We start from the raw sequence: 57,024 nt of genomic DNA, 5'->3' as shown, positions 1-57,024 counted from the left end.
GGGCTCCTCCAGGGGCGGCATGAAGCCGAGGACGCCGAAGCGCTGCCCGGTGAGCGCCGAGAGGAAGAAGGCCGTCTCGCCGTATCCGAGGGTGGGGATGGAGGCGAGGTGGCGGGCGTCGCGCAGGCCGGGGTCCTGGCCGGCGGCGATCACCCAGGCGTCGTAGCCCTCCCGCTCCGCGACGAGCGCGGACTCGGAGAAGTGCCGGCTGAAGAGGACCTGGGCGGAGTGGTGGCCGACGAGGCCGAAGGGGGTGCGGTCGGGGTAGGTGTCGGCCGGCAGGGTCTTGATGTCGACGGTGGTGCCGGGTGCGGCGATCGCGTCGAGGTGTTCGCGGTACCACTGGTCGAGCAGCGGCAGGCGTCCCTCAACGGTGTGCTTGTGAAACCAGATCCGCATGTGCGTCACCTTTCAGGGGTCGTGGTGCGACGTCGAGAAGTGATGCCTTGAGCAGGTAGTCGGTGGCCGTACGGGGGTCTTCGGCGGTGCGCCGCAGGTCGGCGAGGCGGGCGGGGAGTTCGGCCGGGCTGTCCAGGCCGGCGGTGCGGGCCTCGCTGCGCGGGAGGACCGCCGTCTCGACGATGGAGCGGCGCCGCGCGAGGGCCGCGTCGAGCGGGGCCTCGTCCCCGCTGCCGTCCCGCAGGACGCCGGCGAGGGCCCGGCCGGTCTCGACCGCGTCGTGGAGGCCGCAGTTCATGTTCAGGCCGCCGGCGGTGGAGGTGAGGTGGGCCGCGTCCCCGGCGAACAGGACCCGGCCGGCCCGGTAGGCGGGCAGCAGGAACCGCGCGAGGCGGTAGGTGTGCGCGTCCGTGACGCGTACGGCGCGTCCGGCGGCGCCGGGCAGGGCCCGTGCGACCCGGGCCCGTACGGCTTCCGGCGCGAGGACCTCGTCGCGGGGCGTCCCGCGCCGGATCCGGAAGATGAGCCGCCAGTGGTCGGGCATCCCGAGGGCGCTGTACGAGCCCCGGGGGTCGCGGACGTACGTCAGCGGGGCGAGCCCGGGGACCAGCTCGTCGAGCGGGGAGTCGGTGACCACGCGGAGGGCGTAGTCGGGGTACTCCTCGGCCGTGCCGGGCAGTCCGGCGAGCTCGCGCAGCCGGCTGCGGCTGCCGTCGGCCGCCAGGACGTACGGGTGGTGGGTGACGGTGGCCCGTCCCGCCGCGTCCTCGGCGCGCAGCCGCACCCCGCCGCCGGTCTCCGTGGCTCCGGTGGCGGTGGCCCCGAAGCGTACGTCGGCGAGGCCGGTCGCGGTCAGTTCGGCGAGCAGGAGCGGGGTGAGCCGGGCCTGTTCGACGTGGAGCCGGTAGGGGTGGCGGGTGTGCCCGGCGAGCAGTCCGTAGTCCAGCTCGGCGTGCACGCCGCCGTCGAGGTCGCGCCACTGGACGCGGTCGACGGTGCGGCCCTGGCGGCGCAGGGCGGCCGCCACGCCGAGTTCGCCGAGGAGGTCGAGGGTGGCGGGGTGGAAGGTGGAGGCGCGGGACTCGGTGGCCAGTTCGTTCCTGGACTCCAGGACGGTCACCGGGATTCCGGCGCGGGCGAGGACGAGCGCGGCGGTCAGGCCCACGGGTCCGGCGCCGACGACGGCGACCGGCTCGTGGCGGCCGGTATGGCCGCTCACGACGCGGCCACGGCGGCGCGGCGCTCCGCGAGCCGCCGGAGCAGCGGGTGGGCGTCCGGGCCGTCGGCCGGGAGGCCCAGGGCGTCCCGGGCCCACCAGGCGCTCGCCAGGTTGGAGGTGAGCAGGGTGCGGCCGCTGTCCTCGCCGAGCTCGGCGAGCGCGTCGAAGGTGAACATGCCGGTGCCGGTGAACAGCAGGGTCGCGTCCTCGGGGAGTTCGGCCTCCCGGACCTGGGCGACGAGTTCGTCGGTGGTCACGTCGTACGGGGAGAAGCGCGCGCCGGCCCGGATCTTGACGATCCGGTCGACCGTGAGACCGGCCGACTCCCAGTAGGCGTGGGAGAGTTCGGTGAGCCACGGCTCGTACGGCGAGACGAGGACGAGCCGTTCGGCGCCGACGGCGCGCGCGGTGTCGAGGATGGCCAGGGCGGCGGACCGCACGGGCGCTCCGACCTTCTCGGAGAGTTCCGCGCAGAGCGCGCGGTCGCCTTCGGGGGTGAGGAGGTAGTGCGAGCCGGTGCAGGAGACGACGGCGGCGTCGAGACGCAGTCCGCCGAAATTCCCCAGCACCTCGGGGAGCACGTCGTTGTACTTTTCCAGACGGCCGCGCAGGTCTTTTCCGGGAAGTACCGGGAACCGCGAGGTGTGGACATTGAATGCGGGGCTTACGAGGCTGCCGATCTCGGGTTCCGCGGCGGCGTTCCCGGAGGGAACCACCACACCGAGTCGCGGCGCCGATTGCAGAGCCATGAGCGAGTCTCTCCCATCCGTCGGTGCCATTGACATCACCGTACGGGCGGGGCGATCCGTACATCGATACGGGAATCCGCACCTCTGCCCGCAGTCCGCGGAAATGCGAACGGCGCCGCACCGTGAATACGGTGCGGCGCCGCCGGCCGAGAAAAGGAATATGTAATTCAGTTGGCGCGGGCCGCCTCGGCGACGAGTTCGTCGATCTTCGCGCGGCGGGTCAGCGCGCCGTTCACGCCCCAGTTCCCCTCCGGGATCTCGTTGACGACGAGCCAGACGACGGTGTCGGGCCCGGTCGCCTCGCGCACGTGCCGGGTGACCTCGGCGGACAGGGCTTCGTTCCGCTCGGGGGTGAGGAAGCCCTCCAGGGGCGTGACGACGACGAGGACGCCCGGGGGCCGGCCGGTGCCGGTGGTCGCGAAGCCCTTGGCGGCCTCGCGGACGTACACCCAGGTGGCGGCGGCGAAGAACTCGGTGCCGGGCAGCTCCATGGCCGTCAGCACGGAGTCGGCGACCCGCTGCTGCAGGACCTCCGCCGCGGCTTCGGAGAGGGTGCCCTCGGGAACGGTTATCTCGACCAGCGGCATGGCGACTCCCATCGTCGGTGTGTGTGAGGAGGTGCGGGTCAGCAGGCCAGCGCGGCTTCGAACCGGTCGATGGCAGCGGCCAGTTGGGCGCGCCTGCGGATGTCGAGCTTCCGGTAGATCCGGGTGATGTGCAGTTCCACGGCCCGGGTGGAGACCGTGAAGGACTCGGCTATCTGCTTGTTGGTCAGGCCGTCGAGCATCATCGTGGCGATGCGCCGCTCGTGGGCGGTCAGCTCCTCGCGCGCGCCCGGAGGGGTGGGCGGCGTGACGGGGGCCGGCGCGCCCCCGCGTATTCGCTCGTGGGTCCCGGCTCCACCGGTGGACCGTTCGAGTCCGGCGAGGACCACGTGCCCCATGACGGCGTTCCATTCGCGGACCCGCAGTTCGCCGATGACCTGTGCCTGTGCGTACGGGTCGGCGTACAGCACCCGTAAGAGCGTGCGGCGGTCGGGGGCCTCGCACACCAGGAACTCCCCGGTGCCGTCCCGCCAGGGTCCGCCGCCGAGCAGGATGCCGCGCGCGGACATTCTTTTCCAGTAGGCCCGGTGGGCCTCTCCGAAACTCAACCGGTCCGTCTCATTGCCACGGAAAACGAGTTCGACCACAAAAGCCACGTGCGACTCCCCCATAAAGGCCGGGTGTTTCCACTTGTGACGCTACCATCCACCGCCCGCCCATTGAATGAACACAATGTTGCGGGCGGCGGCCCGGCATTTCATGGGTTCCGGCGGTACGGCTAATCGGCCGCGGCCGGCGTCGGTACGGGGGCGGTCTCGGGGGCCGGTTCGGGCGCCGGGCGGGGCTTGCGGCGCAGCAGTCCGGTGGCGGCGAGCACCGCCACGGCGCCCAGCCAGACGGTCCAGCCGAGCGGCTCGCGCAGCACGACGGCGCCGAGGACGACGGCCACGGCGGTCATCAGGTAGGTGACGGTGGAGGCCACCGTGGGCCCGTCCTTGATGATCAGTTCGAAGTTGAGGAGCGCGGCGAGGCCGGTGCAGACCACTCCGAGGACGAGGACCGAGACCACCGAGTCGGCGCGCCAGGTGACGGCCTGGAGGCCCAGGAACGGGAAGGCGGCGAGGAGGAGCACGGTCGCCACGCTGAGCTGACCGCCCGCCAGCATGAGCGGCGGAATGCCCTTGCCCACGAGGAACTTGCCCATGTACGCGAAGCTGGCGCCGAAGCTGATCGAGCCGAGGACGAAGCAGAGGATGCTCCAGCCGGTGCCGGCGGAGGCCGCGTTCCAGGGGGAGGCGATGAGCGCGGTGCCGCCGAGGCCGAGCAGCACGCCGCCCGCCTTGTAGCCGGAGACGCGCTTCTCCTGGCCGAGGAGGAGCGCGGCCGCCAGGGTCCAGATGGGCGCGCTGCCGTTGACGACGGCGGCGACGCTGCTGGAGCCGTCGATCTCGCCCTCGGCGTACAGGGTCCAGGGGACGGCGTTGCCGAGGAGCGCGGCCACCGTCAGGTGGCCCCAGGTGGCGGGCTCCTTGGGCAGCCGGAGCCCCTTCGCGTAGCCGATGGCGAGGATGACGACGGCGCCGAGGGCGAGCCGGATGAGCACCATCTGCACGGGGGAGAAGCCGTAACCGGCGATCTTGATCCACAGGAAGACGGAGCCCCAGATGAGGCTGAGCGCGGCCAGCCGCGTGTACGTGGCTTTGGACATGGGTGTTCCCGCTCCAGAAGAGGACAAGGGGAGAAGAAGGGGACGCGCGAAGTGGTCCGCGGTACGGGTCCGAGCCTCGCAGCGGCGGCCGCGCGGGTCCAGCAACGGCTGGTGGACGGTACCTTCCACCAGCCGTGGCGAATCGCGTTCCGCCCGGTCAGACGGCGACGGCCGCCCTGGCGACCGTGCGCAGCGCGTCCAGGACCGCGGCGATCTCCGGGGAGCTCTGGCTGCCTTCCCGTACGGCCGCGAAGACCGTGCGGGACGGGGCCCGCTCGCTGAAGGCGCGGATCGTCACCTCGGGCCGCGGCGCCGGCTTGGCGAGGCGCGGGACGAGCGCGACCCCGAGGCCGAGCCGCACCGCCGCGAGGGTCGCGTCCCAGTCGCCGATGGCGTGGGAGGCCTGCGGGGTGAACCCGGCGGCCGTACACGCGGCGACGCCGATGTCGTGGCACATGCCCGTGGTCGCGAAGATCCAGGTCTCCTCGGCGAGGTCGGCGAGGAGCAGCCGGGGACTGTCGAGGAGCCGGTGGCCCTCCGGCAGGGCGATGTCGAAGGGGTCGTCGCAGAGCGACACCCGGTGGAAGCGCGGGTCCTCGCCGACCGCCCCCGTGGTGTCGGCGGAGATGACGACGTCCGTCTCCCCGCGGTGCAGCAGGGAGAAGCTCTCCGGCGGGTCGATCTCGGCGAGCGAGGTCCGCAGGAGCGGCCGGGTCTCCCGCAGCCGGGCCACGGCGGGCAGGATCAGCGCGGAGAGGGTGGTGGAGAAGCCGGCCACCGCCACCTCGCCGTGCTCGCCGCTGCGGTGCGCGGCGAGCTCCGCGCGCATCTGCTCGACCTGGGCGAAGACGGCGTCGGCGTGCCGGAGGACGATCCGCGCGGCGCCGGTGAGGCGCAGCCGGCGCCCGGAGGGTTCGGTGAGCTGGATGCCCAACTCCCGTCCCAGGGCGCTGATCTGCTGGGAGACGGCCTGGGGGGTGAGGTGGAGCGCCTGGGCGGCGGCGCTGACGGTGCCGCGCTCGCTGAGCTCCCTGAGCACGCGCAGTTTCCGCAGGTCCGGATCGGTCACGTCCCGCACTCCCTCCCCCTTCGCCCCGTCGAAGCGTCAGCGTCTCGTCATCGTACGCAGCCGGCGTCCACGTCGATGACCTCCTTGACCAGTGTCTCCAGGACGTCGAGGTCCCGCGCGGTGCGGCCCGCCTCCCGCCGGTCGCCCGGGTAGGTGGGGTCGAGGACGACGGCGCCCGCGCCCAGGTCCTGGAGGAGTCCGAGGTCGTCGGCGATCTGCGCCAGGGCGCCCTCGCCGAGCAGCCTTCCCGGGCCCAGCGGCCGGGTGGTGACCCGCAGTTTGATCCGGGGACAGAGGGCGGGCACCGGGAGTTCCTGCTCCTCGGCGACCTGGCGGAGCGTGGGAAGGCCCACGCCGAGGAGCCAGTCCCCGGAGACGGAGGTGGGGTGCCAGGCGTCGCCGAGGCGGACGGCCCGGCGCAGGGCCCCGTAGCTGTGGCCGCCGACCCAGACGGGCGGTCCGGGCCGCTGCACGGGCAGCGGCCCGGTGTGGACCTCGCGGAAGGAGACGTGGGCGCCGTCGAAGGAGGCGACCTCGTGGGCCCAGCAGGCCTTGATCGCGGCGAGGTACTCGTCGCTGATCGCGCCGCGCTTGCGGTACGGCACGTCGAGGACGGCGAACTCCCGGGCGGCCCAGCCGGCGGCCGCGCCGAAGACGAGCCGGCCGTTGCTGAACCGGTCGATGTTGGCGGCGACGCGGGCGGTGTGCACGGGGTGCCGGTACGGGAGGATCGTCACCGTCGTGCCGAGCCCCACCGTCCTGGTGACCCCGGCGAGCCAGGCGAGGGTCGCGAAGGGGTCGTAGAACGGGGCGGGGAAGAGGTGCTGGACGTCCGGGGTGAGCGCCACGTGGTCGGAGACCATGGCGTAGTGGTAGCCCATCGCCTCGATCCGCAGCGCCCAGTCGGCGAGGGCGTCGGGGGTGGCTTCGGGCCCGTAGTTGGGCAGATTGACGCCGAATTTCATGAGGCGTTCCTTTCGGGGGCCTCGGCCGCGGCTCCGGCCCCGTGTGCGTTGTCCGGGAGGTCGGGCCCGGTGGTGCGCCGGGCCACGGTGAGGTGGAAGAGGACTCCCGCGAGCGCGGCCCCGGCGGCGAGGAGCGGGAGCAGGCGGGCGTCGAGCCCGCGGGCGAGGGCGAGGCCGCCGAGCGCGGAGCCGACGGCGCCGCCGAGGTAGGTGGCGGAGCTGTTGAGGCCGACGGCGGCGGCCCCGCCGTCCCGCGTGAGGAGCCGGTGCTGCTGGGGGACGACGAAGGCCCAGCCGACCGCGCCCCAGACCAGGAGGGGCAGCAGGACGAGGCCGGGGACGGAGCCGGTCCACGGCAGCAGCGCGAGGGTGCCGCCGAGGACGCCGAGGAGCGTGACGGCGAGGCGGGCGGGCTTCCCCGTACGGTCGACGAGGGTTCCGGCGAGGAGGCTGCCGCAGACCCCGCCGATGCCCCAGACCCACAGGTACGGCACCGCGCTGTCCACGTCGGCGACGCGGCGCAGGACCGGTTCGAGGTAGGTGTAGAGCCCGAGGCTGGCGACGGTCTGGGTGAAGGTGACGGCGACGACGACGGCGACCCGGGGGCGGCCGAGGGCTCCGATCCGGTCCCGCAGCGAGGGCGCCGCCGCTCCCCGTACGGGCGGCAGCGCGGTCGCGGCGCCGAGGAGCGCGGCGAGACCGAGCGCGGTGATCAGCCAGAGGGCGGCCCGCCAGCCGGAGCCCGCCGCGACGAGCAGCCCGAGCGGCACGCCGAGGACGGTGCCCGCGCTCATCCCGCCGAGGACCAGGCCGAGGGCGCGCCCGCGCCGCTCGGGCGGGACGAGCGCGACGGCGGCGGTGGCGGCGGCCGGGGTGAAGAGGCCCGCTCCGGCGCCGGCGAGGGCGCGGGTGCCGAGGAGTGCGGCGTACGAACCGGCGAGCGCCGTACCGGCGTTGGCGAGGACGAAGACGACGAGCGCGGTGACGAGGACGGTACGGGTGCCCCAGCGGGCGAGGACGGCCGAGAGGAGCGGCGCGGCCAGGGCGTAGCAGAGGGTGAAGGCGGTGACGGACTGGCCGGCGAGGGAGACGGAGACGCCCAGGTCGGCTCCCATGTCCGGGAGCAGTCCGGCCATCGCGTAGGCGTCGGTGCCCATGGCGAAGGAGCCGAGTGCGAGCAGGCCCACCGCGCGCGTGCCGCCCATCACACACCCCCTTGTGGTCCTCGTGCGGAACGGTCCTCGGGACGCTACTGACCCCCGGCGCTCCTGGGGGCCCACAACGCCGAAGAGGGTTCGGAGTTCCGCAGCCTCGCGCCCCGGGCCCCTCGAATCGGCCGGTCACCGGCCTACCGTGGATCTCTCCAGGAACCCCAGGAGGGAGTCCACCGTGCTCGACCTGTCCGTCATCAACGCGATGTTCCCGCCCGATCTCCCGGAACCGGCCGACTGGGAGCGGCGGTTCGGGCCGCGCGCCCTGCCGGACGGCGCCGAGGTCACGCGCTTCGCCCCGAGCCCCACCGGACACCTGCACATCGGCGGCCTCTACACGGCGGCGGTGTCCCGGGCGCTCGCCCGCCAGTCGGGCGGGACGCACGTGCTGCGCGTCGAGGACACCGACCGGTCGCGCCAGGTGGCGGGCGCGGCCGGGGAGTTCTCGCGTCTGCTCGGGGCCTTCGGGCTCGCGCCCGACGAGGGCGGCGCCGCCGGGGACGGGGCGTGGGGGCCGTACCTCCAGTCGGAGCGCCGGGACGTCTACCTCAGCCATGTCCGCGAGCTCCTGCGGCGGGACCGCGCGTACCCCTGCTTCTGCGGCAAGGAGCTGCTCGCCCGGAGCGCGGAGGAGCAGCGCGCGGGCCGCTCGCCGCTCGGCTACTACGGGCGCTGGGCGCCGTGCCGGACGCTCGCGCCGGAGGAGGCGGCGCGGCGACTCGCGGCGGGCGAGCCGTACGTGGTGCGGTTCCGCTGCCCGTACGAGTTCCCCGGCCGGGTCCGGTTCACGGACCGCATCCGGTCCTCCGTGACGATGCAGGACAACGGCAACGACATCGTCCTGCTCAAGTCCTCCCAGGAGGAACTGCCGCTGCCCACCTACCACTTCGCGCACGTCGTGGACGACCACCTGATGCGGGTGACGCTGGTGGTGCGCGGAGAGGAGTGGCTCTCCTCGACCCCGGTCCATCTGCAGCTGCATGCGGCGCTGGGCTTCGAGCCGCCCGCGTACGCGCACCTCGCCCCGCTGATGAAGGCGGAGGGGTCCTCGCGCCGCAAGCTCAGCAAGCGCAAGGACCCCGAGGCGTCGGTGGACTACTACCTGTCGGCCGGCTATCCGCCGGCCGCCGTCCAGCACTATCTGCGGGGCCTCGCCAACATCCGGCTCATGGACGTGCCCACCGCCGAGGCGCTCGCCGCCGACGTCCGGCTCGACGGCATGCGCCCCTCGGGGCCCCTGCTCGACCTGCCCAAACTGCACTCCCTGAGCCGGGAGTTCATCGCCTCGCTCCCCCCGCGCGAGCTGTACGCGCAGCTGCTCGCCTGGGCGCGGGAGTACGACCCGGAGCTCGGCTCCGTCCTCGCCCGCCACGAGGGGCTCGCCCTGGCGGCGGTGGCGACGGGCCGGCCGGAGGACGCGCCCGCCCGCAAGGACCTGGATCGCTGGTCGTGCTTCCGCGACCGGTACGGCTTCTTCTTCGCGGAGCTGTTCGGCCCGGTCCCGGCGCCCGGCGACGACCGCTACGGCGGCCTTCCCGAGGACCAGGTGCGGAGGATCGCAGCCGAGTTCGCCGCCGTCTCCCCCGACGAGTGGTTCGCGGGGCTCGGGGAGATCGCCGTACGGAACGGCTTCGCCCCGGACACGGCCTCCTGGCGCCGGGACCCGGACCGCTGGGCGGGACCGCCCCGCGTCGTGGCGAACGTGGCCCGGGTCGCGCTCACGGGCGCCACCCGCAGCCCCGACCTGTCCGCCGTGGCCCGCGCCCTGGGCCGGGACGAGGTGGTGCGCCGCCTCACCGCCGTGGCGGGGTGAGGCGGCGCGCCCCGGGGCTAGTTCAGCGTGAGGCTCCGGGAAGCGGCGCGGACTCCCGGGGCCGTCGGCGCGGGCATCTTGAGGAGGCCCTTGTCGCTGGAGCTCGCGGGCGCGTCCGCGCCCACCGGGGTGGTGGTCATGGGACGGGAGGCGGCGCAGCGCTGCTTCTCGGCCTCGGACATGGGCCCGGTGCGCTGGAGCAGCCGGTCGGGCACGGCGCGGGAGGGCCCGTCGACGACGGCGTGCAGCCGGTAGTCGTCCTTCTTGCTGAGGAACCAGCCCTCGACCCGCTCGCGGCTCGGCTGCAGCTCGACCCAGCTGACCTCGCCGGGCTGGATCCGCTCCACGACGGTCCGCTGGTCGCTGCTGAACCACTGCCAGGGCCGCTGCCAGCCCTTCTCGTAGGCGAGGGCGAACTGGGCGGCCATCGGCCGGTCCTTGATCCGCTTCTCGTCCTCCGTCCTGTCGCCGGTCGTGGGCAGTCTGGCCACCTCGGGGAGCGCGAGGCCGGCGTCGGCGTACGTCTGGGAGATGCTGTCGTGGCTGCGTTCGGCGTACGAGAGGAGCCGGCTGTGCTCCAGGGTGTTGCGGGTGCAGTTGACGAAGGCCTCACCGACGACCCGCGCCTTGTCGTAGTAGCGGAAGGAGGTCCGGGCGTCGGGCCGGAACGTGCAGGCGTTCTCGCCGTTGCAGGAGGCGGCCGCGTTGTGCAGGGAGCTCTCCCGTTCGTTGCCCTTGTACGCCTCCGAGGTGCCGAGCCGCGTCTTGTCGACGGTCTTGTCGAGGGCGGGCGGGACCTCGGTCGCGCGGATGCGGGCGATCATCGGCGTACAGGTCACATGGGTCTTGGAGTCGGTGACGCGTGAGGTGAAGGTGAGCACCGGTTCGTTCTCGCCGGCGGTGAAGGCGTAGGCGCGGCCGGTCCACACTCCTTTGCCGGCCGTGCCCTTCACCCGGCCGGGGTCGCCGTCGGTGACGACCTCCAGGACCGGTCCGCCGGAGCCGGAGACCGTGTACGGCTGGCCGTCGGCGACCTCGGGTCCGGTGCACTCCTTGGAGACGGCCGGGCTGTCCTCGTAGGTCACGGTCACCCGCGCCCCGGCGCGCACCCCGCGCAGCCGCTGCCGGAGGCTGTTGCCGTCCTTCTGGAGGGCGACGCCGTGGGCGTTGTCGGTGCGGCCGGAGGCGGTGGGCGAGTAGCGCTGGTTGGAGCCGGTCCAGTGGTCCAGGCCGACGGTGGTGGGGCCGGCGCCGCTCATGACCGGGTCGGCGAAGTCGCCGTTGAGGACGTTGACGGTCTGCTCGGCGGGGGCGGTCTGCGCCGCGTACGAGACGGGGAGGGCGGGCAGCAGCAGTCCGGCGGCCCCGAGGACGGTGAGCGCGGAGAGGGAGCGGTTCATGGCGGGGTTCTCCTCCGGGTCAGCGGGCGGCGGACGGCAGGACGACTTCGCGCTTCGGGTCGGCGCCGGGCGGCACCGCCCGGGTGGCCGGCACTTCCCGCGTCCCGTGCTGGAACCCGGGCACGGTACGGGTGTTGTCGCCGTCGGGCGCGGTGTCGGAGGCGGGGCGCTTGCGGCCGCAGAGCATGTCGGGGACGGCGTACGTCTGGGCGACGAAGGTGCTGTTGTTGACCATGGAGGGGCTGTCGACGCGGATGCCGAGGATCCGCGCCCCCTTGTCCGTCCTGAGGCTGCCGACCACGCGGCGCATGGCCGCGCTCGCCCCGAAGACCAGCATGTCGTAGGGCTTGACGGTGGTCCTGTACGTGGTGGCCTCGGTGTTGTCGATCGTCCAGGACTTGGAGTACGTGGCCTTGAAGGCGGCTTCGAAGGCGAGCTTGGCGCTCATCGAGCCGGCGACCTTGCCACCGGTGGCGACGCTCGTCTTGGTGCCGTTCGTCGAGGTCGGGCCGTCCTTGAGGTTGGGCGTCTTGTTCTCCATGGTCATGTCGTTGACGAGGTTGGTGGTGACCTCGCCCGAGACGCTGATCGAGCCCTCGGCGGAGATCTTCCCGGAGATCTCGCCGCCGATGTTGTCGGTGCTGCTGGTCCGCAGCGTGACGGTCCGGTCCACGCTCATGTCGCTCTTGGTGCAGTTGACGACCGCGTTGCCCAGGGACTTGACGGCGGTGGCGTACTCGCGGTCCTGCTTGGGGTCGATCGTGAAGGTGCAGGCCGTGCGCCTGGTCCCGCAGTACTCCAGGACGTCGGCGATCTTCGCGGGGCGGCCGTCGGCGGTGACGGCACGGGGCGCGGGGGTCTCGCCCGGCCCCTCCTCGGCGGTGGCGGGCGGGGAGAGCAGGGTGAGCGGCGCGGCGAGGGCGAGGACGAGCACGGGCAGGGCGGCGCGGGGACGGCGCGGAGACATGACGGAGGAACCCTTCGGGACGTGGGGGGACAGCGGGTGGGGTCAGGGGCCGGGCTTCGGGACGCGGGGGGGCGGGTGGGGTCAGGAGCCGAGCAGGGAGCAGAGCTGCGCGACCGGGAAGGGGGACTGTCCCGGGTCGGTGGAGCCCTGCGGCAGGGAGGCGGGGAAGTCCGCGCAGGTGGAGGTCACGGCGGACTGCGCGTTGTCGGCGGGCTCCGGCTGGTAGGTGGAGAGGGTGTCGGTCATGTCCTTGACGCCCTTCTCCTCGGCGGCGCCCTTGCCGGAGGTGAGCTTGCCCATGCAGGCCTCCGAGCCGGGCGGGCACTCGTCGATCTTCTTGCCGACGTCCTTGATGTCCTTGTCGGCCTGACCGGCGGCCTCCTCGGTCTTCTTCTGCCTCTCCGCGATCTCCTTGGCCTCCTTCTCGTTGGCCTCCTTGTCCTTCTGGTCCTGGCAGACCTTGTCGTCCGGCTTGCAGTCCTCCGCGTGGGCGACGGAGGCCAGGGGCAGCGCCAGGGCTGCGGCGAGCAGGACGGCGCCGAGGGCACGGCGCGGCGAGGCCTTCACGTGGGGCATGGGAACTCCCTTGGGACAGGGGTGAGTTGGGCGGCTCGGAAGGGGGCGCCAGGGGCGGACAGGGGACTGTCCTCAAGATCACCGAGCGTGCCTCGACGCTAACCGCCGGGGCCCCGGCGGCCCGCCGCGACACACGGCGCGGCGCGCGCCGACGGGCCCGCTCACCACTTCGGCGGAGCGCACTCGGAGCCACCGCGAGGGGCCGGACCGGAGGTCTTCGCGGGCCTCGTCACAGACCTCCGGGTCCACCCGTTCGTAGGGGATCCGGGCCGTAGGCGAGGGGCCGGGCGACCGCATGCGGCGGGGGTCCTCACTCCCCCGGCCGCCGCCGTTCGGCGGCCCGCCGGCCGTGGGCGGGCGGCTCGGCGCGACGGCCGCCCGGAGGGCTAACGCGCCCCTCCCCGCACCACCCCGAACGGGCGTCCGTCAGACGGGTGTTTCAGCGGTTCCGGCTCGCCGGAGTGATCCTTTTCGGACAGTCTGCTCTTGTGCCCGGCGGCCCGTCCCGGCCGCCGCACCCGCCCATGGGCACCCCATGCCCAAGGGCCCGGCACGGCCTGTCCGCATGACCCGCGCCCCACGCACGCGCGCCCCCGCCCTCCCCCGCGGGGCCGCCGGCCGAGCGGGCGCAGCGCTCCCGTATGTCCCCATCGAAGGAGAGCAGAGCCATGTTCCGCAGCAGAGCCATGTCCCGTACCCGCCGCAGTCCCCTGCGCGCCCCCTTCCGCGGCCTCCCGTTCGCCGCCGCCGTCCTCACGGCCGCCTCGCTCGCCGCCGTACCGGCCGTCGCCCCGGCCGCGAGCGCCAACGAGGGCAACCCGACCGTGCTGGCCTGGGGCGCCGGCCACACCGGCCAGCTCGGCAACGGCACCCTCGCCGACAGCCTCAGCCCGTCCTCGGTCACCAGCCTGTTCCGCGGCGACGTCGACCAGATCTCGGCCGGCGGCACGTCCTCGGCCGACTCGTTCGTGCTCGCCCGGACCGACAAGACGGTCAAGGCCTGGGGCAACAACTCCGCGGGCCAGCTCGGCACCGGCGGCAACACGAAACAGACCGTGCCCACGATCGTCCCGCACCTGAACAACATCAAGGACGTCGCCGCGGGCGGAGCGCACGGCCTCGCCCTCGACACCGACGGTCAGGTCTACTCCTGGGGCGACAACGCCTACGGTCAGCTCGGCAACAACCACACCGGCGAACACCGGAGCTTCCCCGATCGCGTCCAGGGCATGCCCAAGGTCAAGCAGATCTCGGCCGGCTGCGACTTCAGCCTCGCCCTCCTGGAGGACGGCACCGTGTACGCCTGGGGCCGCGGCATCCACGGCCAGCTCGGCAACGGCAGCCGCGCCACCAGTCCCGTCCCCACGCAGGTCACGGGCCTGAAGGACATCGTCGAGATCGACGCGGGCTGCCACCACGCCCTCGCGCTGACCTCCGACTACACCGTCAAGTCCTGGGGCTACAACCTCTACGGCCAGCTCGGCAACTCCTCCACCAAGTCCTCCACCGTCCCCGTCGACGTCGACTGGCTCACGGACGTCTCCGACATCGAGGCGGGCGCCTTCCACAACTACGTCCAGACGAGCGACAGCAAGGTCTGGGGCTGGGGCAACAACCAGTACGGGCAGCTCCTGGAGGAGGACGAGACCTTCGAGGCCAACGTCTCCCGCACCAACCGCACCGCCCCCGTCGTCATCCCGCGCCTGGAGGGCGTCCAGCACCTCGCGGCGGGCCTCCGCCACGGCGTCGCCGTCACGGCCGACGACGTCGTCACCTGGGGCTTCAACGGCGAGGGCCAGCTCGGCAACGGCACGACGGTCGCCCGGTACGAATCGGTGAAGATCCTCAACCAGGGCTCGGCGATCAAGGCGGTGGCCGTCTCCCTCGCCGGCAACACGACGTACGCGTACTGACGCCGTCCTCCGCACGAGCCTGCGCGGTGCCGCCGCCCCCGCCCTCCTCGCATGCGCGGTCCCGCGCGCCGGGGCCGCCGGTCCCGGCGATCCATGGGTACGGGCCTGGGGCGCGAACGGCGCCGGGCAGCTCGGCACCGGCACCGCCCTCGTCCAGCAGGCCCCGGCCGGCGTCCGGGGCCCGGCCCGGACCGGCGTCCGCGAACGCGCGGGAGGCGGCGGGAACGACGTCAACGCCTTCGCCGCCGCCCTCCCCGGCGACGGCACGGCCCAGGCCCGGGGCGGGAACGCCAACGGCCGGCTCGGCGACGGAACCACCACCCGACGGCCCTTCCCCGCCGCCGTCGCCGGGCTCTCCGGGGCGCCCCGGGTGGCCGCCTCCACCGCCTGGAAGTCCAGCTACGCCCACCGACCCGAAAGGCCTCCCATGGTCATGACCCGATCACGCGGCACCCTCCTGCTCGCCGCCCTCACGGCGGTCACCGCCCTCACCGCGCCCGGCCTCCCCGCCCACGCCGCCACCGCCAGCGACCCCTGGGTACGGGCCTGGGGCGAGAACGCCCAGGGCCAGCTGGGCAACGGCAGTCTCGTCGCCCAGCAGACGCCCGCCGCCGTCACCGGCATCGCCCGCGAGGACGTCCGCGAGATGTCCGGGGGCGGGGGCACCACTGGCACCGGCACCGCCGCCGTCTCCAACGGCTTCGCCGTCGCCCTCCTCAGGGACGGCACCGTGAAGAGCTGGGGCAACAACGCCACCGGCCAGCTCGGCAACGGCACCCTCGTCGCCCAGCCCTTCCCCGGGACCGTCGCGGGACTCTCCGGAGTGAGCGAGGTCTCCGCCGGCCTCAACCACGCCCTCGCGGTCAAGGACGGCGAGATCCTCGCCTGGGGCAGCAACGCCTCGAAGCAGCTGGGCACCGGCCAGGACACCACCAACCCGCAGCGCGTCCCGGTCCCGGTGCAGAGCCTGGACAAGGTCAAGGACGTCGGCGCGGGCTGCGACTTCAGCGTGGCGCTCCGGCAGGACGGCACGGTCTGGACCTGGGGCAAGGGCGACAACGGACGCCTCGGCACCGGCAACAACACCTCGCGCGACACCCCGCAGAAGGTCCCCGACCTCGTCGACGTCGCGGCCATCTCCGTGGGCTGCGACCACGTCCTCGCGCTCACCGTCGACGGCACCGTCAAGGCCTGGGGCAAGGGCACCGAGGGCCAGCTCGGCAACGACACCGTCGTCGACAGCAGCACTCCGGTGGACGTCGCCTACATCGACTCCGCCGCCAAGGTCTTCGCCACCTCCGCGTCCGGCTTCGCCGTCCTCGACGACGGCAGCCTGGCCGGCTGGGGCAAGAACACCGACCGCCAGCTCGGCGACGGAACGGCCGCCAACCGCACCACCCCGGTGATCCTGGACAACATCAGGGGCGTCCAGGACATCGCGGGCGGCATCGACTTCACCCTGGCCGCGCTCGACGACGGCTCGGTGATCAGCTGGGGCGCCAACGCGGCCGCCCAGCTCGGCGACGGCTCCACGACCGTGCCCCCGGGCACGACCACGGCCCTGCCGCCGGGCAGCGGGATCACCCGCGTCGCGTCGACGGTGATGGGCAAGTCCGGCTTCGCCTACTGACTCGCCCACCGATCACCCACCGACTCGCCTACTGATCGGTACGCAGGCCCGTGCGCGCACCCGCACGGGCCCCCGGCACCGCCGAGCCTGGCCAGACACGTCCGCGGCCTGGCAGGATCGCCGCATGTTCGCCTCGCTCTCCCGTGCCGCCCGCCGCCGTGTCCTGGTGGCCTCGGCCGCGCTGCTCGCGCTGTGCGGGGTGCTGGTGTGGTGGCTGATGCCCTTCGGCTCCCCCGTCCCGCACGGCTCGATCACCTTCAGTACGGGTGTCCCCACCGGCGTCTACCAGAAGTACGGCGCACTCCTCAAGGACGCCCTGGCCCGGGACCTGCCCGAGGTGTCGATAACGCTCAAGGACAGCGAGGGCTCCCAGCAGAACCTGGCCAGGGTCGCGACGGGCGAGGCCGACTTCACCGTCGCGACGGCCGACGCGGTGGCCCAGTACCAGCGCGAGCGCAGGGCCGGCTTCGAGCGGCTGCGCGGCTGCGCACGGCTCTACGACGACTACGTACAGCTCGTCGTGCCCAAGGGCTCCCCGGTGCAGAGCGTCAAGGACCTGCGCGGGCTCCGGGTCGGGGTCGGCCAGGCCGGATCCGGGGTGCGGCTGATCGCGGACCGGGTGCTCGCGGCGGCGGGTCTGACCCCGGACCTGGACGTACGGTCGGTCGCGGCGGGCATCGACACGATGCCGGAGCTCATGCAGCGGGGCGAGCTCGATGCCTTCTTCTGGTCGGGCGGACTGCCGACCGCGGCGGTGCAGACGCTGTCCGAGCACTTCCCGATCCGGCTGGTGCCGCTGGACTCCCAGCTGATCGACCGGCTGCACGACGTCGGCGCGTCGACCCGGTACTACCGGTCGGCGGTGATCCCTGCGGACGCGTACGACAAGGCCCAGGACGGCCGGCCCGTCGAGACCCTGGCGGTCGCGAACCTGCTGGTCACCACGGTGGACGCCGACAAGGACCTGGTGGAGGGCTTCACCCGTACGGTGATCAGGAGCCGCGACCTCATCGGCAGCCAGGTCCACCCGGCCCAGCTGGTGGACCTGCGCACCGCCGTCTACACCGAACCCCTGGAGCTCCACGACGGCGCCCGCCGCTACTACCGGTCGGTGAAGCCCTAGCGCCCTGGCGGCCCAGCGCCCTAGCGCTCCGGCGCGTCCCTCGGGACCGTCACCGTCACCTTCAGCCCGTGCGGCTCGTTCGGGGCGAAGTCCACACTTCCGCCGCCCGCGGTGAGCAGGACGCGCGCGATGGAGAGGCCGAGGCCGGAGCCCTTGACGTTCTGGTGGCGGCCGGAGCGCCAGAAGCGGTCGCCGACCCGGCCGAGCTCCTCCTCGGTGAGGCCGGGCCCGTGGTCGGCGACGACGACGGAGACGGTCGACCGGCCGGGGGCGACGGTGACCGCGACCGACTCTCCGGCGGGGGTGAACTTCAGCGCGTTGTCGATCACGGCGTCGAGGGCGCTGGAGAGGGCCACCGGGTCCGCCCAGGCCGTGACCGCCCCGCACTCCCCGGTCAGCGTGACGCCCTTGTCCTCGGCGACCGGCCGCCAGGAGGCGACCCGCTCGGCGGTGAGCGCGCCGACGTCGGTGAGCCGCAGCTCGGCCGCCGCGTGCTCGGCGAGCGCCAGGTCGAGGAGGTCGTCGAGGACCTGGGCGAGGCGCTTGCCCTCGGTGCGTACGGAGGCGATCTCCTCGTTGCCCTCGGGGAGCTCCAGGGCGAGCAGCTCGATCCGCAGGAGGAGCGCGGCGAGCGGGTTGCGCAGCTGGTGGGAGGCGTCGGCGACGAAGGCCCGCTGCTGTTCGAGCGCGTCCTCGACGTTGTCCGCCATCTCGTTGAACGAGTGGGCGAGGCGCCGCAGTTCGGGCGGTCCGCCGGTGGCGGAGACGCGGGAGTTCATCCGCCCGGTGGCGATGTCGTGGGTGACGGCGTCGAGGACGCGGACGGGGCGAAGCACCCAGCCGGTGAGCCGGAAGGCGGCGCCGACGGCGAGCAGCATCGCGGCGGCCTCGCCGGCGAAGATCAGCAGCCAGCCGCGCAGGATGCGGGAGCGGAGCTGTCCGGTGGGCGAGTCGGTGACGACGACGGCGACGACGTCCCCGTCGCGGACGACGGGGGAGGCGATGATGAGCCGTGCGTCGCCCTGCCAGGGCCAGACCTGGGACGGGTCGTGGCTGCGGCGTCCGAGCAGGGCCTCGTTGAAGGCGCGCCTGCCCTCCCCCGCGTACGGGACGACCCAGTCCTCGGGTGCGGCGGCCATGGAGCGGTTGTCGCGGTAGAAGATCCCGGCGCGGATGTCGTACACGTCGTGGTAGCTGGCGAGTTCGCCGCTGAGGGTGGCCTGCCGCTCGTCGGTGCCGGGGTTGCTCTCGCTGACGAACTGGGCGAGGGCGGCGAAGCGCGCGGCGTCGTCGAGCCGGTCGACGACGACCCGCTGCTGCTCGGACGCGGCGAGGCTGGCGGCGAGCGGGAAGCCCAGGGCGAGCAGCACGCCCGCCATCAGCACGATGAGCAGCGGGAGGAGTCGGGTGCGCACGTCAGGGACCGTCCGGAGGGGTTACGCGGCGGGGGCGACGAGGCGGTAGCCGACGCCCCGCACGGTCTCGATCAGGGCGGGCATCCGCAGCTTGGAGCGCAGGGAGGCGACGTGCACCTCCAGGGTGCGGCCGGTCCCCTCCCAACTGGTGCGCCAGACCTCGCTGATGATCTGTTCGCGGCGGAAGACGACGCCGGGCCGCTGGGCGAGGAGGGCGAGCAGGTCGAACTCCTTGCGGGTGAGCGGCACGCTCTCGCCGTCGACGTTGACCCGGCGGGTGGACAGCTCGACGGTGACGGAGCCGAGCCGCAGCACGGTCCCGTCGGTGGCGCCCTCGGTCCCCGCGGTCTCCTCGGCTCCGGCGCGCCGCCGGCTGACGGCGTGGATGCGGGCGAGGAGCTCGCCGGGGTCGTAGGGCTTGACGACGTAGTCGTCGGCGCCGAGGTTGAGCCCGTGGATCCGGGAGCGCACGTCTCCGCGCGCGGTCACCATGATCACCGGGGTGGTGGTGAGCTTCCGGATGCGGCCGCAGACCTGGTAGCCGTCCTGGTCGGGAAGGCCGAGGTCGAGCAGGATCACCCCGTACGAGGGGCGCTCGCCCTGGGCGGTGGGCAGGACGGCCTGGAGGGCCTCCTCGCCGCTGCGGGCGTGCGTGACCGTGAAGCCGTGCTTCGCGAGGATCGCGGAGAGAGCGGCGGCGACGTGGTCGTCGTCCTCGACGAGCAGCAGTCGCATGCGTACCTCCTCCGTGATGAACGTCCGCCGATGGCGGCTCTCTGTGTACCAGGTGGTACCAGGGCATGAACACCGAAGACGGGTGTCACAGTCAAGTGTCCCCCTGTGACGGGAGCGTTTCCGTTATGGACCCGGTACGGCCGAGGCGTCGCGTTCACGCGCTGTGTCCGATTGCGGCCTTATCGTTATCCTCAATTTCCGCTCAGATGTGATGACGCTCGTCACATCGGGTCTCTAGTGTCCTCCCCAACCGAGGAGGACGGAGCAAGAGGCCGATGAGCGGAGAGTCAGTGTCCAAGTCCGTGCCCAGGGGGCCCGAGGACACCCCGCGTGCGGCGGACGACCTGGTCGTACTGTCCGACGTGAACAAGCACTTCGGCGCACTGCATGTCCTCCAGGACATCGACCTGACGATCACCCGCGGCGAGGTCGTGGTCGTCATCGGACCGTCCGGGTCCGGCAAGTCGACGCTGTGCCGCACGATCAACCGGCTGGAGAGCGTCGACTCCGGCACCATCACCATCGACGGCAGGCCGCTGCCCCAGGAGGGCCGGGAGCTCGCCCGGCTGCGGTCCGACGTCGGCATGGTCTTCCAGTCGTTCAACCTCTTCGCGCACAAGACGGTGCTCGAGAACGTGATGCTGGGTCAGATCAAGGTCCGCAGGACGGAGAAGAAGGCCGCCGAGGCCAAGGCCCGGGCCCTGCTCGACCGGGTCGGGGTCGGCACCCAGGCCGACAAGTACCCCGCCCAGCTCTCCGGCGGCCAGCAGCAGCGCGTGGCGATCGCCCGCGCCCTCGCGATGGACCCGAAGGTCATGCTCTTCGACGAGCCGACCTCGGCGCTCGACCCGGAGATGATCAACGAGGTCCTGGAGGTCATGCAGCAGCTGGCCCGGGACGGCATGACGATGGTGGTCGTCACCCACGAGATGGGCTTCGCGCGCTCCGCCGCCCACCGCGTCGTCTTCATGGCCGACGGAAAGATCGTCGAGCAGGCGTCGCCCGAGGAGTTCTTCAGCAACCCGCGCAGCGACCGGGCCAAGGACTTCCTTTCCAAAATCCTTCACCACTGAGCTGGTCGACGACCTAGTCTTCCCAACTCACGCCTACTCAAGGGACTTTCCTCCATGAAGCTTCGCAGCGTCTCCGCCGCCGCGGCGGCCGCCGTCGTCCTCGCCCTGACCGCCACCGCCTGCGGCAGCGGCTCCGACTCCGGCAGCAACGGCGACAAGATCAACATCGGCATCAAGTTCGACCAGCCGGGCCTGGGCCTGAAGACCCCGGACGGCACGTACGCCGGCTTCGACGTCGACGTCGCCAAGTACGTCGCCAAGGAGCTCGGTTACTCCGAGGACAAGATCAACTGGAAGCAGGCGCCGAGCGCCGAGCGCGAGAACCTGATCAAGAACGGTGACGTCAAGTTCGTCGTCGCCAGCTACTCGATCAACGACAAGCGCAAGAAGGAGGTCGACTTCGCGGGTCCGTACTTCCTGACCCACCAGGACCTCCTCGTCCGCGCCGACGACAACTCGATCACCAAGGTCGAGGACCTCAACTCCAAGAAGCTCTGCTCGGTCACCGGCTCGACCTCCGCGCAGAACGTCAAGGAGAAGCTCGCCCCGAAGGCCGACCTCCAGCAGCTCGGCGGCTACTCCGAGTGCCTCACCGGCCTGGAGAACAAGGCCGTCGACGCCCTGACCACGGACGCCTCCATCCTCGCGGGCTACGCCTCGCAGAAGGAGCACCAGGGCAAGTTCAAGCTCGTCGGCCTGAAGATGAGCGACGAGAACTACGGCATCGGCCTCAAGAAGGGCGACGACGAGCTGCGCGGCAAGATCAACAAGGCGCTGGAGAAGATGGTCTCCGACGGCACCTGGGAGAAGCTCGTCAAGGAGCACTTCGGCCCCTCGGGCTACAAGTACGAGCCCGCCCCGAAGGTCCAGAACTGACCTGACGCACTCGGGCCGTGACGGCCGCCCGCGCACACGGGCGGCCGTCACCCCGGCACCGGCCATCACACCGACCGACCACCAGGGGAGAGCGCGGGGCATCGTGTTCGACTTTCTTGATTCCGGGCAGTACGACCTGCTCGGCGCCTTCTGGGTGACGGCGCAGCTCGCCCTCTACTCGGCGATCGGCTCGCTGGTCTGGGGCACGGCCCTGGTCGCCATGCGGGTCAGCCCGGTCCCGCTGATGCGGGGCTTCGCCACCGTGTACGTGAACACCGTCCGGAACACTCCGCTGACGGTGGTCCTCGTCGCCTGCCTCCTCGGCCTCAACCAGACCCTGGGCGTCTCGCTCGGCGCGGACCGCTCCGAGAACATCGGCTTCCGCCTCGCCGTCCTCGGTCTCGTCGCCTACACCGGCACCTTCGTCTGCGAGGCCCTGCGCTCGGGCATCAACACCGTGCCGCCGGGCCAGGCCGAGGCCGCCCGCGCCCTGGGCCTGAGCTTCACCCAGGTCCTCCGCCTCGTGGTCCTCCCGCAGGCCTTCCGCGCCGCGGTGACCCCGCTCGCCAACGTCCTGATCGCCCTCACGAAGAACACCACCGTGGCGGCCGCGATCGGCGCCGCCGAGGCGTCGCTCCTCATGAAGACGATGATGGAGAACGAGACCGACGCGCTCTTCGTCGTCTTCGCGCTCTTCGCCTTCGGCTTCATCGTCCTCACCCTCCCCACCGGCCTGATCCTCGGCTGGGCGGCCAAGCGACTGGCGGTGAAGCGATGAGCTCCGTCCTGTACGACACCCCCGGCCCGCGCGCGAAGCGGCGCAACGTCGTCTACACGATCGTCTTCGTGGCGGTCCTCGCCCTGGTGGCCTGGTGGGTCCTGGCCGCCCTGGACGAGAAGCACCAGCTGGACGCCGACAAGTGGAGCCCGTTCGTCACCGACTCCGAGGTCTGGACGACGTATCTGCTGCCCGGCCTCACCGAGACCCTGCAGGCCGCCGCGCTCGCCATCGTGATCGCGCTGCCGCTCGGCGCGGCCCTCGGCATCGGCCGGCTCTCCGACCACCGCTGGGTGCGGGTGTCCGTGGGCACGCTCGTGGAGTTCTTCCGCGCCATCCCGGTGCTGCTCCTGATGATGTTCGCGAGCGCCCTCTACCGCGAGTTCACGACGGTCAGCTCCGACTTCCGCCCGATGTACGCGGTCGTCACCGGCCTGGTGCTCTACAACGCCTCCGTCATCGCCGAGGTCGTCCGGGCCGGCGTGCTCTCGCTGCCCCGGGGCCAGGGCGACGCGGCCGTCGCGCTCGGCATGCGCAAGGGCCAGACCATGCTGTACGTCCTGCTGCCGCAGGCCGTGACCGTCATGCTGCCCGCCCTGGTCAGCCAGCTCGTCGTCATCGTCAAGGACACCGCGCTCGGCGGCGCCCTGCTCGGCTTCGAGGACCTGCTCAGCCAGAACCGGCAGATCACGGCCAACTACGGCGCCAACACGATCGCCACCCTCACGGTCATCGCGCTGATCTACATCGCCGTCAACTTCCTCCTCACCACCTTCGCGAGCCGCCTGGAGCAGCGCCTGCGACGGGGCAGGAAGTCCCCCTCGGTGACCCTCCCGGCCCAGGCCGGAGCCCCCGAGGCGAAGGCGGAGGCCGTCAGCGGCGCCTGACCCCGCAGGGGTCCGTGGGTCCACAGGGGCGGGCGGGAGCGGCACCGACTTCAGGTCGGCCGCACCGCGCCCACCCCGTCGCTTGACGCAAGCACCCTCAGTGGGTTGCATACGGTCTGTGATCAACCACCGGGCTCGTGCCACACTCAGCTGTGCTGCCCCCATGACCGTCCGGCCTACAGGAGCCGCGCCGTGGACCCGGTGATCATCGTGGGCGCGGGGCCGGTCGGCCTCGCGCTCTCCCTCGCGCTCGCCGCGCAGGGCGTGCCCAGCGTCGTCCTCGACGAGGGCACCGGCAAGGAGGAACCCCGCCCGGCGCGGAGCGTCGTCCTGCGCGCCGACATGGCCGCCATGGTCGAGCGGCTCGGCTGCACGACCCTCCGTGACGAGGGCGTCCGCTGGATCGGCTGGCGCGGGATGCGCCGCCGCCAGGAGGTCCGCCGGATCACGCTCGACCTGGGGCTCGGCGGCACGGAGGAGTGGTCCGAGGACCCCGACGCGCCCGCCTCCCCGGCCGCCCCGCTGCACATCCCCCAGCACGCCCTGGCCCGCGGCCTGCGCGACGCCATCTCCCGGCAGAAGCTGATCCGGCTCGTCACCGACTCCCGGCTCGACACCATCGAGCAGGACCGGGACGGGATCGTCGCCCACACCCGCGGCCCGGAGGGCACCTGGTGGCGCGGCAGCCATCTCGTCGGCTGCGACGGGGCCCGCTCGACCGTGCGCAAGCTCCTCGGGATCCGCTTCCCGGGCCGCACGGCGGTGGAGCGGCACGCCGTCGCCGCGCTGCGCACCGAACTCCCCTGGCCCGGCGAGGCCCTGCTGCACCGCCAGCCGCCGTGGCGCGGTGCCCCCGAGGAGATCGCCGCGCGTCCGCTGCCCGACGGGGTGTGGCGGATCGACTGGCTGCTGCCGCCCCGCGGCGACCTGGTCACCCCGGACGCGCTGGTCGCCCGGATCCGCGAGACCCTGGCCGGCTGGTGCGACGGCATGACGCCCCCGTACGAGCTGATCGACACCGGCGTCCACACCCTGCACCACCGGCTCGCCCGCCGCTGGCGGGTGGACCGGGTCTTCCTCGCCGGGGACGCGGCGCACCTGCTCGGCGCGGTCGGCACCCAGGGCCTCGACGAGGGGCTGCGGGACGTGGACAACCTCGCGTGGAAACTCGCCCAGGCCTGGCACCACGGCGGCTCGGAGCGGCTCCTCGACAGCTACCAGAGCGAGCGGCGGACGGCCGTCGCGACCCGGCTGCGCGCGGCGGACCAGTCGCTGCCCGTGCTGCGCGGCGGCGGGGGCCTGCGGACGTACCTCCCGGGGGCCTCGCGCGGCCACGACGCCCTGCTGGCCGACGGCCACGTGGGGCGCGGCCCGCTCGGCGCGCCCCCGGCGTACCCCCACTCCCCCCTCGCGGCCCCCTGCACCGAGGGGCAGACGCCCGTCGGCACCCCGACGGGCGCCCCGGTCGAGGACGTCCGCGTGACCGCTCCCGACGGCACGACCGTACGGCTCCGGGACCGGCTCGGGCAGGGCCGGCTCCTGGTCCTCCTCGTCGCACCCGGCACCGGGGTGTGGGACCGGCGCCACTGGCGGACCGCGGGCGTGATGCCCCGGCTCGAAGAGGCCGTCCAGGCGCTCCCGATGAAGGCCGAGGTCCTGGTGACCGAGGCCTACCCGGGGGCTCCGGCCCACGCCGTCCTGCTCGTACGGCCCGACGGGCACCTCGTCGCCTCCTTCTCCGGGGTCCGCCCGGAGGAGCTGTACGCGGCGGCGGACGCGGCCCGCGGCGGCCCGGCCACCGAGGAGACCGCGACCGAGGAGACCACCGCGGAGAAGGCTCCTCCGGGGAAGACCCCTCCGGCGGGGAGGACCTCTCCGGTGAAGGCCACCTCGGAGAAGGCCCCTTCAGCGAAGACCCCTTCGGAGAAGGCCCCCGAAGTGTCCGCCGTGTCCGTGTCGGGCGACCGCACGGCGGACACGCATTGATTCCCGCAGGCGCACATGGTGTACTCCGGAACGTGACCGACACCGATGTGCGCCTGTGGCGGAGGGTCCATATGGACCTCGTCCGCTACGCGGGCTGCGTGTGTCGCCCGTCCTGCTGATCTCGCTTCTTTCCCCGCGCGCGCCCCGCCACCGACGTACGTCCGTCGTACCTCCGTGTGCCGTGTGCCGTCGCGCGCTCTTCCGCGAACCCCAGGACGGTCACCCGTGCCCCTGCACGTCACCCCCCTTCCCCCTGCCCTCTCCTCCTCGCCCTCCCCCACCTCGGCGGAACTCCTCGACTTCGTCCGGCGTACGGCGGCCGACAAGGAACTCGTCGACTCCCTGCCCCTCGACCCCGAGGGCCGTACCTGGGTACGGCTCGACGGCCCCGGCGGCAGCGAGGCCTGGCTCATCGGCTGGCCGCCCGGCACCGGCACCGGCTGGCACGACCACGCCGAGTCGCTGGGGGCCTTCGCTACCGCGCGCGGCACCCTGACCGAGAACTCCCTCGCCGTCCGGCTGCCGGCGAGCGGCTGGAAGACCCTGGAGCTGGCCGACGGCCTCGACCGCTCCCGGCGCCTTCCCGAGGGCACCGGCCGGGCGTTCGGCCGCCACCACGTGCACGAGGTGCTCAACGAGTCCACGGACACCCACGCGGTGTCGGTGCACGCCTACTACCCGCCGCTCCCGCTGATCCGGCGCTTCAGCCGGACGGGCCCGGTGCTCCGTCTCGAGCAGGTCGAGCGTCCGGAGGAGTGGCAGTGAGCGAGGACCGAGTGGGCATCGACGAGCTTCTGGAGCGGGTCCGGTCGGGCCTCGACCGGATCGAACCCCGAGCCGCCTACGAGGCGTACGAGGCGGGTGACGCGCTCCTGGTGGACACGCGCTACGCCGCCCTGCGCGAACGGGACGGCCTGATCCCGGGCGCGCTGATCGTGGAGCGCAACGAGCTGGAGTGGCGGCTCGACCCCCTGGGCAGCCACCGCGCGGCGGAGGCCGACAGCCACGACCTGCGGGTGGTGGTCCTCTGCAACGAGGGCTACGCCTCCTCCCTCGCGGCCGAGTCCCTGCGCCGCCTGGGCCTGCACCGGGCGACGGACCTCATCGGCGGCTTCCAGGCCTGGAAGGCCGCCGGCCTCCCGGTCCTCCTCCCGGCCACCCGCCCCTGACCGAACCCCACCCGCACCGGACGAACCCTTCTGTACCCCCGTCCCAGAAGGACCCACCGCTGACAGGCCTGTCTCAGCAGGGCCCACCGCTGAGGGGCTCGCCTCAGAAGAGCCCACCGCTGAGGGGCTCGCCTCAGAAGAGCCCCTCACCGACAGGCCCATCTCAGAAGGGCCCATCCCTGACGGGCTCGCCTCAGAAGGGCTCGTCCAGTCCCTCCGTGTCCTCGCCCTCGGCCTCAAGCGCCTGGCGGACGACACGGAGGGCCATGCCCTCCGGATACCCCTTGCGGGCGAGCATCCCCGCGAGCCGTCTCAGGCGCCGGTCGCGGTCGAGGCCGCGGGTGGCGCGCAGCTTGCGGTCCACGAGCTCGCGCGCCGTGGCCTCCTCCCGCTCGGAGTCGAGCTGCTCCACCGCCTCCTGGATGAGAGTCGGCTCGACGCCCTTGGTGCGCAGCTCCCGGGCGAGGGCCCGGCGGGCGAGGCCCCGCCCGTGGTGGCGGGACTCCACCCAGGCCCCCGCGAAGGCGGCGTCGTCGATGAGTCCGACGTCCTCGAACCGGGAGAGGACCTCCTCCGCCACCTCGTCGGGGATCTCCCGCTTGCGCAGCGCGTCGGCGAGCTGTTTGCGCGTGCGGGGGCTTCCGGTGAGCAGGCGCAGGCAGATCGCCCGCGCCCGCTCAGCCGGATCCTGGGGTGACAGCTCCTTCTCGGCCCTCGACGAGTCGGGGCTGTCACCCGGCCATTCGGTGCGCCCGGTCACTGCTTCAGCTCTTGACCGCGGTGGCCTTGGTCGCCTTCGCGGTCTTGCTCGCGGCAGCCGGGACGCTCTTGGCGTCGTCCGCGCCGGCCGCGTCGGCGGCACCCGCCGCGTCCGCACCCGGCTCGGCCGACAGCGCCTCGGGCCGGACGCCGACGCCCAGCTTCTCCTTGATCTTCTTCTCGATCTCGTTGGCGAGGTCGGGGTTGTCCTTCAGGAAGTTGCGGGCGTTCTCCTTGCCCTGGCCGAGCTGGTCGCCCTCGTACGTGTACCAGGCACCCGCCTTGCGCACGAAGCCGTGCTCCACGCCCATGTCGATCAGGCCGCCCTCGCGGCTGATGCCCTGGCCGTAGAGGATGTCGAACTCGGCCTGCTTGAAGGGGGGCGCGACCTTGTTCTTGACGACCTTGACGCGGGTGCGGTTGCCGACCGCCTCCGTGCCGTCCTTGAGGGTCTCGATGCGGCGGATGTCGAGGCGGACCGAGGCGTAGAACTTGAGGGCGCGGCCACCGGTCGTGGTCTCCGGCGAGCCGAACATGACGCCGATCTTCTCGCGGAGCTGGTTGATGAAGATCGCGGTGGTCTTGGACTGGTTGAGCGCGCTGGTGATCTTCCGGAGGGCCTGGCTCATCAGGCGGGCCTGGAGACCCACGTGCGAGTCGCCCATCTCGCCCTCGATCTCCGCACGCGGGACGAGCGCGGCGACGGAGTCGATGACGATCAGGTCGAGGGCGCCGGAGCGGACCAGCATGTCGACGATCTCGAGGGCCTGCTCGCCGTTGTCCGGCTGGGACAGGATGAGGTTGTCGATGTCGACGCCGAGCTTCTTGGCGTACTCGGGGTCGAGGGCGTGCTCGGCGTCCACGAAGGCGACCTGGCCGCCGGCCTTCTGGGCGTTGGCCACGGCGTGCAGGGTCAGGGTCGTCTTACCGGAGGACTCCGGACCGTAGATCTCCACGACACGGCCGCGCGGCAGGCCGCCGACACCGAGGGCGACGTCGAGGGCGGTCGATCCGGTGGAGATCACCTCGATCGGCTCCTGGGTGCGGTCGCCCATGCGCATCACGGCGCCCTTGCCGAATTGGCGTTCAATCTGTGCGAGCGCGGCGTCGAGAGCCTTCTCGCGGTCGGTTCCTGCCATGGGTTCCACCCGGTTTGCTTGAGTCGATCGCTTCATGTGAAAGACGCTAACCCCTGCCACTGACAACGGGCCCCGGCGTCCCCTCCGACCTGTGGATAACCCGGCGAAAAGCCCGTGATTCCAAGGGTCGCGCTTCCATGAGAATGGATGTTCGATTTCAGTGTCAAGCGCACCACGCGGCCACCGCCCGGGCGTTTCACGGCGGCCGCCAGGCCCTCGGCGCGACTCCCGTCGACGTGGGCCAGGGCGACGTGCCGTGGATGGTCCTCGCCCACCCGGAGGGCCACGACTGCTTCCGCATCCTCGCCCGGTCGTCCTGTCAGGGGGCCTTCACCACGCCGGGCGGTCGTACGACACCCAGCGGATCCCCAGCCGCGCGGAGCCCGGGAGGAGCGGCCCCGGGGGCGTGCCGGCGTTCGGCGTCCCGTGCTGCTTCAGCGGCCGAAGGCTCAGGACTCCTTCTTCGAGTGCAGCGCCTTCTGCAGCCGGGCCACGACGGCCTCCCCGTACCTCCGGTGGCCGTGGACGCGCGGGTCGTCCGTCACGTCGTACCGCTTCACGTACGCGCCCAGGAAGGCCTGGAGGGTGGCGACGGCCGGGATGGCGATCAGCGCGCCGACGGCCCCGAGCAGCGCCGTGCCCGCGATGACCGAGCCGAAGGCCACCGCCGGGTGGATGTCCACGGTCTTCGAGGTGAGCTTCGGCTGGAGCACGTAGTTCTCGAACTGCTGGTAGATCACGACGAAGCCGAGCACCCACAGCGCGTACCAGGGGTTGACCGTGAAGGCGATCAGCATCGGCAGGGCACCCGCCAGATAGGTGCCGATGGTCGGGATGAACTGCGAGACCAGGCCGACCCAGACGGCGAGCGCCGGGGCGTACGGCACGCCCAGGATCTCGAAGACCACGAAGTGCGCGATGCCCGAGACGAGGGCCATCAGGCCGCGCGAGTAGAGGTAGCCACCGGTCTTGTCGACGGCGATCTCCCACGCCCGCAGGACCTCGGTCTGCCGGGCCGGCGGCAGGACGGAGCAGAGCGCGCGCCGCAACCGGGGCCCGTCGGCCGCGAAGTAGAACGAGAACAGGAAGATCGTGAGGAGCCGGAAGAGCCCGCCGAGGACGGTGGCGGAGACGTCGAGGACGCCGGACGCGCTGTTCTGCACGTACTTCTGCAGCCAGTCGGAGCTGAGCACGCTGTCCTGGACCTCGACGCGCGAGAGCTCCGTGTGGAAGTTCTGGTTGATCCAGTTGATCAGCGAGTCGAGGTACTTGGGGAAGTTCTCGACCATGTCCACGATCTGGCCGGCGAGCATCGAGCCGAGGAGGACGACGAAGCCGATGCCGAAGACCGCGACGGCGAAGAAGACCAGGAAGGTGGCGAGGCCGCGGCGCATCCCGCGCGCCGCCATGCGCCCGACCGCCGGTTCGATGGCGAGGGCGAGGAAGAAGGCGAGCAGGATGTTGACGAGGAGCCCGACGAGCTGGTGGAAGGCCCAATTGCCGAGGAGGAAACAGGCGTAGAGCGCGAGGGCGAGCACGAGCGCGCGGGGCAGCCAGCGCGGCATCCGCGCGGAAGCGGCGGCCGGCCCCGCGCCCGGGTCCGCCGTCGGGGTGGTCGCGTCCGCCGTCGGGGCGGCCGCGACGCTCTCCACGGCTCTCGCTCCCGCTGCCGTTCCCGCCACGGCGACCTGCGCCGGGGCCGGGTTCGGCGCCGGGGAGGCCGTCGCGCCGGTCACGTCGGGCACGTCGTTCGGTTCGGTCTTCTCGGTGTCGTCAGTCGGGGCCACCCCGCCAGTCTCGCGCACCGCGCGGACATTCCACCCGGGACCCCCGCACATCCCCGCCAGTCACCCCGCGGTTCGCCTTCCGGTCACCGCTTGTCGGCCGGTACGTCGACGGCCGCGCAGACGGCACGCCACACGTCCTTCGCCTCCCAGCCGGCGTCCAGCGCCTCGCGCACCGTCCGGCCCCCGAGCTCCGTCATCACGTGATCGCTCGCGAAGGACTCCGCGTAGGACGCACCGAAGTGGTCGGCCATCCGTTCCCAGAAAATCGTCAACCGCATGACCCCAGTATCCCGCTCCCAAGAGTGCAGCCCGCTCCGCAGGTCTTGTCACCGCGCTTTTCCGCCCTACGGTCGGAGCATGGCCGAAAACCTCCTCTCCTCCCCGCCGTCGACCTCCCTGGCGCGTGCCGAGCGCTTCGTCTGGCTGACGGCCCGTGTCCTCGAACAGCGCCGGTTCGCCTACCACTTCCTGCGCGGTGGCGCGGACCACGTCGAGACCGCCCTGGCGGCGTACCTCAACGAGGACGGCGGCTACGGACACGCGCTCGAACCGGATCTCCGCGGTCCGGTGAGCCAGCCGCTGCACACCGCGCACGGGCTGCGCGTCCTCGACTCCATCGGCCGCTGCGGCGGGCTGCGCGTGGAGCGGATCTGCCGCTACCTCACGGAGGTCTCCACGCACGACGGGGCGCTCCCGGCGATCCACCCGTCCCAGCGCGGCTACCCGTCGGCGCCCTTCGTGCCGGTCGTCGACTCCCCGCCGAGCGCGCTGCTCTCGACCGGCCCGGTGGTCGGCCTGCTGCACCGCAACCAGGTGTGGCACGCGTGGCTGTTCCGGGCCACCGAGTTCTGCTGGTCGGCCGTGGAGTCGCTGGAGGAGTCCCATCCGTACGAGGTCCAGGCGGCCGTCGCCTTCCTGGACGGGGCCCCCGACCGGCCGCGCGCGGAGGCGGCCGCCGACCGGCTCGGCCGGCTCGTCCGGGAGCAGCGGCTCGCCGTCCTGGATCCCGGCCGGCCGGAGGACTTCCCGGTCCCGGAGGGGTACGCGCCCGGTGAGCACCACTATCCGCACGACTACGCGCGCGTGCCGGACTCGCTGGCCGCGCGCTGGTTCACGGACAAGGAGATGGCCCGCTCCCTCGACCGGCTCGAAGCCGAGCAGCAGGAGGACGGAGGCTGGCCGATCCGCTGGCGCGCCTGGGCTCCCGGCTCGGCCCTGGAGTGGCGCCCGATCGTCACCATCGAGGCACTGCGCACCCTGCGGGCCCACGGCCGCGCCATCGCGTGACGCGCCCGCGTACGGGGCTCCTGCCGCCGCCGGTCCCGTACGCATACGGCTCCGGCCGTCGCCGTCACCAGCCCAGGGCCCGCACCCCCGCCGTGACGGCGACGGCGGCGCCCACGACGACCAGGAACGGTGCGCGCAGGACGAGCGCGACGGCGGCCGCGGCGAGCCCGGCGGCCCGGGCGTCCAGGACGAGGTCGCCGCCCGCGCTGAAGGTCTGCTGCGCGGTGAGCGCGGCGAGCAGCGCCACGGGGAGGAGGGCGGCGAGCCGCTGGACGAGCGGGCGTTCCAGCGCGCCGGCGGGGACGAGCAGGCCGACCAGCTTGACCAGGTAGCACCCGGCGGCGGTGAGGGCGATCGCGATCCAGACGTTCATCGGGGGTCCTTCTCTCCTCCGGTGGGGGCCGTGCGCCGGCCCTGGGCCCAGAGCACGGCGGGCGCGGCGAGGGCGGCGGCGAGGACCGGGACGCCGGCCGGCAGGACGGGCAGCAGCCCGAGGCCGAGCAGGACGGCGATCCCGGCGGTGGCGCGCTCGGTGGCGGACTTCAGCATGGGGGCGAGCAGGGCCAGGAAGACGGCGGGTCCTGCGGCGTCGAGCCCCCAGGCCGCGGTGTCGCCGATCGCCTCGGCCCCGAGGGCGCCGAGGAACGTGGTCAGGTTCCACAGGACGTACAGGGTGACGCCGGTGACGGTGAAGCCGATCCGGACGGCCCTGCGGGACGGCTGGGCGAGCGCGACGGCCGTGGTCTCGTCGATGACCCAGTGCGCGGCGAGGGGCCTGACGGCCTTCGGCAGGGCGAGGAGCTGGGAGAGCCGCAGCCCGTAGAAGGCGTTGCGGGTGCCCAGGAAGAAGGCGCCGGCGGCGGCCGTGAAGGGGTTGCCGCCCGCGGCGAGCGCTCCGACCAGGGCGAACTGCGAGGCGCCGGTGAAGACGAGCAGGCTGAGGACGCAGGTCTGGAGGAGGCTGAGGCCGGAGCCCGCCGAGGTCACGCCGAAGGCGAAGCCGGAGAGCCCGACGGCGACGCCGACGCCGAGCGCGTCGCGGACGACGGCCGCGTCGGGCTTGGCGGGGGTGCCGTCGCGTATGACGGGGGTTGCTGTCTGTTCTGCCACGTCAGGGACGTTACGGGGCCGGTGCCGTCCCGGTCTTGTACGTTCTTGCGGCACCACGGCACCACGGCGACGCGGCAACGCGGCAACGCGGCAACGCAGCGAGCCGGCGGCTACGAAGCCCGCCGTCCCGTACCCCGCGCGCGTTGGTAGGCGCCCGGCGGGACCCCGACGCTGCGGGTGAAGTGCCGGCTGAGGTGGGACTGGTCGGTGAAGCCGACGGCGGCGGCCGCCTCCGCCGGGGGCGTCCCCGCGTCGAGGAGCTGCCGGGCCCGACGTACGCGCGCGTCGGTGAGCCAGGTGTGCGGCGGCATCCCGTACGCCTCGCGGAAGGCACGGAGCAGGGCGAACGGGCTGGTGCCGAGGTCGGTGGCGAGCCGTTCCAGGGTCGGCGGCCCGGCCATCCCCGCCTCCAGGACGTCACGCGCGCGTGCCGCGTTCCGGGCGCCCGCCGAGCGGGGCGGGAGCGGGGCGAGCGGTCCGCCGTGGCTGCGCAGGAGCCGGGCGGTGACCAGGCGCAGCAGGCTGTCCGCGGCGAGCGCGTTGCCCTCCTCCGCGGCCCGGTGGACGCCGACGACGAGCCGGGCGGCGTACGGGTCGTCGACGACGGGCGAGGTGAAGCCGACCGCGCCGCGCAGGGCGAGGGTGTCTGCGGCGATCGAGCGGACGATCTCCGCGTCGGGGTAGATCGTCCGGTAGGTCCAGCCCTCGGGCACGGCCGCGTGCCCGGTGTGCGGGGTGTCCGGGTTGACCAGGGCGAGCTGTCCGGGCCCGGCGTGGACGAGCTCGTCGCGGTGGTGGAAGGCCTCGACGCCCTCGGTGATCGCGGCGAAGACGAAGGTCTCGTGGGTGTGCCGGGCGAAGGCCTTGCGGATGTAGTGGGCGTGCAGCAGGTCGACCCCGGGCAGCTCGGCGAACCGCCAGTACCGTGCCCGCTCCCCGCTCGCGCCGCCCTGCTCCGTACCCCTGGCCATTCCCCCATTCTGCGCCCCGCCGGCGCCCCTCGACGAACGGGATTCCCCCAGGTCGGGGCGGTTGTCAGTGGGCGGGTGCACGATGGGGGGCATGGTCAGGTCCGCGCTCGACTCGTTCTCCCCCGCGACCCGTGGCTGGTTCACCGGGGCCTTCGCCGCGCCCACGGCTGCGCAGGAGGGCGCCTGGCGGGCCATCGGCGCGGGTTCCGACGTGCTCGTCGTCGCGCCGACCGGCTCGGGCAAGACGCTCGCGGCGTTCCTCGCCTCCCTGGACCGGCTCGCGGCCTCGCCTCCGCCCGCCGAGGCGAAGAAGCGCTGCCGCGTGCTGTACGTGTCGCCGCTGAAGGCCCTCGCCGTGGACGTCGAGCGGAACCTGCGCTCGCCGCTGACCGGCATCCGCCAGGAGTCGGTGCGGCTCGGCCTGCCCGAGCCGGACGTCCGGGTCGGGATCCGGTCCGGGGACACCCCGGCGGCCGAGCGCCGGGCGCTCGCGACCCGGCCGCCGGACATCCTGATCACCACCCCCGAGTCCCTGTTCCTGATGCTGACCTCCGCCGCGCGCGAGGCCCTGTCGGGCGTGGAGACGGTCATCCTGGACGAGGTCCACGCGGTCGCGGGCACGAAGCGGGGCGCGCACCTGGCGCTCTCCCTGGAGCGGCTCGACGAGCTGCTGCCCCGCCCGGCGCGCCGGATCGGCCTGTCGGCCACGGTCCGCCCGGTCGACGAGGTGGCCCGCTACCTGTCCCCGGGGCGCGCGGTGGAGATCGTGCAGCCGCCGTCGGGCAAGGAGTTCGACCTCTCCGTCGTCGTGCCCGTCGAGGACATGGGCGAGCTGGGGGGCTCCCCGGCCTCCGAGGGCAAGGACGGCGGGGACAGGCCGTCGATCTGGCCGCACGTCGAGGAGCGGATCGCCGACCTGGTCCAGGCCCACCGCTCCACGATCGTCTTCGCGAACTCCCGGCGGCTCGCCGAGCGCCTGTGCAACCGGCTCAACGAGATCGCGTACGAGCGGGCGACGGGCGAGCCGCTCCCGGAGGGCGCTCCGCCGGCCGAGGTCATGGCCCAGTCGGGGGCGGCGCAGGGCGCCCCGCCGCTGCTCGCCCGGGCCCACCACGGTTCGGTGTCGAAGGAGCAGCGCGCCCAGGTGGAGGAGGACCTGAAGGCGGGCCGGCTGCCCGCCGTGGTGGCCACCTCCAGCCTGGAGCTGGGCATCGACATGGGCGCGGTCGACCTGGTCGTGCAGGTCGAGTCGCCGCCCTCGGTGGCCTCGGGGCTCCAGCGGGTGGGCCGCGCGGGCCACCAGGTCGGGGCGGTCTCCACGGGCGTGGTCTTCCCCAAGTACCGGGGCGACCTGGTGCAGGCGGCCGTGGTCACCGAGCGGATGCGTTCGGGCGCGATCGAGTCGATGCGGATCCCCGCCAACCCGCTGGACGTCCTCGCGCAGCAGCTGGTCGCCATGGTCGCGCTCGACACCTGGCAGGTGGACGAGCTGCTCGCGGTGGTGCGCCGCGCGGCCCCGTTCTCCTCGCTGCCGGAGTCGGCGTTCACCGGCGTCCTGGACATGCTGGCCGGCCGCTATCCCTCGGACGCCTTCGCCGAGCTGCGCCCGCGCGTGGTCTGGGACCGGGTGGCCGGGACGGTCACGGGACGGCCGGGGGCGCAGCGGCTCGCCGTCACCTCGGGCGGCACGATCCCCGACCGCGGTCTGTTCGGCGTCTTCCTCGCGGGCTCGGACCCCAAGAAGGGCGGGGGCCGGGTCGGCGAGCTCGACGAGGAGATGGTGTACGAGTCGCGGGTCGGCGACGTCTTCACGCTCGGCACCACCTCCTGGCGGATCGAGGACATCACCCGGGACCGGGTGCTGGTCTCCCCCGCGCCCGGGGCGCCGGGCCGGCTGCCGTTCTGGAAGGGCGACCAGCTGGGCCGCCCGCTCGAACTGGGGCGGGCGGTGGGCGCCTTCCTCCGCGAGGTCGGCGCCCTGGGGGACGAGGACGCGCGCCTGCGGCTGCTCGCCGCGGGCCTGGACGCCTGGGCCGCGGAGAACGTCCTCGCGTACCTCGGGGAGCAGCGCGAGGCCTGCGGTCACGTGCCGGACGACCGGACGATCCTGGTCGAGCGCTTCCGGGACGAGCTCGGGGACTGGCGGGTCGTCATCCACTCCCCGTTCGGGGCGCAGGTGCATGCCCCGTGGGCGCTGGCGCTCGGCGCGCGGCTCACCGAGCGGTACGGCATGGACGCGCAGGTGATGCACGCGGACGACGGCATCGTGCTGCGCCTGCCGGACGCCGACCTGATGGGCCTGGACATGGGCCTGGACCTCCTCGACGACGAGCCGGTCGATCCGGGCCGGCACCTGGACACGACGTACGACGCGGACAAGGCGCCGGTCGGCGCGGCCGACGCCCTGTTCGACAAGGGCGAGATCGGGCAGATCGTCACCGACCAGGTGGGCGGCTCCGCGCTGTTCGCCTCCCGCTTCCGGGAGTGCGCGGCCCGCGCCCTGCTGCTGCCCAAGCGGAACCCGGGCAAGCGCACCCCGCTGTGGCAGCAGCGGCAGCGCGCGGCCCAGCTGCTCCAGGTGGCGAGCGAGTTCGGCTCGTTCCCGATCGTCCTGGAGGCCGTCCGCGAGTGCCTCCAGGACGTCTTCGACCTCCCGGGCCTCGAAGAGCTGATGGGGGACATCGAGGCCCGCCGGGTCCGCCTCGTCGAGGTCACCACCCCCGAGCCCTCCCCCTTCGCCCGCTCGCTGCTCTTCGGCTACGTGGCGCAGTTCCTGTACGAGGGCGACTCGCCGCTGGCCGAGCGGCGGGCGGCCGCGCTCTCCCTGGACTCCCGGCTGCTCGCGGAGCTCCTCGGCCAGGCCGAGCTGCGCGAGCTGCTCGACCCCGAGGTCCTGGCGGAGCTGGAGCGGGAGCTCCAGTGGCTGACGGAGGACCGCCGCGTCAAGGACGTGGAGGGCGTCGCCGACCTGCTGCGGGTCCTGGGCCCGCTGACGGACGCGGAGCTGGCCGGGCGCGGCGCCGAGGGCGGCTGGGCGCCCGAGCTGGAGGCGGCCCGCCGGGCGATCCGGGTGCGGATCGGCGGCCGGGACCACTGGGCGGCGATCGAGGACGCGGGGCGGCTCCGGGACGCCCTGGGCACGGCCCTGCCGGTCGGCGTGCCCGAGGCCTTCACCGAGCCGGTCAAGGACCCGCTGGGCGACCTCCTCGCGCGGTACGCGCGCACGCACGGCCCGTTCACCTCCTCCCAGGCCGCCACCCGCTTCGGCCTCGGCGCGGCCGTCACCGACGGCGCCCTCCAGCGCCTCGCCTCCTCGGGCCGGGTCGTCCAGGGCGAGTTCCACCCCTCGGGCATCGGCCAGGAGTGGTGCGACGCGACCGTGCTGCGGCGGCTGCGGCGCCGCTCCCTGGCGGCCCTGCGCCAGGAGCTGGAGCCGGTGCCGCCGGCGGCCCTCGCCACCTTCCTGCCGCAGTGGCAGCACCTGGGGAGCAACAGCCTGCGCGGCATCGACGGCCTCGCGCGCGCGATCGAGCAGCTCCAGGGCGCGCCGGTCCCGGCCTCGGCCCTGGAGAAACTGATCCTGCCGTCCCGGGTCCGCGACTACTCCCCGGCCCTCCTCGACGAGCTGACGACGACCGGCGAGGTCGTCTGGGCGGGCGCGGGCTCGCTCCCCGGCAAGGACGGCTGGGTCTCCCTCTACCTGGCGGACGCGGCCCCCCTGCTCCTCCCGCCCGCGCACCCCCTGGAGCCGACCGCCCTGCACGAGTCCGTCCTCACGGCCCTCTCCGGCGGGTACGGCCTGTTCTTCCGGCAGATCGCCGACCAGATCCGGGCCACCACCCACCCGGACGCCACCGATCCGCAGCTCGCCGACGCCCTCTGGGACCTGGCCTGGTCGGGCCGGCTCACCAACGACACCCTGGCCCCGCTGCGCGCGCTCCTCGGCTCGGGCCGCACGGCGGGCTCCACCGCCCACCGGGCGCGGCGCACGGTCCCGCGCGGCCGGTACGGGACGCTGACGGCCGCGGCCCGCCCGGCGTCCCGCACGGGCCCGCCGACGGTCTCCGGCCGCTGGTCCCTCCTCCCTCCCCCCGAACCGGAGCCGACGCACCGGGCCCACGCCCTGGCCCGCACCCTCCTGGACCGGCACGGCGTGGTCACCCGGGGCGCGGTGGCCGCCGAGGGCGTGGAGGGCGGCTTCTCGGCCACGTACCGGATCCTCGCGGCCTTCGAGGACAGCGGGCAGGCCCGGCGGGGCTATGTCGTGGAGGGGCTCGGCGCGGCCCAGTTCGCGATGGACGGGGCGGTGGACCGGCTGCGCGCGGCGGCGACCGCCCGCGACCGCGGCGCCGAGGCCGCGGCGGGCCCCCGCGCCCTGGTCCTGGCGGCGGCCGACCCGGCGAACGCGTACGGAGCGGCCCTCCCCTGGCCCGAGCCCCCGACCGGCGCCGGCCACAAGCCGGGCCGCAAGGCGGGCGCGATGGTGGTCCTGGTCGACGGTGAGCTCACGCTCTACATGGAGCGCGGCGGCAAGACGCTCCTGTCCTGGCCGACGGACCCGGAGGACCCGGCCCTGGGAGCGGCGGCGGCGGCCCTGGCCGAGTCGGCGAAGGCGGGCACGCTGGGCACGGTCACGGTGGAGCGCGTCAACGGCGCGACGTCCCTGACGTCCCCCCTGTCCCGCCCCCTGGAATCGGCCGGCTTCCTGGCCACCCCCAGAGGCCTCCGCCTCCGCCCCTGACTCCCCGGGCCCCACAATGGACCCATGCCCGAAGGAGACACCGTCTGGCAGACCGCCCACCGCCTGCATGCCGCGCTCGCCGGGCGGGTCCTCACCCGCGCCGACCTCCGCGTGCCCCGGTTCGCGACCGCCGACCTCACCGGCCGCACGCTCCTCGACGTCACCCCGCGCGGCAAGCACCTGCTCGCCCGCGTCGAGGGCGGGCTCACCCTCCACTCGCATCTGCGGATGGACGGCGCGTGGCGGGTGTACGCCACCGGGGAGCGCCCGCGCGGCGGCCCCGAGCACCAGATCCGGGCGATCCTCGGGAACGCCGAGTCCACCGCGTACGGCTACCGCCTGCCGGTCCTCGATCTCATCCGTACCGCCGAGGAGGCGGCCCTCGTGGGCCATCTCGGCCCCGACCTGCTCGGCCCGGACTGGGATCCCGAGGAGGCCGTACGACGGCTCGTCGCCGACCCGGCGAGAACGCTGGGCGAGGCCCTGCTCGACCAGCGCAACCTGGCCGGCATCGGCAACGTGTACAAGTCGGAGCTGGCGTTCCTGGCCGCCGTCACCCCCTGGCTCCCGGTCGGTGAGCTCGCCCCCGAGGTCCCGGCCCGCCTGGTCGCCACGGCCCACCGCCTCCTGGAGGCCAACAAGGACCGTCCGGACCGGCGCACCACGACCACGCGCCGCCCCGGCACCCCGCTCCACGTCTACGGCCGCGAGGGCCGGTCCTGCCTCCGCTGCGGCACCGCGATCCGGAAGGCGGAGCTGGGCGACCGGGTCACGTACTGGTGCCCGGGCTGCCAAAGAGGACCCTCCGACTGCCGAAAAGGGCCCTCCGCCGCCCCGCACGACAATTGACGACCCGTCAGATCCGGTCGTACGGTCCGGACATGACGACGACTCCACCGCCACGGGCGCTCCCGGCATACGACCTGACCGGCCGCACCGCGTTCGTCACCGGCGCCGCGAGCGGCATCGGCCGCGCCACGGCGGCCCTCCTGGCCCGCGCCGGCGCCACCGTCCACTGCGCCGACCGCGACGAGGGCGGCCTGAAGGAGACCGCGGCGCTGATCGCCCGGCAGGGCGGGACCGCGCACATCCACCCCCTGGACGTCACCGACCGGCCCGCCCTGGCGGCGGCCGTCCGGGCCGCCGGCCCCCTGCACGTCATGGCCGCCATCGCGGGAATCATGCACACGAGCACGGTCCTGGAGACCCGGGACGAGGACCTCGACCGCGTCCTCGCCGTCAACTTCAAGGGCGTGCTGTACGCATGCCAGGAGGCGGCCCGTTCGATGATCGACGCCGGCGTCCCCGGTTCGATCGTGACGATGGCCTCGGGCGCGATGGACACCGCGAGTCCGGGCCTGCTCTGCTACAGCGTCACCAAGGCGGCCGTGGTCCAGCTGACGAAGACCCTGGCGACGGAGGCGGGCCCGCGCGGCATCCGGGTCAACGCGATCGCCCCGGGCTGGATCCGCACCCCGATGACGGACCGCCACGAGCCCGCCGCCCAGGAGCAGGCCGAGGCCGCGATGGTCCGTCACTCACCGCTGGGCCGGGTCGGCGAGGCCGAGGACATCGCGCACGCGGTCCTGTACCTCGCCTCCGACGCCTCCGCGTTCACGACCGGTCAGATCCTCCGCCCCAACGGCGGTGTCGCGATGCCCTGGTGACGCCCCGGGCCGGCGGACCGGGAACCCGCCGCCCCGACGAGGCCGCCACGTGCACCGGCAGCAGGCTCAGCCCCCAGCCGCCCGCGGCCACCGCTCCCTCGACCGGCCCGGTCTCCGCCGGTACGAGCAGCAGGCGCAGCACCGCCCACCACCAGAGCCCTCCGGCGGCGAGGCCGCACGCGAACAGCGCGAGCGTCACCAGCGGAACCCGTCGCCGTACCATGGCCGCCTCCTGCGGTCGACGCTAGACCGGCAGGATCACCCTGCGGGAGGGCGCACCGGTGGCAACCCCGGCGCACACGGCCCAGTCGTACGTCCCTCCCACCATGGCACGCCACACCGGAACCCGGCATCTCAGGAAAACCGCCTCAAAGTACCCGGAAATGAGAAAAGCCCCGGTCAGCGCCCCACGAAGAGGCACCGACCGGGGCTTTACCCCGCTTCGGTTCAGGCAGCGACGACGTCCACCGCTTCGGCGGGCGCCTTGATGGTCACCCGCCCGGTGGGCACACCGGCCACCGACGTCACCGACACCGAATTGAGCATCGGGCGCACCGGCGTCGGCACCGGTTCGCTCGCCGCTGCCGACTCGGCCAGTTCGGCCAGCGACAGTTCGTCACTCACTTCGCGCATGAGCTCGGACATCCGTACATCCAGCGCGTCGCAGATCGCGGAGAGCAGCTCGGAGGAAGCCTCCTTCTGCCCCCGCTCCACCTCGGAGAGATAGCCGAGCGAGACTCGGGCGGACGAGGAGACTTCGCGCAGAGTACGGCCCTGGCGCTGGCGCTGCCGACGCAGCACGTCACCCAGCAGGCGACGGAGCAGAATCATCGGTGGCTCCCTCCTCGGACCGCGTAGCCGCATCCTTCACGCCCCACCGTACCGCCTCGCGCCGCGGCCGTGCGGGGAGCGATGTCGTGTTCACTCAGGGCTGCAAACATCAAATCCCCCCGTTGTGTTCCGTATCCTGTGCCCGCGCATTTCCCGAGAGTTCCTCACGGAGCAGTTCCAGTACGCTCCGTACGCTCTCTCTACGGATTTCCGTACGGTCGCCGTTCAACCTCAACGACACCACTTTCCCGGCGCGGGCGCTCGTCGTGGCGGGGCCGGCGACGGCCACGTAGACGGTTCCGACGGGCTGACCGTCCTGCGGGGCGGGGCCCGCGACCCCGGTCGTCGAGATGCCCCAGTCGGCGCCGAGCCGGTCCCGTACACCCGCCGCCATCTGCAGCGCGACCTCCGGATCCACCGCTCCGCGCTCCGCGAGCAAGGCCCCGTCGACGCCGAGGAGCTCGCACTTGAGGGTCGTGGCGTAAGCCGTGACCGACCCCCGGAAGGACGCCGAGGCGCCGGGCACGCCGGTGAGCTCGGCGGCCACCAGACCGCCCGTGAGCGACTCCGCGGCGGCCAGCGTCTGGTCACGCTCCGCAAGCAGCGCCAGCACCCGGGCGGCCTCGGTCATCGCGTCGCCGTCTCCGACCGCGCCGCCGCCCGCTCCACCGCGAGTCCCTTGCGCCTCAAGGCGACGGCCTGTCGCACGTAGTCCAGACCGGTGACGACCGTCAGCACGACGGCCACCGCCATCACCCAGAAGCGGAGGGTGGCCAGGGGACCGGTGAGCACGAGGACGTACATGCCGACGGCCGTGCCCTGGGCGAGCGTCTTCATCTTGCCGCCGCGGCTGGCCGGGATGACCCCGTGCCGGATGACCCAGAACCGCATCAGGGTGATCCCGAGCTCCCGGGCGAGGATGACCCCGGTGACCCACCAGGGCAGGTCCCCGAGCGAGGACAGCGAGACGAGTCCGGCCGCCATGATCGCCTTGTCGGCGATCGGGTCGGCGATCTTCCCGAAGTCGGTGACCAGGTTGTACGCACGGGCGAGGTGCCCGTCGAAGACGTCCGTGATCATGGCCACCGCGAACGCCGCCCAGGCCCAGGCCCGCCACACGGGGTCGTGCCCGCCGTCCTGGAGCAGCAGCACCACGAAGCCCGGCACGAGGACGAGCCGGATCATGGTGAGGATGTTCGCGATGTTCCACAGGCTGGCCTGGTTGACGGCCGCCGCGCCCAGCTTGCCGCGGGGCGCCGGCCTACCGGTCCCGCCCGTCGCGGATGCCGGGACTCCGGTCATCTGCCCGCCTCCTCGAAAAGACACTCGGCCACCAGGTCGACGCCCTCCGTGCCGACGACCTTCGCCCTGACCATACGGCCCGGGGCGAGCTCGGGGCCCGCACCCCCGTCCGTGGTGAGCAGGAGCACCTGTCCGTCGGTCTCGGGCGCCTGGTGGGCCGCGCGGCCGATCCAGCCGCCCGCCTCGTCCTCGTCGTCCGACTCGGACTCGACGAGTACTTCCAGGGTCTCTCCGATCCGCTCCTCCGCGCGCTGCGCGGTGAGCTCCTCGGCGAGCCGGGAGAGGTGGGCCAGGCGCTCGTCGACGACGTCCTGGTCGAGCTTGTGCTCGTACGTGGCGGCCTCGGTGCCGTCCTCGTCCGAGTAGCCGAAGACGCCGATGGCGTCGAGGCGCGCGTGGGTGATGAAGCGTTCCAGCTCGGCGAAGTCCGCCTCGGTCTCGCCGGGGAAGCCGACGATGAAGTTGGACCGGGCACCGGCCGTGGGCGCCTTGGAGCGGATGGTCTCCAGGAGCTCCAGGAAGCGGTCGGTGTCGCCGAAGCGGCGCATGGCCCGCAGCACGTCGGGGGCGCTGTGCTGGAAGGACAGGTCGAAGTAGGGCACGACCTTCTCGGTCGACGTGAGGACGTCGATCAGGCCCGGGCGCATCTCGGCGGGCTGGAGGTAGCTGACGCGGACGCGCTCGATGCCGTCCACGGCGGCCAGCTCGGGCAGCAGGCTCTCCAGGAGCCGGATGTCGCCGAGGTCCTTGCCGTAGGAGGTGTTGTTCTCGGAGACCAGCATGACCTCCTTCACGCCCTGCTCGGCGAGCCAGCGCGTCTCGTTCAGCACGTCCGAGGGACGGCGGGAGACGAAGGAGCCGCGGAAGGAGGGGATGGCGCAGAAGGAGCAGCGGCGGTCGCAGCCGGAGGCCAGCTTCACGGAGGCGACGGGGCTGGTGTCCAGGCGGCGGCGGAGCGGCGCGCGAGGCCCGGAGGCGGGCGCGAGGCCCTCGGGCAGGTCGCTCGGCACGTTCTCGGGGGCGTCCACGGTGCCGTGTCCGGGCAGGGCCACGGTCGCGGCGGCCTCCTGGCGCTCCACGGGGGACAGCGGCAGCAGCTTGCGCCGGTCACGGGGGGTATGGGCCTCGACACTGCCACCGCTGAGGATGGTCTGGAGGCGGTTGGAGATGTCGGCGTAGTCGTCGAAGCCGAGGACGCCGTCGGCCTCCGGGAGGGCTTCGGCGAGCTCCTTGCCGTAGCGCTCGGCCATGCAGCCGACGGCGACGACGGCCTGGGTCTTGCCGTGGTCCTTCAGATCATTGGCTTCGAGGAGGGCGTCGACGGAGTCCTTCTTGGCGGCTTCGACGAATCCACAGGTGTTGACGACGGCGACATCCGCGTCCTCGGCGTTCTCGACGAGCTCCCAGCCGTCCGCTGCCAAGCGGCCTGCGAGCTCCTCCGAGTCCACCTCGTTACGGGCGCAGCCAAGAGTGACAAGGGCGACGGTACGGCGTTCGGGCATGGACTCAAGACTACTTCGTCCCGGCCGTTCCCCCGTCGCGCAGGGTTCACCTGCGCGACAGAGGTCACATCACACGGGGTGCTGCGGGGCTCAGCCGGCCTCGGGGTCGCCCTTGGTGTAGCTGAGCCGCTCGACCTGGCCGGATTCGAACTTGTCCTCGAGCTTCTTGCCGTTCACGTAGAGCTCGATCGCACCGGCGTTGCCGAGGACGAGATCGACGCGCTCGTCGTCCTGGAAGGTCTTGGACTCGCCCTTGAGGAGGAGCCCGTCGAAGAGGAGCTTGCCGTCGTGCGCCTTGGCCGAGATCCAGCTCTTGTCGTCGATCGCGGAGAGCTTGACCGTGACCTTGTCCTGCGGGACGGCCGCGATCGCGCTCTCGGTGGGCTTGGGCGCGGGCTTGACGGGCTTCGGCTTGGCGGCGGACGTCGCCTTCTCCGGCGCGGGCGCCGGGCCGCCGTCGGCCACGGTGGTCCCCGCCGTGGTGTCGTTCCCGTTGAACATCGTGTAGCCGACGAAACCGACGACGGCGACGATGGCCGCGACCATCGCGGCGGTCCAGTTGGGCCTGCGCGGCTCGGGGCGGATGCGTTCCGCCTCGAAGAGCGGGGCGGCGGGGGTGGGCGCGGGACGGCCACCGTGCTCGGCGTCGTACTGCTCGATCAGCGGAGCCGGGTCGAGACCGACGGCGCGCGCGAGGGTACGGATGTGGCCGCGGGCGTAGACGTCGCCGCCACAGCGCGAGAAGTCGTCCTCCTCGATCGAGTGCACGATCGGAATCCGGACACGGGTGGAGGCACTGACCTCTTCGACGGTGAGACCGGCGGCGATTCGGGCCTGCTGGAGAGCGCGACCGATGGAATCCCGGTCGTCTGCCGGGAAGGTCCGGTCGTCTTCGGGGGAGTTGCCGATGGACACGAGAGCGCCTTTCGAGCGTGTAGCCACCTGCTGGACGTTCAGTCTATGGGTGGTACGAAAGGGTGGGGCAACCGGGCGGGTGCTGTTTGTACGCCATGAGGCTGGGACATCCTTCTGTCCCACCGTCCAACTTGACGTACGGCCAGGGGAAACGGTTGCCCTCCGTTCCCTTACGAGTGAGTCTCGGCCCGGTCTCGAACGGGTACCCCGCCTCGCCGTCGGCACACCCGGACTACTCCCCCGACTCCCCCCGGATGACGGCGAGGACCCCGTCCAGCTCGTCCGGCTTCACGAGCACGTCGCGCGCCTTCGAACCCTCGGACGGCCCGACGATGTTCCGGGACTCCATCAGGTCCATCAGCCGGCCGGCCTTCGCGAAGCCCACGCGCAGCTTGCGCTGGAGCATCGAGGTGGAGCCGAACTGCGTCGAGACGACCAGCTCGGCGGCCTGGCACAGCAGGTCGAGGTCGTCGCCGATGTCCTCGTCGATCTCCTTCTTCTGCTTGGTGCCGACGGTGACGTCGTCCCGGAAGACGGGTGTCATCTGGTCCTTGCAGTGCTGCACGATCGCCGCGACCTCGTCCTCGGTGACGAACGCGCCCTGCATGCGGACGGGCTTGTTGGCGCCCATCGGCAGGAAGAGCCCGTCGCCCTTGCCGATGAGCTTCTCGGCGCCGGGCTGGTCGAGGATGACCCGGCTGTCGGCGAGCGAGGAGGTGGCGAAGGCGAGCCGCGAGGGCACGTTCGCCTTGATCAGACCGGTGACGACGTCCACGGACGGCCGCTGGGTGGCGAGCACGAGGTGGATGCCGGCGGCGCGGGCCAACTGGGTGATGCGGACGATCGAGTCCTCGACGTCGCGGGGCGCGACCATCATGAGGTCGGCGAGCTCGTCGACGATCACCAGCAGGTACGGGTACGGGTTGAGCTCGCGCTCGCTGCCCTCGGGCAGCTTGATCTTGCCGTCCCGGATGGCCTGGTTGAAGTCGTCGATGTGCCGGTAGCCGAAGGCGGCCAGGTCGTCGTAGCGCAGGTCCATCTCGCGCACGACCCACTGGAGGGCCTCGGCGGCCTTCTTGGGGTTGGTGATGATCGGGGTGATCAGGTGCGGGATGCCCTCGTAGGCGGTGAGCTCGACCCGCTTGGGGTCGACGAGCACCATCCGGACGTCCTCGGGGGTCGCTCTTATCATCACCGAGGTGATGAGGCAGTTGATGCAGGAGGACTTGCCGGAGCCGGTGGCACCGGCGACCAGGATGTGCGGCATCTTCGCCAGGTTGGCCATCACGTAGCCGCCCTCGACGTCCTTGCCGAGCGCGACCAGCATCGGATGGTCGTCGCCCGCCGCGTCCGCGAGCCGCAGCACGTCTCCGAGGTTGACCATCTCGCGGTCGCTGTTCGGGATCTCGATGCCGACCGCGGACTTGCCGGGGATCGGCGAGATGATCCGTACGTCGGGCGAGGCCACGGCGTAGGCGATGTTCTTGGTCAGGGCCGTGATCTTCTCGACCTTCACGGCCGGGCCGAGCTCGACCTCGTACCGCGTGACCGTCGGACCGCGCGTGAAGCCGGTGACGGCCGCGTCGACCTTGAACTCGGCGAAGACGTTGGAGAGCGCGTCGACGACGGCGTCGTTGGCCGCGCTGCGGGTCTTGCCGGGACCGCCGCGCTCCAGCAGGTCCATCGACGGCAGGGAGTACGTGATGTCGCCCGCGAGCTGGAGCTGCTCGGCGCGGGGCGGCAGGTCCGTCGGCTCGGGCGCCGGCTTCGTCAGATCGGGCACGCCCCCGCCGGAACGGTCTCCTCCGCGGGCCGGCGGCACGGGCGCGGCCTTCTCCTCGGGAGCGGACGCCGCCAGGGCGGCCTTCCGCTCCGCGGTGACGTCCTTCGTCAGGTCGGCGACGATCGGCGAGGGCGGCATCCCGTTCAGCACGGCACCGTCGAGCGCCGCGGCGGCGGCCGCGGCGACGTCCACCGGGTCCAGGCCGGTGCCGAAGTCCTCGCGCGCGGAGGTCCGGCGGGCCGAGCGGCCGCGCCGCTCCAGCATCTCCGCCTCGGCCCGGTCCACGTCGTACGGCTCCGCCGGCCCGGACGCGCGGCGCCGGACGGGCCGCGCGGGGCGCGGTCCCGCGTCCCGCCAGTCCTCGTCGTACCCCTCGTGCTCCGGCCGGCCCCCGTGCCCCCCGTCCTCCGCCGGGTCGTACGGGAGCTCGACGATGCCCAGCCTGGCGCCGAGCGCGCGCAGCCGCTGCGGGATCGCGTTGACCGGAGTGGCGGTGACCACGAGGAGCCCGAAGACGGTGAGCAGCACCAGCATCGGTACGGCGAGGACCTCGCCCATCATGAAGACGAGGGGCTGGGACGCGGCCCAGCCGATGAGTCCGCCGGCGTCCTGCATGGCCGCGCTGCCGTCGCCGCGCCCCGGCGAACCGCAGGCGATGTGCACCTGGCCGAGGACGCCGACGACGAGCGCGGAGAGGCCGATGCTGATCCGGCCGTTGGCCTCGGGCCGCTCCGGGTAGAGGATCAGCCGGACGCCCATCGCGCCGAGGAGCAGCGGTACGAGCAGGTCGAGCCGGCCGAAGGAGCCGGTGACCAGCATCTCGACGAGGTCGCCGACCGGGCCGCGCAGATTGGACCAGGTGCCGGCGGCGACGATCAGCGCGAGGCCGAGGAGGAGCAGCGCGAGCCCGTCCTTGCGGTGGGCGGGGTCGAGGCCCTTGGCGCCGCGTCCTATCCCCCGGAGCATCGCCCCGATCCCGTGGGCGATGCCGAGCCAGGCGCCGCGCGCGAGCCGGTAGACGCCCCCGGTCGGGGACGGGGCGGGCCGGGGCGCGGCCTTCTTCGCGGCGGTCTTCCGCGCGGGCGCGCGCTTGGCGGGCGCGGCCTTCTTGGCCGGCGCCTTCTTCGCGGGCGGCTTGGCGGGGGACTTCTTCGCGGGCGCCGCTTTCTTCGCGGCGCCCGTCGTCCGGCCGGCGCGCGGTTTTGCGGTGTTCGCCGTGCCCTGGGAACCCTTGCCGGACGTACGTGAAGCCATGATGCCGAGGTTACCGGTGTGGAGACCGGCTGTCCGCCTCACCCGTTCGTGTCGTCCGCGCCCGGGCGCGATGCTGACGCCGCATCACGAGGATCCCCACCGCGCGCGAGGGCACGATGACGGTGCGTCAGCTCTGGGCGGGCAGCGTCGGCGTGGCGCCCGTGCCCGGCTCCAGCGCGTCCAGGGCCCGGCGCAGCCCGGTGAGCTTGCGCTCCAGGTGCGCGGCGGTGGCGACGGCGGCCGCGTCGGCGGAGTCGTCGTCGAGCTGCTTCGACAGGGCCTCGGCCTGCTCCTCGACGGCGGCGAGCCGCGCGGAGAGCTCGGCGAGCAGTCCCGCGGACTCCTTGCCGTGACCGCCCTCGCCGCCGCCCTCCAACTGCAGCCGCAGCAGGGCGGCCTGCTCGCGCAGCTTGCAGTTCTTCATGTAGAGCTCGACGAAGACGGAGACCTTGGCACGCAGCACCCACGGGTCGAAGGGCTTCGAGATGTAGTCGACCGCCCCGGCCGCGTACCCACGGAAGGTGTGGTGCGGGCCGTGGTTGATGGCGGTGAGGAAGATGATCGGGATGTCCCGGGTCCGCTCGCGCCGCTTGATGTGCGCGGCGGTCTCGAAACCGTCCATGCCCGGCATCTGGACGTCGAGCAGGATGACCGCGAAGTCGTCCGTCAACAGCGCCTTGAGCGCTTCCTCCCCGGACGATGCCCGCACCAGCGTCTGATCGAGCGCGGAGAGAATGGCCTCCAGCGCCAGCAGATTCTCCGGCCGGTCATCGACCAGGAGGATCTTGGCCTTCTGCACCATGCCCCGTCCTCCTCGTCCCGGCAACGGCTCTCCCCGGACCCCCGAACCGGGGGAAGCACCGGGCGCCGCCCCAGAAGACGACTCCCTAGCGCCGTCCGTCCTTGTGCCGGTCATCGTAGCCGCACCCTGCCCGTCGCCACACCCTGTCACCGCGATGTCACTGTGCACGTACCGGAAACGCGGTGGGAGACCAGAAGGTTCCCCGTATCCCGCCCTCTCACACGCCCCTGGCGACAGTCCGTCAGAGGGATCCGGCGGAGCCCGGGGGTCCGCGCCGGGCGCGGCGCGGACCCCCGGCCCGGAGTCACTCCCCCCGCATCCACTGCTCCATCACGGACAGCAGGTGGTCGGGGTCGACCGGCTTGGTCACGTAGTCCGAGGCGCCGGACTCGATCGCCTTCTCCCGGTCGCCCTTCATCGCCTTCGCCGTGAGCGCGATGATCGGCAGCCCCGCGAACTGCGGCATCCGCCGGATCGCGGTCGTCGTCGCGTACCCGTCCATCTCCGGCATCATGATGTCCATCAGCACCACCTTCACGTCGTCGTGCTGCTCCAGGACCTCGATGCCCTCCCGCCCGTTCTCGGCGTAGAGCACGGCGAGCCCGTGCTGCTCCAGGACGCTGGTGAGCGCGAAGACGTTGCGGATGTCGTCGTCGACGATGAGCACCTTCTCGCCGGAGAAGCCGAACGTGCGGCGCGGCTCGGCCACCAGCTCCTCCCGCTCCGCCGCGGCCTGCTGCCCGGGGACCGTCTCCCGCACCCCGGTGGCCTCCGCCGCGGCCTTCCGCCGGTGCCGGAACAGCGCCGCCCCGGACCGCGCCTCGGTCCGTACGGACGGCGGCGGGAAGTGCGGGAACGCGTGGACGGCGCCGGCCGCCCCCTCCTCGGCCCCCTGCTGCGGGTCCTCGGCGTCCTGCCCGCCCTGCCCGTGGCCGCCCGACTGCGGCTCCGTCGGGTTCAGCGGCAGATAGAGCGTGAACGTCGACCCGCGGCCGGGCTCGCTCGCGGCGAAGATCTCGCCGCCGAGCAGCCGCGCGATCTCCCGGCTGATCGAGAGCCCCAGGCCCGTACCGCCGTACTTCCGGCTGGTCGTGCCGTCGGCCTGCTTGAACGCCTCGAAGATGACCCGCATCTTGCCGGCCGCGATCCCGATGCCGGTGTCGGTGACCGAGAACGCGATCAGGGGGGCCTCCGGGTCGCGCAGCGAACCGGCCTCCAGGAGCTGCTCGCGGATCGACTGCGGCACGTCCGCGGCGGCCGGCCGGATCACCAGCTCCACCGCGCCCGTGTCGGTGAACTTCACCGCGTTGGACAGCAGGTTGCGCAGGACCTGGAGCAGCCGCTGCTCGTCGGTGTGGAGCGTGGCCGGCAGCTCGGGCGAGACCCGCACCGAGAAGTCGAGGCCCTTCTCCGCCGTGAGCGGCCGGAAGGTGGCCTCCACGTAGTCGACGAGCTGGACGAGCGCGATACGGGTCGGCGAGACGTCCATCTTGCCCGCCTCGACCTTGGACAGGTCGAGGATGTCGTTGATCAGCTGGAGCAGGTCCGAACCGGCGCCGTGGATGGTCTCCGCGAACTCGACCTGCTTCGGCGTCAGATTGGTCTCGGCGTTGTCCGCGAGCAACTTGGCGAGGATCAGCAGCGAGTTGAGCGGCGTGCGCAGCTCGTGCGACATGTTGGCGAGGAACTCCGACTTGTACCGCATGGAGACGGCGAGCTGTTCCGCACGCTCCTCCAGGACCTGCCGGGCCTCCTCGATCTCGGTGTTCTTCACCTCGATGTCGCGGTTCTGCCGGGCGAGCAGCTCCGCCTTCTCCTCCAGCTCCAGGTTCGAGCCCTGGAGCTCCTTCTGCCGGTGCTCCAGCTCGGCCGAGCGCTCCTTGAGCTGCTCGGTCAGCTTCTGCGACTGCTGGAGCAGCACCTCGGTCTTGGTGTTGACGCTGATGGTGTTGACCGTGGTGGCGATCAGCTCGGCGATCTGGTTGAGGAAGTCCCGCTGGATGTGCGTGAACGGCTGGAACGAGGCCAGCTCGATCACCCCGAGGACCTTGCCCTCGAAGAGCACCGGCAGCACGATCACATGGGCCGGCGAGGCCTCCCCGAGCCCCGAGGAGATCTTCAGATAGCCCGGCGGCACGTTGACCTGGATGGTCCGCTTCTCCTCGGCGGCCGTCCCGATGAGGGTCTCTCCGGGGCGGAACGAGGTCGGCATGGACCCGGTGGAGTACCCGTAACTCCCGCGCATCCGCAGCTCGTACGAGCCGTCGCCCTCGCCGACGAGTTCGGCGTCGCCGTGGGCGGAACCCGTCGGCATCGCGACGAAGAAGGCGCCGTGCTGGGCCGAGACCACCGGCGTCAGCTCGCTCATGATGAGCGAGGCCACGTCGTCCAGGTCCCGGCGGCCCTGCATGAGGCCGGAGATGCGGGCCAGGTTGCTCTTGAGCCAGTCCTGCTCGTCGTTGGCGAGGGTGGTGTCGCGCAGGTTGGCGATCATCGTGTTGATGTTGTCCTGGAGCGCCTGGATCTCACCGGCCGCGTCCACGCCGTCGATCTTGACGTTGAGGTCGCCGCGGGTCACCGCGGTGGCGACGGCCGCGATGGCCCGCACCTGCCGGGTGAGGTTCCCGGCCATCTCGTTCACCGAGTCGGTGAGGTCGCTCCAGGTGCCCTCCACGTCCCTGACCCGGGCCTGGCCGCCGAGCTGCCCGTCGGTGCCCACCTCGCGGGCCACCCGGGTGACCTCCTCGGCGAAGTTCGACAGCTGGTCGACCATCGTGTTGATGGTGTTCTTCAGCTCCTGGATCTCACCGCGCGCGTCGATGTCGATCTTCTTGGTGAGGTCGCCCTTGGCGATGGCGGTGGTGACGGCGGCGATCTGCCGCACCTGACCGGTGAGGTTGTCGGCCATCGAGTTCACCGACTCGGTCAGGTCCTTCCACGTGCCGGAGACCCCCGGCACCCGGGCCTGGCCACCCAGCTCGCCCTCCGTACCCACCTCGCGCGCCACGCGCGTGACCTCGTCCGCGAAGGACGACAGGGTCGTCACCATCGTGTTGACGGTCTCGGCGAGCTCGGCGACCTCGCCGCGCGCCTCGACCGTCACCTTCTTCGTCAGGTCGCCGTTGGCGACGGCCGCCGAGACCCGGGAGATGTTCCGCACCTGGTTGGTCAGGTTGTTGGCCATCAGGTTGACGTTGTCGCTGAGGTCCTTCCACGTACCGGTGACCCCGCGCACGCGTGCCTGGCCGCCGAGGATGCCCTCCGTACCCACCTCGCGGGCCACGCGCGTGACCTCGTCGGCGAAGTTCGACAGCTGGTCGACCATCGTGTTGACGGTCGTCACCAGCTCCAGGATCTCGCCCCGGGCGTCGACCGTGATCTTCTTCGAAAGGTCGCCCATGGCGACCGCGGTCGTGACCTCGGCGATGTTCCGCACCTGGATGGTGAGGTTGTTCGCCATGCCGTTCACCGACTGGGTGAGGTCCTTCCAGGTGCCCGAGACACCCTGCACCTCGGCCTGGCCGCCGAGGATGCCCTCGGTGCCCACCTCGCGGGCCACCCGGGTCACCTGCTCGGCGAAGTTCGACAGCTGGTCCACCATCGTGTTGAGGGTGTTCTTCAGCTCCAGGATCTCGCCGCGCGCGTCCACGTCGATCTTCTGCGACAGGTCACCGCGCGCGACCGCCGTGGCGACCTGCGCGATGTTGCGGACCTGGGTCGTCAGGTTGCCGGCCATGCCGTTCACCGAGTCCGTCAGGTCCCGCCACACACCGGCCACGCCCGGCACCTGCGCCTGACCGCCGAGCCGCCCGTCCGTGCCCACCTCGCGGGCCACCCGGGTCACCTGGTCCGCGAAGGCCGAGAGCTGGTCGACCATCGTGTTGATGGTGTTCTTCAGCTCCAGGATCTCGCCGCGCGCGTCCACGTCGATCTTCTGCGACAGGTCACCGCGCGCCACGGCCGTCGTCACCTGCGCGATCTGCCGCACCTGCGAGGTCAGGTTCCCGGCCATGAAGTTCACGGAGTCCGTGAGCTCCCGCCAGCGCCCGGAGACGCCGTCCACGCGCGCCTGACCGCCGAGCCGGCCCTCCGTGCCCACGTCCCGGGCCATCCGGGTCACCTGGTCCGCGAACGACGACAGCTGCGACACCATCGTGTTGACGGTGTTCTTCAGCTCCAGCATCTCGCCGGCCACGTCCACCGTGACCTTCTGCGACAGGTCACCGTTGGCCACGGCTGTCGTCACCTGCGCGATGTCCCGCACCTGACCGGTCAGGTTGCGGAAGGCCGTGTTCACCGAGTCGGTGAGGTCCTTCCACGTGCCCGCCGCGCCCGGTACCTCGGCCTGACCACCGAGCAGACCCTCGACGCCGACCTCCCGGGCCACCCGGGTCACCTCGGAACCGAACGCCGACAGCTGGTCCACCATCGTGTTGACGGTGTTCTTCAGCTCCAGCATCTCGCCGGCCACGTCCACCGTGACCTTCTGCGACAGGTCACCGTTGGCGACCGCCGTCGTCACCTGCGCGATGTCCCGCACCTGCGTGGTGATGTTCCGGAAGACCGTGTTGACGGAGTCCGTGAGGTCCTTCCACGTCCCCGCCGCACCCGGCACCTGCGCCTGACCACCGAGCAGACCCTGCGCGCCGACCTCACCCGACACCCGGGTCACCTCGTCGGCGAACGTCCGCAGCGTCTCCGTCATCTGGTTGATGGTGTCGGCGAGTTGGGCGATCTCACCGCGCGCGGAGACCCGCACCTTCTGCGACAGGTCGCCGTTGGCGACCGCCGTCGTCACCTCGGCGATGCCCCGCACCTGGTTGGTGAGGTTGCCCGCCATCGTGTTGACGGAATCGGTGAGGTCCTTCCACACACCCGCGACCCCGGCCACCTCGGCCTGACCGCCGAGCTCGCCCTCCGTACCCACCTCGCGCGCGACGCGGGTCACCTCGGAGGAGAACGACGACAGCTGGTCCACCATCCGGTTGACGGTGTTCTTCAGCTCCAGCATCTCGCCGGCGACGTTCGCCGTGACCTTCTGCGACAGATCGCCGTCCGCGACCGCCGTCGTCACCAGCGCGATGTCCCGCACCTGCGCCGTCAGCCGGTTCGCCATCGTGTTGACGGAGTCCGTGAGGTCCTTCCACGAACCGGACACCCCGCGCACCTGCGCCTGCCCGCCCAGCTTGCCGTCCGTACCCACCTCGACGGCGACCCTCGTCACCTCGGAGGCGAACACCGACAGCTGGTCGACGAGGTTGTTGGCGGTACGCGCGACCTTCAGGAACTCCCCGCGCAGCGGCCGGATGGTCCCGTCCGCACCCTCCGAACGCAGGTCCATCCGCTGGTCCAGATCGCCTTCGGCCACCGCCGACAGGACCCGCCCCACCTCGGACACCGGCCGGGCCAGTTCGTCGACGAGCGCGTTCGCGGCCTCGATCGCCGCCGCCCACGCCCCTTCGCTGGCCCCCGCCTCCAGACGCTCGGACAGCTTGCCCTCACGGCCGACCACCCGCCGGACCCGCGACAGCTCCCCCGTCACGTGCAGCTGCCGGTCGGCGACCTCGTTGAACACGGCGGAGATCTCCGCCATGACCCCCTCGCCGGACACCGTCAGACGCCTGCGGAAGTTCCCGTCCCGCATCGACACCAGCGCGGCCAGCAGCCGCTCCAGCGCCGCCGCGTCCACCTGGACCGTCCCCCCACGGGAACGCCCGCCCCTCGCGCGCGTGCCATTGCCTCCGCCGCGCCGCGCCGCCGTGCCAGACTCCACCGTGTCCCTCCCGAAAGGGGTCGACCGTACCGCTCCGGCTCTCACCGTCAGCCTGCCCAGTGTTTCACCGCGACCGAACCAGGCGATAACAGTTCGGCGGCTTCGCACCGCGTCCCTACCCCCGAGGGACGGAATCATCGATGACCGGCATCCGCTCGGACAGCGAAGGTAAGTAACCTGGCATCCGGCTGTCCAGCCGCCCCGGTCCGCCCGGCGGGGACGGTGTGGTGCGCGCACGACCACCGGGCAGTGGGAGGGACAGACCGAGCATGGCAGAGCCGGGCGTCGAGACGCGTACGAGGAGTGCTGTGATCACCGCGCGGGCGACTGCCAGCTTCGAGCCCGAAGGGCGGTCCGTCGCGGCCGCCCGCGCCTTCGTCAGAGACACCCTCCAGGGCTGGGGACACCCCGAGCTCGTCGACGACGCCGTCGTCCTCACCAGCGAGCTCGTCACCAATGCCGTCATCCACGCCGGCACCTCGGCCGAGGTCCTCTGCCTCCGCTCCGACGACAGCGTCCGCATCGAGGTCGCCGACCGCTACCCCGAGCGCGAGATCCCCGTCCAAAGCGGCCGCTCCCTCGGCAGCCCGGACCGCGAGAACGGCCGCGGCCTGCTGCTCTGCGCCGCCCTCGCCCACCGCTGGGGCGTCGACTACTCCCCCACCCGCAAGCACGTCTGGTTCCACCTCGACCTCCCCCAGCGCCCGGTGGGCACCCGCTCCGCCGGCCCCGTCCTCCCCGACGCCCTCCTCCCGGTCGCCGAGACGCGCGTCCGCGTCGCCGTCGCCCAGATCGACCTCGGCGGCACGATCACCGCGTGGAACGAGGACGCCGAGGAACTCTTCGGATACGACTCCGAGCAGGTCACCGGCAAACCCCTCGGCGACCTCGCCGCCTGGCCCCACACCCCCGGCATCGGCACCGGCCTCGCCGAGGCCCTCCGCCTCTCCCGCTGGGAGGGCAGCTACGGCATCCGTTGCGCCGACGGCCGCGTCGTCCCCGTCTACGCCTCCCACCTCAGGGTCCGCGACACCCAGGGCGAACCCTCCACGGTCTGCCTCCTCGTACGGGAGCACGAGCGCGCCGTCCTCCAGACCCCGCAGCGCCCCGTCGCCGAACCGGGCACCGAGAGCCGCGCCGCCGACCCCTTCGAGGTCTTCATCGGCTCCCCCGCCCCCGACGACCTCGACGGCCTCCTCCAGCGCACGGTCGAACGCGCCCGCGACATGCTCGACGGCGACGCCGCCTTCCTCCTCCTCGCCACCGACGACGAGACCGAGCTCGAAGTACGCGCGACCACCGGACTCCCGGCCGCCCGCCAGCGCTTCGCCCGCGTCCCCGTGGAGACCGGCGCCAGCCGCTACGGCTCCGCCCGCATGCCCGCCGTCCACGAGGACCTGGCCGCCGTCCCCGGCGCCGTCCCCCTCCTCGAAGGCACCGGCATGCGCTCGGTGGTGACGGTCCCCCTGAAGGTCGAGGGCCGCCTCACCGGCTCCCTCGGCGTGGCGGCCGAATCCGCGAACCGCTACTCCAACGAGGAGGCCCTGCGCCTCCAGTTCGCCGCCGACCGCATCGCCCTGGCCGTCGAATCGGCCCGCCTCGGCGAACTCGAACGGCTCCGCCGCGGCTCCCTCAGCTTCCTCGTCGAGGCCTCCGACCTCCTGGCAGGCACCCTCGACCGCGACCAGACCCTGGCCCTCATGGCCCAGATGACGGTCCCCACCCTCGCCACCTGGTGCGCGGTCTACACGATCGCCGACCAGGCCTCCGACCCGTACCTCTCGTACGTGCTCCACGAGGACGAGGACCGCATCGACGGACTCAAGGACCTGCTCTCCTCCATCGCCCCGCCCGACCCGGTGCCGACCCCCGGCGCCCGCGTCTGGTCCGCCCCGGGCGACGCCGCCCACCGCGCCGCGCTGACCGCCTCGGTCCGCGCCCTCGACCACCCGGCGAGCCCGCTCTCCTCCGGCATCGACACCACCCTGGCCACCGCGAGCGCGGTCGCCGGCGAGACGGTCGTCCTGCCCCTGGTCGCCCGCAACCGGGTCATCGGCATGCTGACGCTCGGCAGGCCCTCGGAGGACCACTTCCGCCAGGAGATCCTGGAGCTCGCCGAGGACCTCTCGCGCCGAGCCGCCCTCGCCCTGGACAACGCCCGCCTCTACTCGGAGCGCGTGGCGATCAGCCAGTCCCTCCAGCGCAGCCTCCTCCCGCCCGGCCTCCCCGCGATCCCGGGCGTCGAGGTCGACGTCATCTACCGCGCGGCCGGCGAGGGCAACGAGGTCGGAGGCGACTTCTACGACCTCTTCCCCATCCGGGACGGCGCGTACGGATTCGCCATCGGCGACGTCTGCGGCACGGGCCCGGAGGCGGCCGCCGTCACCGGCCTGGCCCGCCACGCCCTGCGCCTCCTGGCCCGCGAGGGCTTCGGCGGCCCTGCCGTCCTGGAGCGGCTGAACGCGGCGATCCTCGACGAGGGCGCCCGCAGCCGCTTCCTGACCCTCCTCTACGGCGAGATGCGCCCGCAGCCGGACGGTTCGGCGATCCTCAAGGTCGTCTGCGCCGGCCACCCCCTCCCGCTGCGCCTCCGCCCGGACGGCACGGTGGAGCCCGCGGCCGAACCGCAGCCGCTCCTGGGCGTCATGGAGGACCTGGAGCTGTACGAGCAGACGATCACGCTCGACCCGGGCGACGTCCTCCTGTGCGTCACGGACGGCGTGACGGAACGCCGCGAGGGCACCCGCATGTTGGGCGACGACGGCCTCGCCGAGGTCCTCAGGACCTGTACGGGCCTGACGGCCGGCGCCGTCGCCTCCCGTGTCCTCCGCGCCGTCGAGCGCTTCGCCCAGGCCCCCGCCTCCGACGACATGGCCATCCTGGCGATGCGCCTCCGCGAACCGGACCCCCACTGACCCCATCCGCCCGGCGCCCCCTTACGAGGGGGCGCCGTCTTCTTTGCTTCCGGCCGCACCGGAAACGCGAAAAGGCCCCCGCCAAGAGGCGGGGGCCTTTTCATTTCGGAGCCCTTTAACGGAATCGAACCGTTGACCTTCTCCTTACCATGGAGACGCTCTACCGACTGAGCTAAAAGGGCAGGTGTTCGGCGGCGTCCTACTCTCCCACAGGGTCCCCCCTGCAGTACCATCGGCGCTGAAAGGCTTAGCTTCCGGGTTCGGAATGTAACCGGGCGTT

47 protein-coding genes, 1 tRNA gene and 1 rRNA gene (1 of these 49 only partly in view) are annotated in these 57,024 nt (G+C 72.6%); 17 read left to right on the top strand and 32 right to left on the bottom strand.

The features are described 5' to 3' along the window. From ACH4TP_RS34060 to ACH4TP_RS34020, 9 genes are all read right to left on the bottom strand, one after another. A protein-coding gene (locus ACH4TP_RS34060; protein WP_030692337.1) for an aspartate/glutamate racemase family protein crosses the window boundary here: on the bottom strand, positions 1-399 show its 5' portion. 402 nt of this gene lie to the left of the window's left edge; 399 of the gene's 801 nt are visible here — the first part of the coding sequence; its start codon is at positions 397-399; the stop codon falls past the left edge of the window. Then, positions 368-1,618 (bottom strand): FAD-dependent oxidoreductase, encoded by a 1,251-nt coding sequence (locus ACH4TP_RS34055; protein WP_398440111.1) that lies wholly within the window; start codon positions 1,616-1,618, stop codon positions 368-370. The genes ACH4TP_RS34060 and ACH4TP_RS34055 overlap by 32 nt, the downstream gene beginning before the upstream one ends. Continuing rightward, complete coding sequence (locus tag ACH4TP_RS34050) at positions 1,615-2,199, bottom strand: arylmalonate decarboxylase (RefSeq protein ID WP_398190894.1); 585 nt, start codon at positions 2,197-2,199, stop codon at positions 1,615-1,617. Before ACH4TP_RS34050 ends, ACH4TP_RS34055 begins: the two co-directional genes overlap by 4 nt. Before the next feature lie 335 nt (positions 2,200-2,534). Then, positions 2,535-2,966: a 4-oxalocrotonate tautomerase family protein gene (locus ACH4TP_RS34045; protein ID WP_389236612.1), complete on the bottom strand. Its 432-nt coding sequence runs from the start codon at positions 2,964-2,966 to the stop codon at positions 2,535-2,537. Positions 2,967-2,992: 26 nt separating this feature from the next. Continuing rightward, positions 2,993-3,520: a LuxR C-terminal-related transcriptional regulator gene (locus ACH4TP_RS34040; protein ID WP_389236610.1), complete on the bottom strand. Its 528-nt coding sequence runs from the start codon at positions 3,518-3,520 to the stop codon at positions 2,993-2,995. 170 nt (positions 3,521-3,690) lie between these two features. Then, complete coding sequence (locus ACH4TP_RS34035) at positions 3,691-4,620, bottom strand: DMT family transporter (RefSeq protein ID WP_398440110.1); 930 nt, start codon at positions 4,618-4,620, stop codon at positions 3,691-3,693. Between the two features lie 157 nt (positions 4,621-4,777). Next, a complete protein-coding gene (locus ACH4TP_RS34030) occupies positions 4,778-5,698 on the bottom strand; it encodes a LysR family transcriptional regulator (protein ID WP_389236606.1) in 921 nt (306 codons plus the stop codon). Positions 5,699-5,736: 38 nt separating this feature from the next. Then, the gene (locus tag ACH4TP_RS34025) at positions 5,737-6,654 is read right to left on the bottom strand and encodes a TIGR03619 family F420-dependent LLM class oxidoreductase (RefSeq protein ID WP_398440109.1); all 918 of its coding nucleotides are present in this window, start codon (positions 6,652-6,654) and stop codon (positions 5,737-5,739) included. Continuing rightward, on the bottom strand, positions 6,651-7,859 hold the full coding sequence (locus ACH4TP_RS34020; protein ID WP_398440108.1) for an MFS transporter: 1,209 nt from the start codon (positions 7,857-7,859) through the stop codon (positions 6,651-6,653). Before ACH4TP_RS34020 ends, ACH4TP_RS34025 begins: the two co-directional genes overlap by 4 nt. A 184-nt stretch (positions 7,860-8,043) precedes the next feature. Between ACH4TP_RS34020 and ACH4TP_RS34015 the strand changes: the two genes are divergently transcribed. Continuing rightward, positions 8,044-9,678: a glutamate--tRNA ligase gene (locus tag ACH4TP_RS34015; protein ID WP_398440107.1), complete on the top strand. Its 1,635-nt coding sequence runs from the start codon at positions 8,044-8,046 to the stop codon at positions 9,676-9,678. Positions 9,679-9,695: 17 nt separating this feature from the next. On the opposite strand, the gene ACH4TP_RS34010 is transcribed toward ACH4TP_RS34015, so the two are convergent. The 3 genes from ACH4TP_RS34010 to ACH4TP_RS34000 all read right to left on the bottom strand — a co-directional run bounded on the left by ACH4TP_RS34010 (position 9,696) and on the right by ACH4TP_RS34000 (position 12,621). Then, positions 9,696-11,078: a hypothetical protein gene (locus ACH4TP_RS34010; RefSeq protein ID WP_398440106.1), complete on the bottom strand. Its 1,383-nt coding sequence runs from the start codon at positions 11,076-11,078 to the stop codon at positions 9,696-9,698. Between the two features lie 19 nt (positions 11,079-11,097). Then, positions 11,098-12,045 (bottom strand): hypothetical protein, encoded by a 948-nt coding sequence (locus ACH4TP_RS34005; protein ID WP_398440105.1) that lies wholly within the window; start codon positions 12,043-12,045, stop codon positions 11,098-11,100. 81 nt (positions 12,046-12,126) lie between these two features. Next, positions 12,127-12,621, bottom strand: coding sequence for a hypothetical protein (locus ACH4TP_RS34000; RefSeq protein WP_398440104.1), 495 nt, complete (start codon positions 12,619-12,621; stop codon positions 12,127-12,129). 668 nt (positions 12,622-13,289) lie between these two features. On the opposite strand from ACH4TP_RS34000, the gene ACH4TP_RS33995 reads away from it, so the two are divergent. The 3 genes from ACH4TP_RS33995 (at position 13,290) to ACH4TP_RS33985 (ending at position 17,287) form a co-directional block, all read left to right on the top strand. Further along, positions 13,290-14,534 (top strand): RCC1 domain-containing protein, encoded by a 1,245-nt coding sequence (locus ACH4TP_RS33995; RefSeq protein WP_398190919.1) that lies wholly within the window; start codon positions 13,290-13,292, stop codon positions 14,532-14,534. 433 nt (positions 14,535-14,967) lie between these two features. Beyond that, positions 14,968-16,164, top strand: a complete 1,197-nt coding sequence (locus ACH4TP_RS33990; RefSeq protein ID WP_398440103.1) for an RCC1 domain-containing protein — start codon at positions 14,968-14,970, stop codon at positions 16,162-16,164. A 124-nt stretch (positions 16,165-16,288) separates the two neighbouring features. Beyond that, complete coding sequence (locus ACH4TP_RS33985) at positions 16,289-17,287, top strand: TAXI family TRAP transporter solute-binding subunit (RefSeq protein ID WP_398190924.1); 999 nt, start codon at positions 16,289-16,291, stop codon at positions 17,285-17,287. Between the two features lie 20 nt (positions 17,288-17,307). On the opposite strand, the gene ACH4TP_RS33980 is transcribed toward ACH4TP_RS33985, so the two are convergent. Together ACH4TP_RS33980 and ACH4TP_RS33975 are read right to left on the bottom strand one after the other, a co-directional pair. Further along, positions 17,308-18,702 (bottom strand): ATP-binding protein, encoded by a 1,395-nt coding sequence (locus tag ACH4TP_RS33980; RefSeq protein ID WP_398190927.1) that lies wholly within the window; start codon positions 18,700-18,702, stop codon positions 17,308-17,310. Between the two features lie 21 nt (positions 18,703-18,723). Further along, the gene (locus tag ACH4TP_RS33975) at positions 18,724-19,437 is read right to left on the bottom strand and encodes a response regulator transcription factor (protein ID WP_398190930.1); all 714 of its coding nucleotides are present in this window, start codon (positions 19,435-19,437) and stop codon (positions 18,724-18,726) included. A gap of 275 nt (positions 19,438-19,712) precedes the next feature. On the opposite strand from ACH4TP_RS33975, the gene ACH4TP_RS33970 reads away from it, so the two are divergent. The 8 genes from ACH4TP_RS33970 (at position 19,713) to ACH4TP_RS33935 (ending at position 26,206) form a co-directional block, all read left to right on the top strand. Then, a complete protein-coding gene (locus ACH4TP_RS33970; RefSeq protein ID WP_389236580.1) occupies positions 19,713-20,510 on the top strand; it encodes an amino acid ABC transporter ATP-binding protein in 798 nt (265 codons plus the stop codon). A gap of 54 nt (positions 20,511-20,564) precedes the next feature. Beyond that, positions 20,565-21,386: a glutamate ABC transporter substrate-binding protein gene (locus tag ACH4TP_RS33965; protein WP_389236578.1), complete on the top strand. Its 822-nt coding sequence runs from the start codon at positions 20,565-20,567 to the stop codon at positions 21,384-21,386. Positions 21,387-21,489: 103 nt separating this feature from the next. After that, complete coding sequence (locus tag ACH4TP_RS33960) at positions 21,490-22,164, top strand: amino acid ABC transporter permease (protein WP_389236576.1); 675 nt, start codon at positions 21,490-21,492, stop codon at positions 22,162-22,164. Beyond that, a complete protein-coding gene (locus ACH4TP_RS33955) occupies positions 22,161-23,051 on the top strand; it encodes an amino acid ABC transporter permease (RefSeq protein ID WP_389236574.1) in 891 nt (296 codons plus the stop codon). The genes ACH4TP_RS33960 and ACH4TP_RS33955 overlap by 4 nt, the downstream gene beginning before the upstream one ends. A 192-nt stretch (positions 23,052-23,243) precedes the next feature. After that, a complete protein-coding gene (locus tag ACH4TP_RS33950) occupies positions 23,244-25,037 on the top strand; it encodes an FAD-dependent monooxygenase (RefSeq protein ID WP_398440102.1) in 1,794 nt (597 codons plus the stop codon). Positions 25,038-25,069: 32 nt separating this feature from the next. Then, positions 25,070-25,156, top strand: coding sequence for a putative leader peptide (locus ACH4TP_RS33945; protein WP_311605579.1), 87 nt, complete (start codon positions 25,070-25,072; stop codon positions 25,154-25,156). A gap of 106 nt (positions 25,157-25,262) precedes the next feature. Continuing rightward, positions 25,263-25,802 (top strand): cysteine dioxygenase, encoded by a 540-nt coding sequence (locus tag ACH4TP_RS33940; RefSeq protein ID WP_389236570.1) that lies wholly within the window; start codon positions 25,263-25,265, stop codon positions 25,800-25,802. Beyond that, entirely contained in the window at positions 25,799-26,206 is a 408-nt protein-coding gene (locus ACH4TP_RS33935; RefSeq protein ID WP_389236568.1) for a rhodanese-like domain-containing protein, read from the top strand. Before ACH4TP_RS33940 ends, ACH4TP_RS33935 begins: the two co-directional genes overlap by 4 nt. A gap of 193 nt (positions 26,207-26,399) precedes the next feature. Here the strand turns inward: ACH4TP_RS33935 and recX are convergent, their stop codons facing one another. The 4 genes from recX to ACH4TP_RS33915 all read right to left on the bottom strand — a co-directional run bounded on the left by recX (position 26,400) and on the right by ACH4TP_RS33915 (position 30,169). Continuing rightward, the gene (gene recX, locus ACH4TP_RS33930) at positions 26,400-26,966 is read right to left on the bottom strand and encodes a recombination regulator RecX (protein ID WP_389236566.1); all 567 of its coding nucleotides are present in this window, start codon (positions 26,964-26,966) and stop codon (positions 26,400-26,402) included. Positions 26,967-26,970: 4 nt separating this feature from the next. Further along, entirely contained in the window at positions 26,971-28,104 is a 1,134-nt protein-coding gene (recA, locus tag ACH4TP_RS33925; RefSeq protein ID WP_389236564.1) for a recombinase RecA, read from the bottom strand. Between the two features lie 449 nt (positions 28,105-28,553). Next, a complete protein-coding gene (locus ACH4TP_RS33920; RefSeq protein ID WP_389236747.1) occupies positions 28,554-29,669 on the bottom strand; it encodes an AI-2E family transporter in 1,116 nt (371 codons plus the stop codon). A 305-nt stretch (positions 29,670-29,974) separates the two neighbouring features. Continuing rightward, entirely contained in the window at positions 29,975-30,169 is a 195-nt protein-coding gene (locus ACH4TP_RS33915; RefSeq protein WP_389236562.1) for a DUF3046 domain-containing protein, read from the bottom strand. Between the two features lie 79 nt (positions 30,170-30,248). Between ACH4TP_RS33915 and ACH4TP_RS33910 the strand changes: the two genes are divergently transcribed. Further along, positions 30,249-31,178, top strand: coding sequence for a hypothetical protein (locus ACH4TP_RS33910; protein WP_389236560.1), 930 nt, complete (start codon positions 30,249-30,251; stop codon positions 31,176-31,178). A gap of 64 nt (positions 31,179-31,242) precedes the next feature. Here ACH4TP_RS33910 and ACH4TP_RS33905 read toward each other — a convergent pair whose 3' ends face one another. The 3 genes from ACH4TP_RS33905 to ACH4TP_RS33895 form a co-directional block, all read right to left on the bottom strand. After that, on the bottom strand, positions 31,243-31,551 hold the full coding sequence (locus ACH4TP_RS33905; protein ID WP_030692368.1) for an AzlD domain-containing protein: 309 nt from the start codon (positions 31,549-31,551) through the stop codon (positions 31,243-31,245). After that, entirely contained in the window at positions 31,548-32,288 is a 741-nt protein-coding gene (locus ACH4TP_RS33900) for an AzlC family ABC transporter permease (protein WP_389236558.1), read from the bottom strand. Before ACH4TP_RS33900 ends, ACH4TP_RS33905 begins: the two co-directional genes overlap by 4 nt. Positions 32,289-32,398: 110 nt before the next feature. After that, positions 32,399-33,259 (bottom strand): AraC family transcriptional regulator, encoded by an 861-nt coding sequence (locus ACH4TP_RS33895; RefSeq protein WP_398190944.1) that lies wholly within the window; start codon positions 33,257-33,259, stop codon positions 32,399-32,401. A gap of 91 nt (positions 33,260-33,350) precedes the next feature. Between ACH4TP_RS33895 and ACH4TP_RS33890 the strand changes: the two genes are divergently transcribed. The 3 genes from ACH4TP_RS33890 to ACH4TP_RS33880 are packed head-to-tail and all read left to right on the top strand — an operon-like array spanning position 33,351 to position 39,667. Continuing rightward, positions 33,351-38,000, top strand: coding sequence for a DEAD/DEAH box helicase (locus ACH4TP_RS33890; RefSeq protein ID WP_398440101.1), 4,650 nt, complete (start codon positions 33,351-33,353; stop codon positions 37,998-38,000). Positions 38,001-38,024: 24 nt separating this feature from the next. Further along, positions 38,025-38,849: a DNA-formamidopyrimidine glycosylase family protein gene (locus ACH4TP_RS33885; protein WP_398440100.1), complete on the top strand. Its 825-nt coding sequence runs from the start codon at positions 38,025-38,027 to the stop codon at positions 38,847-38,849. A 32-nt stretch (positions 38,850-38,881) separates the two neighbouring features. Further along, a complete protein-coding gene (locus ACH4TP_RS33880) occupies positions 38,882-39,667 on the top strand; it encodes an SDR family NAD(P)-dependent oxidoreductase (RefSeq protein WP_389236550.1) in 786 nt (261 codons plus the stop codon). Here the strand turns inward: ACH4TP_RS33880 and ACH4TP_RS33875 are convergent. The 9 genes from ACH4TP_RS33875 to ACH4TP_RS33835 form a co-directional block, all read right to left on the bottom strand. Continuing rightward, the gene (locus ACH4TP_RS33875; RefSeq protein ID WP_398190954.1) at positions 39,615-39,890 is read right to left on the bottom strand and encodes a hypothetical protein; all 276 of its coding nucleotides are present in this window, start codon (positions 39,888-39,890) and stop codon (positions 39,615-39,617) included. The two genes, ACH4TP_RS33880 and ACH4TP_RS33875, sit on opposite strands and share 53 nt — an antisense overlap. Positions 39,891-40,114: 224 nt before the next feature. Next, the gene (locus ACH4TP_RS33870; protein WP_024758922.1) at positions 40,115-40,498 is read right to left on the bottom strand and encodes a helix-turn-helix domain-containing protein; all 384 of its coding nucleotides are present in this window, start codon (positions 40,496-40,498) and stop codon (positions 40,115-40,117) included. A 109-nt stretch (positions 40,499-40,607) separates the two neighbouring features. Next, positions 40,608-41,129 (bottom strand): CinA family protein, encoded by a 522-nt coding sequence (locus ACH4TP_RS33865; protein WP_389236546.1) that lies wholly within the window; start codon positions 41,127-41,129, stop codon positions 40,608-40,610. Next, positions 41,126-41,800 (bottom strand): CDP-diacylglycerol--glycerol-3-phosphate 3-phosphatidyltransferase, encoded by a 675-nt coding sequence (pgsA, locus tag ACH4TP_RS33860; RefSeq protein ID WP_389236544.1) that lies wholly within the window; start codon positions 41,798-41,800, stop codon positions 41,126-41,128. Before pgsA ends, ACH4TP_RS33865 begins: the two co-directional genes overlap by 4 nt. Then, positions 41,797-43,302: a 30S ribosomal protein S12 methylthiotransferase RimO gene (rimO, locus tag ACH4TP_RS33855; RefSeq protein WP_398190959.1), complete on the bottom strand. Its 1,506-nt coding sequence runs from the start codon at positions 43,300-43,302 to the stop codon at positions 41,797-41,799. The genes pgsA and rimO overlap by 4 nt, the downstream gene beginning before the upstream one ends. Positions 43,303-43,392: 90 nt before the next feature. After that, entirely contained in the window at positions 43,393-44,217 is an 825-nt protein-coding gene (locus ACH4TP_RS33850; RefSeq protein ID WP_398190962.1) for a helix-turn-helix domain-containing protein, read from the bottom strand. Positions 44,218-44,449: 232 nt separating this feature from the next. Then, positions 44,450-47,254, bottom strand: a complete 2,805-nt coding sequence (locus ACH4TP_RS33845; RefSeq protein ID WP_398440099.1) for a DNA translocase FtsK — start codon at positions 47,252-47,254, stop codon at positions 44,450-44,452. 127 nt (positions 47,255-47,381) lie between these two features. Continuing rightward, positions 47,382-48,056, bottom strand: coding sequence for a two-component system response regulator (locus tag ACH4TP_RS33840; protein WP_389236536.1), 675 nt, complete (start codon positions 48,054-48,056; stop codon positions 47,382-47,384). A 304-nt stretch (positions 48,057-48,360) separates the two neighbouring features. Further along, positions 48,361-53,829, bottom strand: a complete 5,469-nt coding sequence (locus ACH4TP_RS33835) for a HAMP domain-containing protein (RefSeq protein ID WP_398440098.1) — start codon at positions 53,827-53,829, stop codon at positions 48,361-48,363. A gap of 269 nt (positions 53,830-54,098) precedes the next feature. Between ACH4TP_RS33835 and ACH4TP_RS33830 the strand changes: the two genes are divergently transcribed. Continuing rightward, positions 54,099-56,744, top strand: coding sequence for a SpoIIE family protein phosphatase (locus ACH4TP_RS33830; protein WP_389236532.1), 2,646 nt, complete (start codon positions 54,099-54,101; stop codon positions 56,742-56,744). 109 nt (positions 56,745-56,853) lie between these two features. Here the strand turns inward: ACH4TP_RS33830 and ACH4TP_RS33825 are convergent. Both ACH4TP_RS33825 and rrf read right to left on the bottom strand, forming a co-directional pair. Next, positions 56,854-56,926, bottom strand: a tRNA-Thr gene (locus ACH4TP_RS33825). Positions 56,927-56,930: 4 nt separating this feature from the next. Beyond that, positions 56,931-57,024, bottom strand: a 5S ribosomal RNA gene (gene rrf / locus ACH4TP_RS33820); the annotation flags it as partial.

It is taken from the genome of Streptomyces sp. NPDC021012, assembly GCF_044333355.1.
GTDB lineage: Bacteria > Actinomycetota > Actinomycetes > Streptomycetales > Streptomycetaceae > Streptomyces.
Note: the sequence above shows the minus strand (reverse complement) of the source record. Positions and strands in the feature narration are given on the sequence as shown.

Coding starts and splice junctions, on each gene's coding strand:
- ACH4TP_RS33870 (WP_024758922.1), bottom strand. CDS start 40,498: ATGATTCTGCTCCGTCGCCTGCTGGGTGACGTGCTGCGTCGGCAGCGC.
- ACH4TP_RS33955 (WP_389236574.1), top strand. CDS start 22,161: ATGAGCTCCGTCCTGTACGACACCCCCGGCCCGCGCGCGAAGCGGCGC.
- pgsA (WP_389236544.1), bottom strand. CDS start 41,800: ATGACCGGAGTCCCGGCATCCGCGACGGGCGGGACCGGTAGGCCGGCG.
- ACH4TP_RS33910 (WP_389236560.1), top strand. CDS start 30,249: ATGGCCGAAAACCTCCTCTCCTCCCCGCCGTCGACCTCCCTGGCGCGT.
- ACH4TP_RS33995 (WP_398190919.1), top strand. CDS start 13,290: ATGTTCCGCAGCAGAGCCATGTCCCGTACCCGCCGCAGTCCCCTGCGC.
- ACH4TP_RS33985 (WP_398190924.1), top strand. CDS start 16,289: ATGTTCGCCTCGCTCTCCCGTGCCGCCCGCCGCCGTGTCCTGGTGGCC.
- ACH4TP_RS33865 (WP_389236546.1), bottom strand. CDS start 41,129: ATGACCGAGGCCGCCCGGGTGCTGGCGCTGCTTGCGGAGCGTGACCAG.
- ACH4TP_RS34010 (WP_398440106.1), bottom strand. CDS start 11,078: ATGAACCGCTCCCTCTCCGCGCTCACCGTCCTCGGGGCCGCCGGACTG.
- ACH4TP_RS33845 (WP_398440099.1), bottom strand. CDS start 47,254: ATGGCTTCACGTACGTCCGGCAAGGGTTCCCAGGGCACGGCGAACACC.
- ACH4TP_RS33880 (WP_389236550.1), top strand. CDS start 38,882: ATGACGACGACTCCACCGCCACGGGCGCTCCCGGCATACGACCTGACC.
- ACH4TP_RS34000 (WP_398440104.1), bottom strand. CDS start 12,621: ATGCCCCACGTGAAGGCCTCGCCGCGCCGTGCCCTCGGCGCCGTCCTG.
- ACH4TP_RS33885 (WP_398440100.1), top strand. CDS start 38,025: ATGCCCGAAGGAGACACCGTCTGGCAGACCGCCCACCGCCTGCATGCC.
- ACH4TP_RS34045 (WP_389236612.1), bottom strand. CDS start 2,966: ATGGGAGTCGCCATGCCGCTGGTCGAGATAACCGTTCCCGAGGGCACC.
- ACH4TP_RS33830 (WP_389236532.1), top strand. CDS start 54,099: ATGGCAGAGCCGGGCGTCGAGACGCGTACGAGGAGTGCTGTGATCACC.
- ACH4TP_RS34020 (WP_398440108.1), bottom strand. CDS start 7,859: ATGGGCGGCACGCGCGCGGTGGGCCTGCTCGCACTCGGCTCCTTCGCC.
- ACH4TP_RS34005 (WP_398440105.1), bottom strand. CDS start 12,045: ATGTCTCCGCGCCGTCCCCGCGCCGCCCTGCCCGTGCTCGTCCTCGCC.
- ACH4TP_RS33970 (WP_389236580.1), top strand. CDS start 19,713: ATGAGCGGAGAGTCAGTGTCCAAGTCCGTGCCCAGGGGGCCCGAGGAC.
- ACH4TP_RS33920 (WP_389236747.1), bottom strand. CDS start 29,669: ATGCCGCGCTGGCTGCCCCGCGCGCTCGTGCTCGCCCTCGCGCTCTAC.
- ACH4TP_RS33895 (WP_398190944.1), bottom strand. CDS start 33,259: ATGGCCAGGGGTACGGAGCAGGGCGGCGCGAGCGGGGAGCGGGCACGG.
- ACH4TP_RS33905 (WP_030692368.1), bottom strand. CDS start 31,551: ATGAACGTCTGGATCGCGATCGCCCTCACCGCCGCCGGGTGCTACCTG.
- ACH4TP_RS33840 (WP_389236536.1), bottom strand. CDS start 48,056: ATGGTGCAGAAGGCCAAGATCCTCCTGGTCGATGACCGGCCGGAGAAT.
- ACH4TP_RS33875 (WP_398190954.1), bottom strand. CDS start 39,890: ATGGTACGGCGACGGGTTCCGCTGGTGACGCTCGCGCTGTTCGCGTGC.
- recA (WP_389236564.1), bottom strand. CDS start 28,104: ATGGCAGGAACCGACCGCGAGAAGGCTCTCGACGCCGCGCTCGCACAG.
- ACH4TP_RS33990 (WP_398440103.1), top strand. CDS start 14,968: ATGACCCGATCACGCGGCACCCTCCTGCTCGCCGCCCTCACGGCGGTC.
- rimO (WP_398190959.1), bottom strand. CDS start 43,302: ATGCCCGAACGCCGTACCGTCGCCCTTGTCACTCTTGGCTGCGCCCGT.
- ACH4TP_RS33915 (WP_389236562.1), bottom strand. CDS start 30,169: ATGCGGTTGACGATTTTCTGGGAACGGATGGCCGACCACTTCGGTGCG.
- ACH4TP_RS33890 (WP_398440101.1), top strand. CDS start 33,351: ATGGTCAGGTCCGCGCTCGACTCGTTCTCCCCCGCGACCCGTGGCTGG.
- ACH4TP_RS33975 (WP_398190930.1), bottom strand. CDS start 19,437: ATGCGACTGCTGCTCGTCGAGGACGACGACCACGTCGCCGCCGCTCTC.
- ACH4TP_RS34035 (WP_398440110.1), bottom strand. CDS start 4,620: ATGTCCAAAGCCACGTACACGCGGCTGGCCGCGCTCAGCCTCATCTGG.
- ACH4TP_RS34025 (WP_398440109.1), bottom strand. CDS start 6,654: ATGAAATTCGGCGTCAATCTGCCCAACTACGGGCCCGAAGCCACCCCC.
- ACH4TP_RS33965 (WP_389236578.1), top strand. CDS start 20,565: ATGAAGCTTCGCAGCGTCTCCGCCGCCGCGGCGGCCGCCGTCGTCCTC.